The sequence below is a fragment of the Micromonospora parva genome (assembly GCF_000718515.1).
Taxonomy (GTDB): domain Bacteria; phylum Actinomycetota; class Actinomycetes; order Mycobacteriales; family Micromonosporaceae; genus Micromonospora; species Micromonospora parva.
In genome coordinates this window covers 1-57,671 of sequence record NZ_JNZS01000001.1, presented here as the reverse complement: position 1 = coordinate 57,671, position 57,671 = coordinate 1, and the positions used below count along the sequence as shown (strand labels likewise).

The window sequence follows — 57,671 nt, the reverse complement described above, 5'->3', positions numbered from 1 at the left end:
CGGCTGTCGGTGCAGACCGCGACGCTGGCGACCGCGCTCTGCCTGCTGCTCGGGGTGCCGCTCGCCTGGGTGCTGGCCCGGGTCGAGTTCCCCGGCCGCCGGCTGGTGCGGGCGCTGGTCACCGTGCCACTGGTGCTGCCGCCGGTGGTCGGTGGGGTGGCGCTGCTGCTGGTCTTCGGCCGGCGCGGGCTGCTCGGCGGGTGGCTCGACACCACGTTCGGCATCACCCTGCCGTTCACCACCACTGGTGTCGTGCTGGCCGAGGCGTTCGTGGCCATGCCATTCCTCGTGATCGCCGTGGAGGGTGCGCTGCGCGCCGCCGACCACCGCTACGAGGAGGCCGCCGCGACGTTGGGGGCCAGCCGGTGGACCGCGTTCACCCACGTCACGCTGCCGTTGGTGGCGCCCGGGCTGGCCGCCGGGGCGGTGCTCTGCTGGGCGCGGGCGCTCGGCGAGTTCGGGGCCACCATCACCTTCGCCGGCAACTATCCCGGCCGCACCCAGACCATGCCGCTCGCCGTCTACCTGGCGTTGGAGACCGACCTGGAGTCCGCGATCGTGCTCAGCCTGGTGCTGCTCGTCGTGTCGGTGGGCATCCTGGTCGCGTTGCGCGACCGCTGGATGAGCACCGCATGAGCGATGCCCTGCTGGACGCCCGGGTCGTCGTCGACCGGGGCGCCTTCCGACTCGACGTGCCGCTGCGGGTCGCACCCGGCGAGGTGGTCGCGTTGCTCGGCCCGAACGGGGCCGGCAAGACGACCGCGCTGCGCGCGCTGGCCGGGCTGCATCCGCTCACCGCCGGTCACGTCACCCTCGACGGCGTCGACCTGGACCGCCCGGCCACCGGGGGCTGGGTGCCCACCGAGCGCCGGCCGATCGGCGTGGTCTTCCAGGACTACCTGCTCTTTCCGCACCTGAGCGCGGTGGACAACGTGGCCTTCGGGCCGCGCCGGCACGGTGTCGAGCGGCGGGCCGCCCGCGCCACGGCCCGGGAGTGGCTGACCCGGGTGGGGCTCGACGCGCAGGCACGGCACCGGCCCCGGCAGCTCTCCGGAGGCCAGGCGCAGCGGGTGGCGCTGGCCCGCGCGCTCGCCGTGGCACCGTCGCTGCTGTTGCTGGACGAGCCGCTGGCCGCGCTGGACGCCCGCACCCGGTTGGACACCCGCGCGGAGCTGCACCGGCACCTGTCGGCGCACGCGGGCGCGACGGTGCTGGTCACCCACGACCCGCTGGACGCGCTGGCGCTGGCCGACCGACTGGTCATCGTCGAGGGTGGCCGGGTCGTGCAGGAGGGCGACGGGCCGAGCGTGACCGCCCGGCCGCGCACCGACTACGTCGCCCGGCTGGTCGGGTTGAACCTGTACCGGGGCCGCGCCGACGGGCACGGGGTGCGGGTTTCACCGGAGCTGACCCTCACTGTCGCCGACCGGTTGGACGGCGAGGCGTTCGTGGCGTTCCGGCCGGCCGCGGTGGCGCTGCACCCGGCCCGGCCGGAGGGCAGCGCGCGCAACACCTGGGCGGGGACGGTGGTCGGCGTGCAACGCCACGGTGACAACGTACGGGTGCAACTGGACGGGCCGATCGGGGTGGCCGCCGACGTCACCCCGGCCGCCGCCGCCCACCTGCGGCTGATCCCGGGCCAGCGGGTGTGGGCGGCGGTCAAGGCGACCGAGACGCAAGCGTACCCGGCCACCGGCTGACCGGGGCGCGCGGCTCGCACCGGCGCGGACGTTGCCCACCCGTGCGGGAGCGCGTCAGCCGGCTGTCGCGCGGGAGCGCGTCAGCCGGCGAGCAGGTCGTGGTGTGCGGCGCGCAGCCGGGCCAGCGCCGGATCGCTGCCCGGGACGATCCGGCGATCCAGCTCGGACCACACCTCGGCCAGCGCCGCGCGGACCGCGCTCAGCTCGGCGGCGTGCCGCTGGCTGCTGCGTCGGTGCTGCTCGTCGAGGCGCCGAGCCCATCCGGCGGTGACCGTGGCGAGACGGTCGGCGTCGGCGCGGGCCTGCGCGCCGCTGCGGGCGGCCACGGCGGGGACGATCGCGGCGACCGGGCGGGGGTCGCCGTCGCGGGTGACGACGGTGACCGCGTCGGTCAGCTCGGCCAGCGCGACGAGCTGGCTGAACCGGGTGCGCGCCTCACGCAGCGGCACGGAACGCGGCGGGTCGGGACGAGGGGTGAGCGCGGGGACGGCCATGGATGCATGGTGTCGCCCGGGTACGACAGAAATGCGTCGTCAGTGGACAGTGGCCGGCGTCCCGCTCGATCCGGCCAACCACTCGTCGGCCAGCACGGACCAGACTTCGAGGTCGATCCGGCCGTTCGGGCCGGGGGCGACCTGGCGGAGCGTGCCGTCCAGGCGCAGGCCGAGCCGACCGGCGAGGGCCTTGCTGCGGGTATTGTCGGCGTTGGTGCGCCACTCCACCCGCTGGATGCCGCGCTCGCGCACCGCCCAGTCGACGAGCCGGCGGACCGCCGGTGCGACCATGCCCTTTCCCTCGGCTGCCGGCTCCACCCAGCAGCCGACCTCGCAGACACCTCGGGTCACGTCGAACGACACGAGCAGGACCCCGCCGACCAGGGTGCCGCGCCACCACAGCCCCCAGATGCCGCCGCTGTCGCTGGCCCAGCGGTCGGCGTAGCGCTGCAGGACCGCGCGGGCCGACGCAAGGTCGGTGGCCACGAAGGTCGGCGACACCCACGGTTGGATGTGCTCCCGGGCCCGGTCGAGGTTGGCGAGGAACTCCTCGGCCCGCCACGGCTCCAGCGGGCGCAGCTCGACGTCCTCGGTCAGCGGCACTGCGAACACCGGGCCTCCACTCAGTTCGCTCCGAACATCGGTGACAGGTTCGCACAGGCAGTTCCGGCGAGGCGCGGCCGCCCTCGCGCTCACAGTGGCAGATGGGTGCGCAGGGCGGCGAACTGGGCCACTGTCAGGTAGGAGGGGTTGGCGGCCTGCGGCTGACGCAACACCTCCAGGTCGGCGAGTCGGTCGTCGGCGCGCAGCACGGTGCGGGGCACCCGGTCCCCGGCGGCGAGGATGGGCAGGTCCAGCGGCACTGACCACTGCTGCCCCGCAGGGCCCGGCGTGGCCGCTCCGGTGACCCGTCCGACGCCCCACACCCCGTACGGCAGTCGGGCCCGGCTGCCGCTGGCCCAGAAGATCACCGGGTGCCCGGCGCGCATCAGCCGCGCCCGATAACCGGGGCGGACGCACCAACTCGTCACCAGTGGCTCGGCGGCGAACCGGGCGGTGAGGTCGACCAGGTCGGCGTTGCCCTTGATCAGCCAGGCGCCCAGGTCGTCGAGGCGCACCAGTGACTCGGTCATCCGCTCATCCTGCCCGGCCGGCGGTCCGCCCAATCAGATGATCATGTGGGTCCAGTAGCTGAGCCACAGCACGAACAGCACGCCCTGCACCACGGCGAGCGTCGCGGTCAGCCACACGTCGACGCTGGCGTGCCGGGCCCAGCGGGCCAGCACCAGCGCCACCGGGAAGACCGCGAGCAGGTAGCGCAGCAGGCTCTTGTACACCGGCGGCCCCATCGACAGCGGCACCAGCACCATCAGGACGCCGTACACCAGGTAGGCCAGTTCCCGGCGGCGGAACCCGGCGACCAGCACGCCCAGGACGGCCACGGCGAACCACACCCGGGCGGCGTCGCGTGGCTCCCCGGTCAACCCGTTCAGCAGCACCGGCACCGGGTTCTGCACCTCGATCCCCCACCCGGTCTGTTGCGCGTGCTGGTAGGCGAACCAGTCCCCACCCCGCCACCGGCAGTACGCCATGAAGGTGAACCACCCGGCGGGCAGCAGCAACAACGGCCACCCGATCCGCAGGTAGCCGAGCAGGGCGCGCGGGCCCAGCCGCCAGTCGTGCTGGCGCAGCAGCACCAGAGCCAGCGGCAGCACCACGAGCAGGCCGACGGAGCGGCTCATCGCCAGGAAGTAGCCGACCACCCCGACCAGCAGCCACCGCCTCCGCTCGGCGTAGTAGAAGGCGGCCAACGCGAGGCAGACGAAGAGCGACTCGGTCAATGCGGCCTGGAACAGGAACGCCGTCGGCAGCAGCACCAGGTACCGGGTGAACCGGCGGGCCGCGCGCGCGTCGCCGAGCAGCAGCTCGGCCAGCCGGTAGCCGTACCAGAGCGCCAGCAGGAACGCGACGTTGCTGATCAGCAGCAGGGCCAGGGCGTTGTCGCCGCCCAGCAGCGCGCCGATCGGCCGGGCCAGGAACGGGTACAGCAGGGGGAAGCCGAAGTCTCGCCACGGCTCGGTCAGGGGCAGGGTGCTCAGCCGCAGGTAGAGCAGCGAGTCCCAGGCGAACCAGAACGACAGCCACCGGTGCCCGGAAATCTCCCGCTGTTGCGCCCACATCAGCGCCTCGTCCGGCGGCGGGGCCCCGGGGACACCGTCCCAGGCGTGCAGGACCAGGAGCCCGAGCACTGTGAGCAGCAGCTTCGCGCCCAGGAACAGGGCAATGACGTACGGCCAGGGCGCCGGCACCCGACGGGCCAGGCGCGCCGCGCCGCGGCCGGCCACGATCGCCCGGGCGGCCAGCGCCGTCGTGCCAGTGCGCCACCGGTCCATCCGCCCCGCTCCCCCGCTCCCCGGCCGCGTGGGGAGTCGCTCTTCTCGTGGTACGCCGCCGCGCGCCCCGCCGAAGCGAGGACCAGCCGCCATCAAGTGTGACATTCTGCGCAGAACGGGTAGACGCCGCGCCTCAACCATGGCGGTGAGCAGGGGGAGCGCGTCAGCATGAGCGAGCACATCGGCACGGTGGTCATCGGCGCGGGGCCGGCCGGGCTCACCGCGGCGTACGAGCTGCTCCGGCACGGCCGATCGGTGCAGGTGTTCGAGGCCGACGAGGTGGTCGGCGGGATCAGCCGGACCGTCGAGCGCGACGGGTGGCGGTTCGACATCGGCGGGCACCGGTTCTTCACGAAGGTGCCCCGGGTCGAGGCGTTCTGGCACGAGATCCTGCCGGACGAGGACTTCCTGACCCGGCCCCGGATGAGCCGCATCTTCTACCGGGGAGCCCTGTTCAACTACCCGTTGAGCGCCATGAACGCCCTGCGCAACCTGGGTCTGCCGGAGGCCGCCCGCTGCCTCGGCTCGTACGCGCGCGCCCGGCTGCGACCACCACGCGACCAGTCGCACTTCGAGGGCTGGGTGTCGGCCCGGTTCGGCTGGCGGCTGTACTCGATCTTCTTCAAGACGTACACGGAGAAGGTGTGGGGTATGCCGGCGCACCGGTTGCAGGCCGACTGGGCGGCGCAACGGATCAAGAACCTGTCGCTGGCCACGGCGATCCGCAACGCGCTGCTGCCCCGGCGTCGGCGCACCGACGTGACGAGCCTGATCGAGCAGTTCCAGTACCCGAAGTACGGGCCGGGGATGATGTGGGAACGCTGCGCCGAGCGGGTCCGCGAGCGGGGCGGGCAGTTGTCCACCGGCAGCTGGGTCACCGCCGTGCACCGCGACCCGGCCCGCCGACGGGCGATCAGCGTGACCGTCAATGGCACGGGCGGTCAGCGCACCGAGGCGGCCGACCACGTGATCTCGTCCATGCCGATCTCGGAGCTGGTGGCCGCGCTGCACCCGCCGGCCCCGCCGGAGGTCCGGGCCTGCGCGGCCGACCTGCGCTACCGCGACTTCCTGACGGTCGCCCTGGTCGTGCCGGCGGAGTTCTCGTTTCCGGACAACTGGATCTACGTGCACGACCCGGAGGTGCGGGTGGGCCGGATCCAGAACTTCGGCTCCTGGTCGCCGTACCTGGTGAAGGACGGCCGCACCTGCCTGGGCCTGGAGTACTTCGTGTTCGAGGACGACGAGATGTGGCGTACCCCGGATGCCGATCTGGTGGCCCTGGCCACCGCGGAGCTGGAGCGGTTGGGGTTGGTCCGACCCGGTGTGGTGGAGGCCGGCTACGTCGTGCGGATGCCCAAGGCCTACCCGGTGTACGACGAGCGCTACCAGCACAACGTGGAGGTGATCCGGGCCTGGCTGGCCGAGGCGGTGCCGAACGTGCATCCGGTGGGCCGCAACGGCATGCACCGCTACAACAACCAGGACCACTCGATGCTGACCGCGATGCTCACCGTCGAGAACATCGCCACCGGGAGTACGCACGACATCTGGTCGGTCAACGTGGAGCAGGACTATCACGAGGAATCCGCTGGCGGCGACAACCGGCGGGGCACGGGGCGGGACGCGCCGGTGGTGCCCAGTCGGGTCATCGCGGCCTCGATCAGCGCGCCGGGCGGGTCGGACGAGCGGTCCTCCGCCCCGGCTCCCCCCGCGTGAAGCCGCGCAGGCCTCACGAAACGAGCCGACGCTCAGTCGGCAGTGCCATCGCGGCGGTGGGTCACCTGCGGGGTTCGCCGGTGATGCCGTCCAGGACGGTGGTCAGGTTGTGGTGGAAGGTCTCCTCGGCATTGAGGTGCGCGCCGTCGATGACGAGCCGGGCCACTGTGGGGTACCTGCCGGTCGTCAACATGCGGGTGAGGTAGGGGCCGAGGCGGGCCTGAAAGGCGGCGAGGTCGGTGCCGGTGGACCGGGTGGTGCGGCGCTCGGTGACCTCTCTGCGGACCGCTCCCACCAGGAAGGCGTTGAGGGCGCCCACGGCTCGCTGGAGGTCGTCGATGTCACGCACGGCAGGGGCCTTGCTGAGCGCCGCAGCGGTCGCCTCGCCCACGGCGAGCGCGTGCGGCCCCAGGTGCGGCCGCCCGCCGAGCAGGTCGGCGAACCACTCGTGCGCGAGGGCGGCGTCACGGGTCGCGTGGGCGATGGCCAGCAGCGTGGCGCGCCACTGCGCGTGCTGGGCCACCTCGGCGATCCGGGCATAGACGACGTCGACCATGAGGTCGAGGAGTTCGGATTTGTTGGTCACATAGTCGTAGAGCCGCATCGGGCCCACACCGAGCTCTTTGGCGATCTTGCGCAACGACAGCCCGTCGAGGCCGCCCGCGTCGGCGAGCCGGATCGCCGCAGCGGCGATCGTGTCCCGGCTCAACGGCACCGGCGCCGCCCTCGGTTGAGGTTCGGGCCGCTCCCACACTGACAACGGCTCACTACCGTACGGCGTATCCACAAATACAGTGTACGGTAGCGCCATGAGAACGCGAATCGCGATCGCCGGTGGTGGCCTCGGCGGGTTGACGCTGGCCCGGATCCTGCATCGGCACGGCATCGACGCGGTCGTGTACGACCGCGAGGCGAGCCGGTCCGCGCGCCCTCAGGGCGGCGCCCTCGACCTGCATCCGGAGTCCGGGCAGCTGGCACTGGCCGAGGCGGGTCTCGCCGACCGGTTCCAGTCGGAGGCGCGGCCCGAGGGCGAGGAACATCGCATCCTCGACCCGACCGGGCGCACCCTGGTGCACCACGTGCCGCAACCCGGCTCATTCTCCGGGCGACCCGAGATCGACCGCAGCGCCCTGCGTGATCTCCTGCTCGACTCCCTGCCCAGCGGCACGGTTCGTTGGGGGCACCGGCTCGTCGCGGCGACCGCATGCCCCGACGGGGGCTGGGATCTGACGTTCCACGACGGCCACCGGGCCTCCTGCGACATCCTCATCGGCGCGGACGGCGCGCGCTCGGTCGTCCGCCCGCTGCTGACCGACGTCGCGCTGTCCTATGTGGCGACCCTGGTGGAGCTGAGCGTCGAGGACGCCGACCGGCGCCGTCCCGACCTCGCCGAGTTGGTCGGCCCCGGGAACCTGTGGTGCGTCGGCGCGAACCAGATCCTGGCCGCCCAACGTCTCGGCGACGGCAGCCTCCGGGTCGGGATCTCGCTGCGCGCGCCGGAGCAGCCCCTCGACACCTACCGCAGCAAGCGTGCCCTGCTGGACCTGTTCGCTGGCTGGGCCCCCCGCCTCACCGCACTCATCGCGGCCGCCGACAGCCCGCCGACGCCACGCCTGATCGAGGCGATGCCCCTCGGTACGCGCTGGGCCAACCGGCCGGGCGTCACCCTCATCGGCGACGCCGCGCACCTCATGCCGCCGGTCGGCGAGGGCGCGAACCAGGCCATGCTCGACGCGGCGGAACTCGCCGGCCGACTCGCCGCCGATCCGGCCGACCCGAACGCGGCGATCCGTGGCTACGAAGAGTCGATGTTCACCAGGATCCACCCGATCGCCGAGATGTCCGCACGGGTCCAGGCCATGATGCTGTCCCCTACCGCGGCGGACGACATCGTGCGCTTCTTCACCCGACCGGCGGAACCGGCACGCGCGGACTGACACCAGCGCGCCATATCGGAGAGCGGCGGTTCACCCCGCCGGTGCCACGAAGACGAGGTCGGAGATGGCCACCGGAGGAACCTCGGCCACCGCCTCGACGACCATCCGCCAGGTCCCCACCGGCGGCAGCAGGTAGCCGTCGTAGCGGCAGTGCCCGTCGGGACGCAGCATGGTCACGGCGACCGGTTCGCCGCGGTCCGGGCACTCGAGTCGGGCGTGCAGGAGCAGGTCCGGCCGATCGGCGGTCACCACCACCGGCAGCGGCGTGTCCGCCACCGCCACCTCGGGCACGTCCAGGCCGAGTTCCACCGGCGGCGCCAGGATCTCCCCCAGGTCGACGGGATCGATCTTGTCGAGGATCACGTCGAGCACCCGACGCGACGCGGTCAGCGGGCCGTGTCGTTCGGCGAAGCAGGTTGCCTCCTCGGTGGTGGCCCACTCCGGTGGCACGGCACTGAACAGCGGCACCGTCCCGTCGCCCAGATAGTCCCGACCCTGGTAGGCCTTCCCGTACGACAGGCCGTCCCGGTCGACGGTCACGCTCTGCCAGGTGGGCTGGCGTTTGCCGGCGACCGCGTGAACTGTGTACTCGGGGCGGCCGTTCACCCGCACCGCCGCGGCGATCTCGTCATGGAAGGCCAGTCCGGACGCCACCGCGTCCGGCGGCAGCCCCGGCAGGGCCACGTCCCGCACGTTCGCCGGTCCACCGCCGACGTCCACGCAACGGTACGTCGGCAGCAGCTCGTACAGTGACGGGAAGGTCCGCGTGACGTCGGTCAGCAGCGTGTCCCAGCCGAGCGAACGCAGTGGCCGGAAGGCATCGCCGGTCAACGCCCGCACCGCGTTCACCGAGCCGCGGTAGGGCGTGCCCAGTGTGACCAGTCGGCGGGTCAGCTCCCGGCCACCCAGCACCTCGATGAGGTACCGGGCGACGAGCCCGCCCATCGAGTGACAGACGAAGACGACTTTGGCGCTCGGGCCGCCAGCGCCGCGCCGCCACTCGTCCAACCAGGACCGTACGTGCTCGTTCAGCAGCCTCGCGGTGTGCCGGTTCGACCGCCGCCAGTCGTAGCTGAACACCCGCAGAGCCGGGCCGAAGGCATCGGTGAGCTGTCGCAGCAGGCGGTCGTACCCGGGGCCGCCATAGAACCCGGGCCACAGGTGGAGGCCGCGAACCGGACCCGCCGGCCGCAGCCCGTCCGTCCCCGGCGCACCCTCGGCAAGGCGCAGCAGTTCGACGGTACGGGCGAACGCCGCAGCGCCTCGGGCGACCGTGGGCCAGGACAGATTCCAGACGTCGCCCCGCCCGGGCAGCGTCAACACGCTCCCCGTCACCCCGGGCACCATGACGACCAGGTCACGGGTGGGCATGCGGCTCCTCCGCTCGGATGGTTCGGATGGTTCAGTTCCCTCGGGGCCAGGGCATCCAGGTGCGGCGTCGCCGACCCTCTGACTCTTCCGGCGGGGTCGGCGTCGCCGCCATGGAGGAGGGCTCCGGTTCCGGGGCGAAGACCGGCCCATCCGCCGGGACGCGCTGCCGGCGGCCGCCCGTCGCCCCGCTCTGCTCGGGCGGTACCGGAAGTCGCCGCAGCTCCACCATGTGAACCCCGTCGTCGCCGCCGCTGGCCAGGAGCGTCCGACCGTCACGTTCAATGATCGTCAGTGCGCGTACGGCCGCCGTCTGGCTGGTCAGTTGGGCCAGACGCTGGCCGGTCCGGCAATCCCAGAGCAGCACCGTGCGGTCGTCGCCGCCCGAAGCCAGCACCGTGCGCCCGTCGATCTCACCGATGGCGAGCGCGTTCACCGCCTCCCCGTGCCCCCGCAGGGTGTGGATCTTTTCGCCCCGCTCGACGTCCCAGAGCACGACGTTGTTGTCCTGCCCGCCGGTGGCGAGCACTGATCGGCCGGAAAGGTTACCGGCCGCGAGCGCCCGCACGTAGCCCTTGTGCCCGGCCAGCAGCTGCACCTCTTCGCCACCGAGATCCCGCAGCTCGACGGTGTCGGAGAAGCCGACCGTCGCCACGACCCTCCGGTCCCCGTGGACGGCGACGGCGAGGGCGTTGACCCGACCGCCCGCCGTCTGCACCGTCCACCTCTCGTGCGTCGCCGGAGACCACAGCACAAGCTGCCCCAGGTCGCCCGTGTAGGCGACCAGAACGCCCTCCCCCAGGTCGCAGAACGCCACCGCCATGACGGACAGCACGGCGTTCCCACGGGTGGCGTCCAACAGGTCGCCGGTGGCGGCGTCGCACAGTCGCACGGACTGGCCGGCGGCGACGGCGACGACCGGCCGGCCACCCAGCTCGGTGACCGCCAGGGCGTTCACCGCGCCGACCCCGACGATGGGCTGGCGGACCCGTCCGGTCATCGCATCCCAGACCAGCACCCGCCCGTCACGGCCGCCGGTCACCAGCACGTGCTCGGACCCGATCCGGGTGAACACCGCGCTGGTGGTGAACCTGCCGTCGTCCCGGGTGGCGCCGCCGGTCGACGTCACTGTCTCCCAGAGCCGCAAGGTGCGGTCGGCACCGCCGGTGGCCAGCACCGCCGGCCCTCGACCCGTGTTGAACCCCAGGGCGAGGATCGACTCCCGGTCGCCGGGCGGATCGTCGCGCGGCTCCTGCTCATCGCCGGGACCCTCCGGCCCTTCGAGCGCCAGCATCCGGCGGCCTTCGCCGGCCCAGTCGGATTCGGCGTGGTACACCGACGGCGGATGCCGCAGCGTGCGCAGCGCGGAGCCACTCACCGGGTCCCACAGGCGGACACCGCCGTCGTCTCCGGCGGTGGCCAGCACCGTCCGGCCGTCGATCTCACCGAAGGCGAGCGCGTTGACCGCTCCGGTGTGACCGGTGCAGCTGACGTGGGACTCGCCGGTCCCCGCGTCCCACAGCGTCACCGTGCCGAACGCACCGCCGGTGGCCAGCAGGAGCCGACCGCCGATGGTGGCCGCCGCCAACGCGTAGATCCAACCGGTGGTCCCCAACGTCCGCAGCAGGACCCACCCCTCGGGGTCCCAGAGGCGTACCCGGCCGTCGTCGCCGCCGGTGACGATGAGGAAGCGGCCGTCCCGGCCCTGGGCCGTCACGATCGCCCGCACCGTCGTGAGATGGTCCGGCAGGGTGGCATGCAGGTTCAGGGCCGGCAGCCCCCAGATCCGCACGCTGCCCGCCTCGTCGCCGCCGACGAGCAACGCCCGCCCGTCCGGCAGGGTGACCGCCGCCAGCGCGTGCACCCAACCGCCTGCGTGGCTCACCGACGCCTCCTGCGCGCCGGTGGTGAGGTCCCACAGCCGCACCGTGCCGTCGGCGCCACCGGTGGCGACGAAGTTCCGCCCGTCGACGGCGACGATCTCGACGGCGAGCACCGGAGCGCGGTGCCCCCGCAGCGTCGCCCGGTGGTTGCCTGTCGTGTCCCAGACGCGGACGGTGCCGTCCCCACTGGCCGTGGCGATGACCACGTCGCGCGACACCTCACGGATCGCCACCGCGGTCACCGCGCTGGTGTGCCCGGCCAGGCGTCGGTGGAAGGCGCTGCGCTCGCCCCGGCCCCACAGGCCCCGCCAGGGGACTTCGTCGACCGGGTGCAACAGCGGCAGGGCTTCCGGCTCGTGCGCGAGGGCCACCGACTGCAACGCGGCGGCGCGCTGCGCGGTGGACATGTCCGGGAAATCGGCGGCGGTGCGCCAGTAGAGCCGGACCAACGGCCGATCGCGGTGGTCGACACCGGCCAGGACCCGCCACAGCCGGGTCGGCTCGGCGTAGAGCAGGAAGGCGCTGTCGTCGACGAGTTCCGGCAGGCTGTCACCGGCAGCGGCGTGCGTCGCCAGGTGCCGCAGGACGTACGGATTGGCGTCCGGCCAGCGACGGACGCCATCGATCGTCGTCAGGCCGACCAGAGCCCTGGTCATGAGCGCCTGCACCCGCCGGGTCTGGGTGCCCCGTCGGAGGTAGTCGTTGTACGACTGGTGGTACAGCCGGTAGACGGCCTGGCCGTCCTCACTCGACTCCACCAGGTGCGCGCCGGCGTTGGCCATCAACCAGTGCAGGTCGGCCTCGGTGTACCGACCGCCGTCGGTGACGGCGTTGGCGAGGGTGAGCCACACGTCCCGGCGCGGCAGCCCGGCGCCCTCCGCCCACGCCAGCGGGGTGAGCAGGTCACGGACTCTGCGCTCGTGGTCGCCGAAGCGGGCGAGGTCCTCGGCGAAGGCATCGACCACGCTGCCGCTGAGCAGGCTGCGCATCTGCGGCGATCCCAGGTCCGCTACCTGCGGCATCCGGGCGAGTCGTCGGGTGAGGAGGCGGGCGAAGAGGAACACGCCGTTGCTGTGGGCGGCGATCTCCTCCGCCGCGCGCCGGGCCTCGCCGTCGCGTCCCACGTAGGGAGAGCCTGCGGTGTGGGTCAGCCGCCGGAACGAGTAGCTGGCGATGTCCGCGTCCTGGTCGGCGTCGCGGTCCAGCCAGATCACCTGGTCGTCGCTCACCCCCAGGGCACGCAGCAACGGCCGGTGCCCCTGCTCGGCGCTCACCGGGTCGCCCGAGCGGTCCGGCCGGGTAGCCACGAGGACCTTGATGCCGGGCAGCTCGGCAAGCGGTCGCAGCAGTTCCGAGGCGATCAGGCGGATGTCGCGGTGCTGTGCCTCGTCCAGCGCGTCCAGCAGGATCGTCGCCCGGTGACGGCGAACCTCGCTGACCCGGTGCACGAACTCGCTCGCGGTCTGCCAACCACGGCTGGGCGCGGTGATGTTCAGGGCCTCGGACAGTTCGTTGACACAGTCCAGGATGGCCTTGTTCTTGGCGTGCACTCCCGCGTGGATCGACCCGGCTGTCGGGATGGTGTCCACCGGGACCCCGCTGAGGCCACCGTGGATCTCCACCTCCTGCCGGTAGTCCGGGACCGACAGGATCGCCAGCCGACCGAGCACTGCCGATTTGCCGCACCCCGGGGACCCGGTGACGGCGAGCATGCCCGGCCGGTCGTCGTTGAGCCAGGCCACGATCCGTCGCAGTACGGTGTGCCGACCGGTGAAATACCACCCCTGGTCGTCTCCGGCATCGATGCCCCGGAACTTGAGCATGAAGTGCTCGACGACGTCCGCCGGCAGCAACGCGTTTCGCTGGCGCTGCTCGTCGACGTTGACGTCTGGCAGCCAGCCGCGGTGCCGTGGGTTACGGAAGAACCGGCCCACCATGCCCGCCATGTCATGGTCGGGGGTCTGCAGGATCCGGCCGGCATCAATGCTCGCGAGCTTCACCCGCAGCGCCTGAGCCAGCTCGTTCGGGGTGATGTGCCGGTCCCGGTCGGTCCACGGCAGGTACGACGGATCCGGTGGCGGGCCGTCCCTGAGCACCTCGGCGAGCGCCCGGGAGAAGACGAGTTCCTTCGCCACCTCGAACCGGCTCGCGGAACTGATCACCGCGATGTTGGGCCGGCCGCCACCGGCCGCGACGCGACGCTCCGCCTGCCGTCGGAACCCGTCGACGATCTCGTCCGCGGCACCACCGGCACCGCACGCGTCGACCAGGACGACGATCTCGGCGACGTCCTTTGTGGCGAGCAGCTCACCGAGCCGCCGCGCCGACATCGCGGTCTCCTGCGCCGGCTCCGGGCCGGTGGTGTCCCGGCAGCACAGAAAAAACTCGCCGCCGTGCACGGCCTTGCCGTGACCGGCCCAGTAGACCACCAGCCGGCGCGGGTTCGGGGACCACTCGCGGATGGCTTCCTTCACGCTGGCGGCGAGCCCGTCGCGGGGAAGGTCGCTGGCCGCGCGAATGAAACCGGTGCGAGCCAGGACGGCCGCCGCCGCTTCCACCTCCGGACGAATCCGACGCAGCGGCGGAAGCGCGTCGTACCTGTCCATGATGACCGTCACCAGCTCACCCCAGGGCCGTTCCGGCCCGTCGCCGCGCATGTCGGTCAACCGGTACTCCTCATCGCCGCATCTCGCAGGAAGCAGCGTAGTGCAAAGGTCACCAGCCGCAACGGCGCGGGAAACCGCTTACCAGAGCGCTATTGACGGTTGTCACTGGCTGTCAGTACCGTGATGCGGGCAGCGAGAAAGCGCTTTCCGACCCCTCACCGTCCAACAGGGAGCGCCCCCATGCCCCGACACCTCCGCGCGTTCTGCCTGATCCTGCTCGCCGTCGCCGCCGTGGTGAGCACCACCACCGCCCTGCCCGCCGAGGCCGCCCCGCGCTTCCGGGTGCTGGTCTTCTCCAAGATCACCAACTTCTACCACGACTCGATCCCGGCCGGCATCGCCGCGATCCAGCAGCTGGGCGCCGCCCACAACTTCGAGGTCGTCGCCACCACCGACGCGGCGGCGTTCACCGACGCCAACCTCGCCACCTTCGACGCTCTCGTGTTCAACAACACCAACTCGCTGCCCACCTCGGGCGACCTGCTCAACGCCAGCCAGCGGGCGGCGTTGCAGACGTTCATCCGCAACGGCGGCGGCTGGGCCGGCCTGCACGCCGCCTCGGCCAGCGAACGCGACTGGCAGTGGTACGAAGGCCTGGTCGGCACGATCTTCGACTACCACCCCGACTTCTCCGCCACCGGTGGCACGTTCCCCGGCCGGGTCAAGGTGCTCGACCGGGCGCACCCCTCCACCCGCAACCTGCCGGAGCTCTGGGAGCAGAGCGAGGAGTGGTACAACTGGCGGACCAACCCGACCGGCAAGGTGCACACCCTCGCGCAGATCAAGGTGCGCGACGGGATCAACGGCCTGGACGAGGGCGTCGACCACGCGTACTCCTGGTGTCAGCGCTACGACGGCGGCCGGTCCTGGTTCACCGCCGGCGGGCACGCCAGCTCCCAGTTCAGCAGCGCCACCTTCCTCGAGCACCTGCGCTACGGCATCGAGTGGGCGGCCGGCGCGGTCGCCGGTGACTGCTCGGCCACCAAGACCGGCAACTTCGAACGGGTGGGCCTGGTCACCGAGAACCTGGCCGACCCGTTCGAGTTGGCCGTCGGCCCGGACCGCAAGGTCTACTACATCCAGCGCACCGGGGCGCTGAAGGTGGTCAACCAGGACACGCTCCAGGTCACCACGCTGCTGGACTTCGCGTACACCTCGGCGATGACCGACCAGTCCGACGGGCTGCTCGGCATGACCCTGGACCGCAACTTCGCCAGCAACGGCTGGATCTACCTGCTCTGGTCGGACAAGACCCTCAAACAGCTCAACCTGTCCCGGTTCACCGTCGCCAACAACAGCGTCGCGCTCTCCTCGGAGCAACGCCTGCTGGCCGTCCCCACCTACCGGGGCGAGGGCCGGGCCAACTCGCACATGGGCGGGTCGCTGGCAATGGACGGCGCCGGCCGGCTCTACGCGGCGATCGGTGACAACACCGACCCGTTCGCCTCCAGCGGCTACACCCCGATCGACGAACGCGCCGGCCGCGCCGCCTGGGACGCCCAGGGCACCGCCGGCAACACCAACGACCTGCGCGGCAAGATCCTGCGGATCACCCCACAATCCGACGGTACGTACACAGTGCCCAGCGGCAACCTCTTCCCGGCCGGCACCGCGAGGACCCGGCCGGAGATCTACGCGATGGGCATGCGCAACCCGTTCCGGATCACCATCGAGCCGCAGACCAATGCGGTGCTGGTGGCCGACTACGGCCCGGACGCCCGCGCCGCCGACCCCAACCGTGGCCCGGAGGGGACTGTCGAGTTCAACCGGATCACCAGCGCCGGCAACTTCGGCTGGCCGTACTGCGTGGGCAACAACATCCCGTTCAACGACTACAACTTCGCCACCAACACCTCCGGGGCGAAGTTCAACTGCGCCGCGCCGGTGAACAACTCGCCCAACAACACCGGTCTGACCACCCTGCCGGCGGCCCGGTCCGCGCTGGTCTGGTACGCGTACTCCGCCTCGACCCAGTTCCCCGAGCTGGGCACCGGCGGTGGCGGGCCGATGAGCGGCCCGGTCTACGACTACGACCCGGCCAACCCCCGCACCACGAAGTTCCCGGAGTACTTCGAGGGCAAGTGGATCACCTATGAGCTGACCCGCAGGTGGTTCAAGACGCTGTCGATCCACAAGACGGCGCAGACGTTCAGCAACGCCCGCTTCGCGCCGACCGCCGTGGGTGACCTCCAGTCGATCAACGGGATCTTCGACACCATGAGCTGGATCCAGCCCTTCGAGGCGGAGTTCGGCCCGGATGGTTCGCTCTACGTCATCGACTTCGGCGAGGGCACCGGCAGCGGACGCGGCGGCAGCAACGCCGGAGCCGGCATCTACCGGATCGACTACGTCGCCAACGGACGGCCACCGACCGCGAAGATCGCCGCCACCCCGGACAGCGGGCGCGCGCCACTGTCGGTCAGCTTCTCCTCGGCCGGCACGACGGCGGGTGACGGCACGGCGCTCAGCTACGCCTGGGACTTCACCAACGACGGCAGCACCGACTCGACGGCCGCCAACCCGAGCTTCACCTACTCCACCGCCGGCAAATACACCGCCCGGCTGACCGTGCGCAACAGCGGCAACGGGTTGACCGCCACCGCCGTCACCGAGGTGGTCGTCGGCAACACCCGACCGACGGTCACCATCACCGTCCCCGACGGCGGCTTCTTCGACTTCGGCGACAAGATCCCGTACACGGTGACGGTCACCGACCCGGAGGACGCCACCATCGACTGCGCCAAGGTGACAGTGCAGACGCAGCTCGGCCACGACCAGCACGCCCACCCGCTGGACGTCTACACCGGCTGCTCGGGGCTGCTCGCCACCGAGGCCGACGCCGGTGACGGCCACGGGCCGGGGCAGAACCTCTACACCCTGATCACCGCGCAGTACACCGACGGCGGCGCGGCCGGTGGCGTACCGGCGCTGACCGGCTCCACCCGTGTCCAGTTGCAGCCGAAGAGCAAGGAGGCGGAGCACTTCAGCGCCCAGTCCGGCGTCACCGTCAACGACCGGGCCACCGCCCGCGCCGGCAAGCGGCTCGGCGAGGTCGACCACAACGACTGGGTGGCGTTCGGGCCGGCGGACCTGCGCAACATCGGGTCGGTGACGCTCGGGGTGACCAACGGCGGGCTCGGCGGCACCATCGAACTGCGCACCGGCTCACCCACCGGCACGCTGATCGGCAGTGCCACCATCGGCTCGACCGGTGGATGGGACAACCTGGTCTCCCCCACCGTCACGCTGACCAACAAGCCCACCGGCACCACCACCCTGTACGCCAGGTTCGTCAACGCCGCCCAGACCGGTGGCACCCCGGACCTGCTCGCCCTGGACTGGCTACGGTTCAACGGCGCCGGGGTCAAGCAGGAGCCGGGCGGGACGCTGTCACTGGCGGCGAACCCGGCCAGCGGCACCGGAACGCTGAACACCACGCTGACGGCCACCGCGACGGCACCGTCCGGGCAGAGCATCACCGACTACGCGTGGGACTTCGGTGACAACAGCGCCGTCACGCACGGGGCGACGCTGCGCTCGATCGCCCACACCTACCCCCGCAGGGGCACCTTCACCGCTCGGGTGACCACCACCTACAGCAGCGGGGAAACGCGCTCGATCAACCTGACCATCACGGTCAGCTGACCGTCACGCGGTGGTGGGCGGGGTCGATCTCCGCCCACCACCGGTGGCAGCTCGCCGGCAACACCGAGTTGCCCGCACTCGCCGAGCAGCGCGGGCGCACCGACCGGGCGGTCGCACGACGGTGTTACTCACCGAACGGTGCGCGCCCAGACGATCTACTCCACCGGCCGCGCCCGGGGCTCAGATGTCCGTGGTCCCGCTGACCGGCCGGCCGGCGGCGTGCGCGGCGCGGCGCGGCGCGGCGCGGCGCGGCGCGGCGCGGTAGATGGTCCCCCGACTGCACCGGTGACGCCAATCAGCGAGCCGAAAGCGTGGGTGAAGCTGTTTAGGCGAGCCTCGCCGACCGTGCCGGGAGAGGTCGGGGGCACCTGACATGCCTGACTGAGGGAGCCCGCATGAGCAATCGATACGTCGTCATCACCGGTGGGCCGGGTGCCGGAAAGACCACGCTGCTCGACAGCCTGCGGCGAGCTGGATACGCGTGTGTCGAGGAAGCGGGGCGGCAGATCATCCAGGACCAGCTTCGGATCGGCGGTCAGGCCGTGCACGGCGCGGACTCCCGTCTGTACGCCGAGATCACGCTGAGCTGGGAGATTCGTTCCTACCGTCAGGCCAGCCAACACACCGGTCCGGTCTTCTTCGATCGCGGCATTCCGGACCTGGTCGGCTACCACCTGCTGCTCGGCTGGCCGGTGCCGGACCACCTGGCGGCCGCAGCACGCCAGTTCCGCTATCACCGGCGCGTCTTCGTCGCCCCGCCCTGGCCGGAGATATATACCAACGACAGCGAGCGATACCAGGACTTCACCGAGGCGGTGCGCACCCATGACGCCATGGTCACCGCCTACACCCAGCTCGGCTACGAGCTGACTGCCCTGCCGCTGAGCGACGTCAACTCGCGCCGCGCCTTCGTCGAACGACTGACACTCTGATCCGGACGCGGACTGTGGGGCGGTGCGCGACGGCACCGCCCCACAGCTCACAACGGTCTACTCCCAGGAACTCTGCTGGGTGTAGACGAGGTTGCCGGGGACGACGGTGCCGTTGGTGCTCCACTCGGTGTAGGCCCAGAAGTCACCCTCGGGCAGCGGCTTTGTCGGCTTCAGCTTGAACGAGTACGTCAGGCCGCGCTCCACACTGGCGGGAGCCTCCAACGTGGCACCCGCGTACGTGGTGTTGCGCCCGATGATGGCGTGCCCGAGCTGGAAGTCAACGACGGGACTGCCGGGGTACTGCGCGAACACGTACGCCGTGTAGCGCCCCGGCTCGGGCAGGAACTTGTAGGCCTGCTCGGTGCTGGTCCAGTACCTGTCACTGCTGTAGATCAGCTTGTCGCCCTTGTACAGGTACAGGTCGAGGTTCGTGTTCGGGTCGTCGGTGGTGGTCTCGACCACGATGCCGGCGGTGTTCGCCGGCACTGTGAAGTCGACCTTCTTCACACCGGTCGCCTTCGGGTCGAACACGCCGCCGTAGACGCCGGCCGGCATCGAGTACGACGTCCGCCGCATCGGCGTGTAGCCGGTGCTACGGCCGACGAACGGTCCGGTGAAGCCGGGCTGGACCGAGCCGAACGCACCGTTGGTCATCCGACCGAACTCCTCGCCGTCGTCGGCGTACGGCCGGGGGGTGATGCCCCACGGGCGGGCGGCGACCGGGATCCGGGCGCTGTGTGCCTTGCCCTGCCAGGTGATCGAGCCGGTCACGTACCGGTCCCAGGGTGCGCCGCCCCGACGAACGGTGATGGTCACCGTGGCGGACTGACCAGGCGCCAGCGTCACCGACGCCGGCGACACGGTGACCTTCATGCCGGGCAGGCCGGACACCGACGAACGGTAGGTCTCCTTCGTCTTGCCCACGTTGGTCAGGGTGCGGGTGACGGTCACCGGGCGGGTGCCGTCGTACTCACGCAACGAGATGGCCGGCAGGTTGAGTTCCTTGCCGTCGGGCTGGGCCGTCTCGCTGAACGTGACCAGTTCCTTCGCCGTCGGCTGGATGACCAGGCCGGGGTCGGTGGCCTTGGCCAGGTTGATGAACCCGCTGCCCTGCTCCAGCGGGTCGGTGGTGCCGACGGTGTCGGTGGCGGTGGTCCGCAGCGCGGAGGCGACCGCGCCCGGCGACCAGTCCGGGTGGGTGGCGCGCAGGATCGCCGCCGCGCCGGCCACGTACGGCGAGGCCATCGAGGTGCCGGAGTACGCGTCGTAGTTCCGGCCGAAGTTGCCCGCCGGAGAGACCGCCGCGATGATGTCAGACCCCGGTGCGACCAGGTCCGGCTTGAAGACGCCGAAGGTCACCTTGTCCGGGCCGGTGGAGGAGAAGTCCGCCACGCTGGGCAGGCCGGGGACGCTGGAGCCGTCACCGCCGCTGCGCACTGAGGCCTTCGCGTCGGTGGGGTGGCGCATCAGGTAGTTGAAGAGGGTGCCGGCCTGCTTCTCGGTGGGCAGGTAGACCACCGGGAAGTTGAAGATGGAGTTGATCCGGTAGTTGCCGACCGGGTCGAACACCACCATCGCCGCCCCGCCCTTGGCCTTGATCTCGGCGGCGGAGCCGAACATGTCGGACAGCGCGCAGGCGACGACCTTGCCCTTGATCTTGGCGCTGTCGAGGCTGCCGGGCTCGCAGTAGACCGCGCCCAGGTCGGGCGAGCCGGCCTGTTCGCCGAAGACCATCGGCAGCGAGTCGCCACCGGGCAGGGCGTCGAGCGAACCGCCGACGAGCTTCGTGCCGTCGCCCAGCTTGACCGTCGCCTCGTCGAGCTTGGTCACCGCCGCGCCGACAGTGGTCACCCACGGTGCCGCGTTGCTGATCGCCCCGCTCACGATGCCGGTGTTGCCGGCCGACGCGGCCACGAAGACCCCGGCGAGCGTGGCGTTGAGGAACGCGATGCCGATCGGGGTGTTCGCCTCCCAGTCACCGAGCTGGGAGCCGATCGAGAAGTTGATGACCTGCACGCCGTCCGCGACGGCCGCGTCGATGCCGGCGATGATGTCGGCGTCGTAGCCCATGCCACCCCAGAGCACCTTGTAGACGGCGATCTGGGCGTCCGGGGCCACGCCGGAGACGGGGCCGAAGCGGCGACCGTCGATGGTGACGTTCGGCAGCGACAGGCCGGCCGCGGTGGAGGCCGTGTGCGTGCCGTGCCCGGCCACGTCGCGGGGCGACAGGATCTCACCCTCGGGCACCGTGCCGCCGTAGGCGAGCCACGAGTCGGCGAAGTACCGCGCGCCGACGATCTTGCCGTTGCAGTGCTCGGCCACGAAGGCGACACCGGTCTGGCAGGTGCCGCGCCAGTTCGCGGGGGCGGGCATCTTCTTGGCGAACGACGCGCTCTCCGGCCAGATGCCGGTGTCCAGGACACCGATCACCATGCCCGCGCCGGTACCGGGGCCGGGCTTGCCGGGCTTGCCGGGGGTGTCCGGCCTGCCGGCGGTGTCCGCTCCCGCCGACTGGTCCCGCTGTTCAGGGGTGGCGGTGGCCGGGGTGGTCGCGATCGGAGCGGTGGGCGGGGGCGTCGGGGTGCCCAGCGCCCGTGAGGCGGTGACGGCGCGGACGCGCTTGTCCGCCCGCAGCGCGGTCACCTGCTCGGTGGTCAGCTTCGCGGAGAACCCGTTGAAGGCGGTGGTGTACGCGGCGGTGACCTGGACCTTCGCGGCGGCGGCGACGGCGCTGCGCTGCGCGTCGAGGTGGCTGCGGTAGGCCCGCGCCGGCGCGGACGTCACGTCCAGCCGGTCACCCGCCTCCGGGCGGGTTCGCGCCAGCCCGGACGAACCACCGGCGTACGAGGTCAGGGGCTCCTCGGCCAGTTCGACGATGTACCTGCCCGGGCGGCTCTCGTCCGCCGTGGCCTGCTGCTCGGCCGCGTTCCTGCCGCCCGGTCGGCGGTCGGCGCCGTCGGTCAGGATGACCTTCTTGTCGGACCCGGGGGTGAAGTACCCGCCCGCGCCGCCGCCCTTGGTTCCTGCCGGGGCCGCCGACGCCGGTCCCGCGATGCCGGCGGTGCCGGCGATCAGGGCGAAGACCAGCGTCGGTATCGCTAGTCTTCGCACCCTGTCTCTGCTCGTGCCTGTAGCCACGAGGCTCCTTTCGGTTGCTCCCTTGTGGAGCTGTTCATCGAACGCGACCCGCTCATGGGAGCGCTCCCCCACCTAAGCCGCCGATGGTTAATCGATGGTTTGCGCGGTGTTACGGATCGCCGGTGCGTATAAGATCACGTTCTGCCGGCCGCGCCTAGATCACTTTTTCCGGACCCCGCGGGCACAGGGCGTACGCCCCGGTCAGAGTCGGCCCGACGGAGGGGTGACCGTCCAGCAGGTCTCCCAAGAGGCTCCGACGCGGCTCTCCACAATGGTTGAACGGCCGAACCATCTGGTTGTATTGTCGAACCATGCAGGCTGGTGAGCTCGACGCGGCGCAGGAAGCACTGATGCGTTTCGTCCGCAATTTCGGCCTCCATCAGCCGGACCGGACACCCTGCGGGCAGCCCTTGCCGGTGTCGGAGGCGCACGCCATGGTGGAGATTGCTCGGGAGGGGCAGATCCGGCAGGTGGAGTTGGCTCGCCGGCTGCGTCTGGAGAAGAGCACCGTCAGCCGCCTGGTCAGCAACCTGGTCAACCGGGGCTGGGTGCACCGAGAGACGGCCGAGGGTGACGGTCGTGGCGTTCTGCTTCTGCTGACTCCCGCGGGCGCCACGGCCGCCACCCGACAGGCCGATGCCCGTCGGACCCGGCTCACCGCCCTGCTCGATCGCGTGCCCGACGACCAGCGCGCGGCAGTGGTGCGTGCGCTCCAGACCCTCGCGGAGGCCACCGGTGAACCGTTCTGACCGCCCTCGCCCCCATCGGGCTCTCGTCCTGGCGGCCATCGCCGCCGCCACGCTGACCGGCGGTTGCGCCGACGACTCCGCGCCGTCGATACCGACAACGACCACCTCCGATCGGCAGGCTGACGTCGCCGATCGAGGGGCTTCCGTCATGCCGTTCGACCTGGAACGCACCACGCACCGCTTCACGAAGAGCGACACCGGCGGCGTGCAGACCGTGGTCGCCGACGACCCCCAGGACACCACCCAGGTCACCCTGGTCCAACACCACCTGAGCTCCGAGGTCGAGCGGTTCCGGCGCGGTGACTTCAGCGACCCCGCCCGCATCCACGGCGCCGAGATGCCGGGCCTGGCAACGCTTCGGGCACACGGCGGGCGGATCACCATCACGTACGAGGCGGTTCCCGGCGGCGCGCGCGTCACCTACGCCACAGACGACGCGGCGCTTCGCGATGCCCTGCACCACTGGTTCGATGCCCAGGTCAGCGACCACGGCTCGCACGCCACCCGCTAAGCGCCACCAACCGAGTGGCCTCCGCCACCTCGGCGGCGCCAGAGCACCGTGCAGGCCGCGGCGAGGGCCAGCCCGAGCAACGGGGCGGCACCCACGCCGGCGAGCGTGCAGGCCACCGCGAGCAGCGCCGGCGGCACCCAGCACCAGGCGGGCACGGTACGCGGGACCCGACCGCGCCGACGGGCCGCCGCCTCCACGGCCATCGGCACCACCAGCACCGGCAGCGCGGCGGCCAGCACCGTCAACCACTGCAGCACCAGACGGTCGAACCGCGCCACCGCCAGCACACCGCCGAGCACCGCGACGAGCAGCATCGCCGCCCGCACCGGCAGCCGGGGAGCCAGGCCACGCAACGCCAACGAACCGGAGTACGTGGTGGTCAGCGCCGCCGCGAAGACCGCCACCGCGACGAACAGGTTCGCGGACCCGGCCAGACCCGAGCCGGCGGCGAGCAACGCCACCACGTCGGCCGAGCCGGTGCGCAGCCACAGGCCGGCACCGGCGAGCACGCCGAGCAACGCCGGCCCGACCAACAACCCCACGCACCAGGCCAGGTCCCGCCGCCGGGCAAGACCCACGCTGAAGTCCGGCGCGCGCAGCGCGAACACCGCCGCGTACCCGATCAGCGCCGCGGCGTCGACGAGCCCACCGGCGGCCAGCCGGACCGGCGCACCCGGTGGTGGCAGCACCGTCAGGCACCAGCCGACCAGCACCACAGCGCTGAGCGTGGTGAGCACCGCGACCCGGTTGCCGAGCCGGGCCGGCGCCCACGAGACGGCGAGGACCGCCACCTCCAGCAACGCCGGCCCGGCCCAGGCCGGCAGGTGGGTCAGCGCCGCCAGCGACGCCCCGCCGAGGCCGACGTTGAACCCGTTCCACCCGATCATCGACGCCGTCAGCACCGCCGCCAGCAGCAGCCGCGAGGTGTCCCCCAGGTACGCGGGCAGCACCGCCGTCAACGGCGCACCGTCGCCGAGCGGCCGGCGCAGACCGATCCGGCCCTGCCCCCAGAGCAGGGCCGCCATCAGCGCCCCGCCGATCAGCAGCCCGGCCACCGGCACCGCGCCGCCGTGCCGGGCGGCCATCGCCGCGCCGAGCACCAGCGTGGCGGGTGCGGTGCCAATGCCCAGCCAGGCGCCGACCGCCGCCGGCCACCGCCGTTCGGGCAGGTCAGACAACGTGGCGCAGGTACCCGGCGATCGCCGCGTCGAGCACCTGGGCGCCCGGACGCGCCCACACCTCGGCGGAGAAGACCTCCACCTCGATCGGGCCGACGTAACCGGCCGCGTCGACCGCCTCGCGCAGCCGGCGCAGCTCGATGCACCCGTCGCCGGGCAATGCCCGGCCGAGCAGCACCCCCTCCGGCAGCGGGGTCACCCAGTCGCAGACCTGGAACGCGGCGATCCGGTCGGCGGCTCGCGCGACCTGCGCGTACACCGTGTCATCCCACCAGACGTGGTACGCGTCCACGACCACGCCGACCACCGCCGGGTCGAACCGCTCGGCGATGTCCAACGCCTGACCCAGGGTGCTGATGACGCACCGGTCGGCGGCGAACATCGGGTGCAGCGGCTCGATGGCCAGCCGCACCCCGGCGGCCTCGGCGTGCGGGGCCAACTCGCCGATCGCGTCGGCGACCCGACGCCGGGCGCCGTCGATGTCCCGGTTGCCGGCGGGCAACCCACCGGACACCAGCACCAGCTCCGGGGCCCCGAGGACGGCCGCCTCCTCGATGGCCCGCAGGTTCTCCGCGCGCCAGTCGTCAGCCGTGAAGAACCCACCCCGGCACAACGACGTGACGGCGAGACCCGCGTCGCGGACCAGTTTCGCCGAACGGGCCAACCCGTACTCGGCCACCGGCTCCCGCCACAGGCCGATACCCGGCACGCCGGCCGCCACGCACCCGGCCACCACCTCCGGCAACGGCCAACGCTGGGCGGTGGCCTGGTTGAACGAGAAGCGGGTCAGGCTCACTGGGTTCGTCTTCGCGCGCGACTGCGGGGCTCGCAAACCCGGCTCACTCCTCGCGCTCACTGGGCCACCCCCGCCACGGTGAACAGGGCCCGGGCGCGGGCGGCGGCCAGCTCGGCGTCGGGCAGCAGCCCGGCGGCGTCGGCCAGAGTGAGCAGTGTGGCCAGGTGCGCCGGCGACCGCCCGGACTGCGCGCCACCGACCATGGTGAAGTGGTCCTGGTGCCCGGCCAACCACGCCAGGAACACGATCCCCGTCTTGTAGTGCCAGGTCGGCGCCGCGAACAGGTGCCGGGCCAGCGGCACGGTGGGCGCGAAGATCTCGTCGTACGCCGTCAGGTCCCCCCGGTCCAGGGCGGCCAGCGCGGCGGCGGCGGCCGGTGCGATGGCCGCGAACACCCCGAGCAGCGCGTCGGAGTGACCCACCTCGTCGCCCCGGATCAGCTCCGGGTAGTGGAAGTCGTCACCGGTGTAGAGGCGTACCCCAGCCGGCAGGCGACGGCGCAACGCGATCTCCCGGTCGGCGTCCAGCAGCGACACCTTGATGCCATCCACTGTGGACTGGTGGGTCTTGATCAGCTCGACGACCGTGTCGGCCGCCAGGCTCAGGTCGACAGCACCCCAGTAACCGGTCAACGCCGGGTCGAACATCGGGCCCAGCCAGTGCAGCACCACCGGCTCGTCGGCGGCGCTCAGCAGCTCGTCGTACACCAGTAGGTAGTCCTCGGGGCCGCGCGCGGCGGCGGCCAGGTGCCGGCTGCACATCAGCACCGGCCGGGCGCCGGCCGCCCGCACGTCGTCGAGCTGCTCGGCGTACGCGGCGGTGACCGCCGCCAGGGTGGCCGGACCGGCCGGCAACTGGTCGGTGCCGACCCCGGCGACGATCCGCCCACCCACCGCGCGGGCCTCGGCGGCGCTGCGCCGGATCAGCTCCCGGGTCGCCGGATAGTCCAACCCCATCCCCCGCTGGGCGGTGTCCATCGCCTCGGCGACCCCCAGCCCGTACGACCACAGGTGCCGCCGGAAGGCGAGGGTGGTGTCCCAGTCCACCGCCGCCGGGGCGCCCGGCACGTTCTCCGCGCCCGGATCGGCGACCACGTGCGCGGCGGCGTACGCGATCCGGCTGGTCGCCGGCGCGTCCGGTCGGGCGAAGCCGCTCCCCCCGGCGAACCGGTGCCGTCGCCCACCCGGCAGCACCACGGCCGCGGTCATGAGCGCAGCTCCGGCACCTCGACGCGGACGCCCTCGCGGGCCGCGCGCAGCCCCAGCTCGGCGAGCTGCACCCCACGCGCGCCGGCCAGGAAGTCCCACCGGAACGGCTCGCCGGCCACGACGTGCCGCAGGTACGCCTCCCACTGCACCTTGAAGCCGTTGTCGAACTCCTCGTTGTCCGGCACCTCGGCCCACTGGGCGCGGAAGTCCTCGGTTGCCGGCAGGTCCGGGTTCCAGACCGGCTTCGGGGTGACCGCCCGGTGCTGCACCCGGCAGGACCGCAGGCCGGCGATCGCGCTGCCCTCGACGCCGTCGACCTGGAACTCCACCAGCTCGTCGCGGTACACCCGCACGGTCCACGATGAGTTGATCTGCGCGATCACCCCGCCGTCGAGCTCGAAGATGGCGTACGCGGCGTCGTCGGCGGTGGCCGGATACGCGTGGCCGGCCTCGTCCACCCGCTCGGGCACGTGCGTGGCGATCACGCAGGACACCGCGTTGACAGTGCCGAACAGCTCCTCCAGCACGTAGTGCCAGTGCGGGAACATGTCCACCACGATGCCGCCGCCGTCCTCGGCCCGGTAGTTCCACGACGGCCGCTGCGCGGGCTGCCAGTCGCCCTCGAAGACCCAGTACCCGAACTCGCCGCGTACCGACAGGATCTGACCGAAGAAGCCGCCGTCGACGAGACGCTTGAGCTTGCGCAGACCGGGCAGGAAGAGCTTGTCCTGCACCACACCGGTCCGTACGCCGGCCGCGTCCGCCGCCCGGGCCAGGTCGAGCGCGGCCGCGGTGTCCTCGGCCAGAGGCTTCTCCGTGTAGATGTGCTTGCCGGCCTCGATGGCCTGCCGGATCGCCTTCTCCCGCTGCTGGGTGACCTGCGCGTCGAAGTAGATCTCGATGTCGTCGCGGGCCAGCGCCGAGGTCAGGTCGGTGCTCCAGTCGGTCAGTCCGTGCCGCTCGGCGAGCTCCCGGAGCTTCGTCTCGTTGCGCCCGACCAGTACCGGTTCCGGCCAGATGGTGGTGCCGTCGGCCAGCGCCACACCACCGGATTCGCGGATGGCCAGCAGCGACCGGACGAGGTGCTGCCGGTAGCCCATCCGTCCGGTCACGCCGTTGACGATGATGCCGATCGACCTGCGGGTCATGGTGTTCCTTCCGTCGTGCTGGTCGTGCCGATCCGCGTTCAGTGGTTGGCGGCCGCGCTGCCGAGCAACCCACGCAGGTCGGTGGCGAGCCGGTCGAAGCGGGGATCCGACATCACCTGCGCGTAGTCGCGGTGCGCCGGCAGCTCGACCGGGAAGGTGCGGATGATCCGGCCGGGCCGGGGACTCATCACCACAACCCGGGTGCCGAGGAAGACCGCCTCGGCGATGGAGTGGGTGACCAGCACCACTGTGGTCCCGGTCTCCCGCCAGATCCGGTGCAGCTCGGCGTTCATCTGCTCGCGGGTCAACGCGTCCAGGGCGCCGAACGGTTCGTCCATGAGCAGCACCGGCGGGGAGTGCAGCAACGCGCGGCAGAGCGCCACCCGCTGCTGCATGCCGCCGGACAGCTCGTGCGGCAACGCCTTCTCGAAGCCGGTCAGACCGGTCATCTCGATCAGCTCGTCGGCGCGGCGGGCCGCCGTCGTCCGGTCCATGCCGCGCATCTCGGCCTGGAGCAGGATGTTGGCCCGGGCGCCGCGCCACTCCAGCAACGCGGCCTTCTGGAAGACGAAGCCGATCTCCTTCTGCGGCCCGCGCACCGGACGCCGCAGCAACGACACCTCGCCGCTGGTCGGCGTGACCAGTCCCGCGACGATCTTCAGGAGGGTGGACTTGCCACAGCCGGACGGGCCGACGATCGTGACGAACTCGCCCGGCTCGATGTCCAGTGAGACGTTGTCCAGGGCGGTGGTCTGCGACCGCCGGGTGGTGAACCGGACGGTCAGCCCGGACATCCCGATGGCGGTGCCGGTGGCTGCCGGCGCGGGGGTCACCGGGTCACCCCTGCGCCGCGTACGAGGAGTCCCAGTAGGCGCTGGGCGCTCCCGGGTCCTTCAGCTCGGCGTAGCGGGACATCAGCTCGATGGTCTCGGTCCACTGGGCCTCGGTGTTCACCCCGGGCGGGCCGTCCGCGCCGATCAGTGGCAGGTTGAGGGTGAGCTGCTTGGTGAGCACCTCGGGCGCCGGTTCGTTCTCGGCCAGGGCCGCCATCGCGCTCACCGCGCCGGCCGGGTCCCGGGCGGCGTCGGCCCAGGACTTCTGGGTGGCCCGGACGAACTTGCGGGCCAGCTCCGGGTCCTTCTGCAGGGTCTGCGTGTTGGCGACCAGACCGGTGCCGAGCAGGTTCATCCCGTAGTCGGCGAAGAGCAGTACGTCGACCTTCTTGCCGGTCTTGCTCTCGATGGTGGGAGCCTGGTCATGGAAGAAGCCCATGATGGCGTCGACCTTGCCCTCGGCCAGGGCGGCGATCTTGCCGGCGGCGTCGACGTTGACCACCTTGACGTCGTCCTTCTTGACGCCGTTCTTCTCCAGCCAGGCCGGGAAGGTCGCGTAGAGGGCGTCGCCGGGGGTGCCGCCGACGGTCTTGCCCTTGAGGTCGGCCGGGGTCTTGATGTTCTCCTCGGTGAAGAACTCCACCGAGGAGGGTCCCTTCTCCAGGTACGCGCCGAGGCTGCGCACCGGCATCCCGCTGGCCACCGACTTGAGCAGCACCGGGCTGTCCGCCCAACCGAAGTCGGTCTGCTTCTGGGCGACCTGCTTGACCGTGTTGCCCGAGCCGTTGCCGGGCAGGATCTTCAGGTCGATGCCCTCGGCGGAGTAGTAGCCCTTCTGCAGGCCGTAGTAGAAGGGCGCGTGCTCGCCGTAGGGCACCCAGTTGAGGGTGAGGGTGACCTGCTTGCTGCCGTCGGCGTTGGTGCTGCCGGCGGGGTCGTCCCCACCGCAGCCGGTCGCGGTGAGAAGCAGGGCGGCGGTGACCAGGATGGTGGTGGCGGTGCGTTTCATCGGTGCCTCCGTGATGGGGTCGGTCAGGAGGTGGTGAGGGACACGCCGGCGCGACGGCTGGCGTGCCAGGGAATGAGCAGTGCTTCGGCGATCTCGACCAGGACGAACAGGACGATGCCGATGGCGGACATCAGGATCAGGTCGGCGAACAGCAGCGGGGCGTCGAGGTTGCCGTTGGCCAGCAACAGGACGTAGCCGAGCCCTTCGCTGGCGCCGACGAACTCGCCGACCACGGCACCGACCACGGCGAGGGTGACGGCCACCTTCAGGCCGGCCATCAGGTGCGGCAACGCGTTCGGAAAGCGGATCTTGCGGAAGGTACGCCACGGGCCGGCGCCCATGGTGGCGGCGAGGTCGAGCAGTTCCGGGTCGGTGGAGCGCAGCCCGGCCACCCCGGAGATGACCACCGGGAAGAACGCGATCAGCACCGCCAGGATGATCTTCGGGGTGAGGCCGAGGCCGAACCAGACCACCAGCAGCGGCGCGATGGCGATCTTCGGGATGACCTGAGCGAACAGGACGATCGGGTAGAGCGCCTTGTCCAGGGTGCGGGAGTAGGCGATGGCGACGGCCGTGACCAGGCCCAACGCGGCGGCCAGCACGAAGCCGAGCACCGTCTCGTAGAGGGTGACCACTGTGTGCCGCGCCAGCTCGGACCACTGGGTGGTCATCGTCTCCCAGACCTGGCCGGGTGTGGGCACCAGGTAGTTCGGGACGTACTCCCGGGCCGCCACGAACCACCAGGCGACGAAGAAGACCGCGAGCACCAGCGCCGGACGCCAGAGCGAGTCGGCGAAGACCACCGCCCGCCGGCCGAGCGTCGGGCGTGGCGGACGGCCACCACCGGGTGGCGGTGCCACCGCTGTGGACGACGTCGCGCTGTCAGCGGCCTCCGGCGCGGCGAGGCTTTCCGGCCCGGAGGCGGCCGCCCGCGCACCGCCCGTCTGGTCGGCGGCCCGCCGGCCCGCCGTGTCCAAAGAGTTCTCGGTCACGCGGAACCTCCTCGGGGCCCGGCACGGCGCTCGTGAAGCGGGCCGGTCGGCGGATCAGGCAAACGCTTTCCTGGAGCGTAGGCGGCACCCTCACGCCGGGCAAGGCCTTTCCTCGATCTATTCCGTTCGATTGCCGACCCAGCCGGCGCCGATCGCTGCGAGATCGACTCGGCTTGCTGAAAACCGGGCTGTCGACGGCCCTCGGACACCCCCGATTCCAGTGAAACCGAGTGGACCACCCATCGGTCCACAGTGGATCTGGTGGTGCCCTGCGGACCGTCAGCCGGCCGCCGGGTAGGTGTCGAGGAGACCACACATGCCCAACCGGCCGCGCTCGACCGGCGCGGCCACCGCGTACACCCCGGCGTCGCCCAGGTGCCCGGCATCCCCCCGCTCCAGGGCGTCGAGCTGCCCGGCGGTGCCGGCGGCGGCACGGCCCGCGCCATCCTCCCACCGCTGCCGCCACCGCCCCAGCAACGGCTGGCGCAACGCGACAGCGGCGGCATGGAACGCGGCCAGCGCCGCCGGACCGCCGGAGCGCAGCGCCTGGAAACCGGCGACCGCCAGATCCCGCCTGCGGTACGCGGCGTGCACATCCGCACCCGGCGCTCCCCCGTCGGGCAACGCCGCCGCCGCGGCGTACGCGGCCGGGTCGGCCAGCACCTCCGGCGGAAAGGTCAGCACCGCGTCGCCGGCCTCCGGCAGGCCGCTGTTCTGCATGAGCACCACGATGCTCAGCCCGTCCCCGTTGACCAGGCGGTGCACGGTGCCCGGCTCGAACCAGACCACCACCCCCTGCCGCAGCGGCGTCTCCCGGAAACCGGCGGTGGTCAGGGTCTGCACCGCGCCCTCGCCGTCGGTCACCACGTACCCCTCGGTGCAGCACAGGTGCACGTGCGGAGTGCCGCCGACCAGGCCGTCGGGGGCCACCGTGTCGTAGACGCGCAGCCGGGACACCCCGATTCCGCCGGGCAGCGGTGCCGCCCGATCAGCGCGGGTGGCGCCACGGGCGGGAGGGTCGTCGGGTCGACGTACCGCGAAGCGATCGGACACGGCAGTGCCTCCCTGCGGGAAAGGGCTTTCTCTGCGGTACGGTGACGCTAGCCGGCACGACGAAACGCCGTCAACAGATCGAGGGGGCGGGCCATGGCGACCCTGTCCGATGTGGCCCGCCGGGCGGGCGTCTCACCCGCCACCGCTTCCCGCGTCATCAACGGCAGCAGCAAACCGGTCACCGACGAGCTTCGCGAGCGGGTGCTCGCCGCCGTCGCCGAGTTGCAGTACGTGCCCAACGCGCACGCCCAACTGCTGGCCCGCTCGCACCGCAGCGCGGTCGGGGTGATCGTGCACGACGTCTCCGACCCGTACTTCGCGGAGATCACCCGAGGGCTGCAACGGGTCGCCACCGACCAGGGCCGGCTGCTGATGATCTGCAACAGCTACCGGGACCCGGACCGCGAGTTGGAGTACGTGGAGCTGCTGCGCGGCCACCAGGTGGCGGCGCTGATCCTGGCCGGCTCGGGCTACCACGACGAGGCGTTCACCCGGCAGCTCAACGAGAAGCTCGCCGCGTACGAGGCCACCGGCGGGCGGGTGGCGGTGATCGGCCGGCACGAGCACTCCGGCGACGCGGTGATGCCGGACAACCGGGCCGGCGGCTACCTGGCCGGGCGGGAGCTGTGCGGCCTGGGGCACCGGGCGATCGGCGTGATCGCCGGCCCGCGCATCCTGACCACCACGACCGACCGGCTGGCCGGTCTGCGGCAGGCGCTCACCGAGCAGGGCCGTGAGCTGCCCGAACGACGCATCCGTTACGCGGAGTTCGACCGCGACGGTGGTGCCGAGGCCACCGCCCGACTGCTCGACGCCGACCCGGAGTTGACCGCGATCGTGGCGCTCAACGACTCGATGGCCATCGGCGCGCTCGCCACCCTGCGCACCACCGGGTTGGCGGTGCCGCAGCAGGTGTCGGTGCTGGGTTTCGACGACATGCCCATCGCCCGGGACGTGACCCCCGCGTTGACCACCGTGCGACTACCCTTGGTCCATATGGGAGTGCGGGCGATGTCCCTGGTGCTCGGCCCCGGGGCCGCGGCGCCCCGGGTCGAGGTGCTCCCCGCCGAGCTGATCCGCCGCGACACCGCCGGCCCCGTCCCCCGTTCCACCCGCGCCACCGCGGGCTCCGCGCCACGGGCCCGGCGGGGGGACACCACGTCGTGACCGCCGTCAGCCCGACCCAACAGTCCCTCACCAGCGCCGATGTGGCATACCTGGTCGGCGCGTCGTTCGGGCCGGGCGCCGGGGTCCGCGACGCTGGTCCGCTGACCGGGGGTGGGTACGCGACGGTCTGGTGGGCGCTGCTCGACGACGGCCGTCGGGTGGTGCTGAAGCTGGCTCCGTCGGCCGAGACGCCGCAGCTGCGCTACGAGCGCGGGCTCTGCGCCGCCGAGGATCGATACTTCCGGCTCGTCGCCGAGCGGGCGCCGCAGGTGCCCGTGCCCGCGGTGCTGTGGCACGGCACCGACCCGGCGTACGGCGAGTGGTTGGTCACCGAGTTGCTGCCCGGCCGGTCGCTGTTCGACCTGGCCGAGGCCGGTGGCGCGGTCGACGACGGCCCGGCGCGCTACGACCTGGGGGTGGCTCTCGCCGCGTTGCACCAGGTGACCGGTGACCGGTTCGGTTACGACGGCGGCCGGGCCGCCGGCGCGACCTGGCGGGCGGCGTTCACGGCGATGCTCGACGAACTGCTGGCCGACGCGGCCGACTGGGACATCCAACTGCCGGTGACACCGCAGCGCCTGCACGAACTACTGGGGCGGCACGCCGACGTGCTGGACGAGGTGCGCCGCCCGGCGCTGCTGCACTTCGACTGCTGGGACGGCAACGTGTTGGCGGCACCCGACGGTGATGGCCGGTTGCGGCTCTGTGGCCTGGTCGACGGCGAGCGGTTCCTCTACGGCGACCCCCTGCTGGACCTGGTCTCGCCGCGGCTCTTCCAACGCGTCGAGGACGACCCGGAGCACCCGCTGCTGCGCGGTTACCAGGCCGCCGCACCGCGGCCGCTGGTGCTGGACGCGTCGGCCCGCCGCCGGCTCGCCTTCTACCGGTTGCACCTGTACCTGCTGATGACCGTGGAGATGCCCAGCCGTGGGATGACCGCGCAGAGCCATCCCGGGCGGTACGCGCAGCTGGCCGCCCTGCTCGACGAGGAGATCGCCGCCCTCGCCTCGGGCTGACGGCCGTCGCGGGCGGCGTCCGACGCGTGGTCGGACGCCACCCGCCGCCGGTCAGGGCAGGTCGATCGGGCGGAGCACCCGGTCCACGGAGTGCGCGATCTGCCGGTTGCCCTTGTTGACGTCGAAGGTGACGACGCGCGCGTCACGGTCGTTGGTGTCGGCGTCGACCAGCCGCACCTGGCGGAAGAAGTACAGGTAGGTACGGACGTCGACCTCCACCGTGGAGCCGAGCGCGGTGGTCAGGTCCGTGCCGTCGGCCCGGACCGCCGTCTTGCGATCGATGGTGGCGCCCGGCACCACGTGGTAGAGCAGCACCGACTCAACGGTGTCGATGCCGAGCCCGGCGACCGCGGTGAAGGCCGCGCTCTCACTCGGCAGCTTCTTGGCCTGCGTGATCTCGCGGACCAACTGCTGGAAGGCCGCGTCGGTGGGGATGAACGCGGTCAGCGCCACGGTGCCGTCGGTGAGCACCTTGACCGGCGAGTTCGGCTTGGCTTCCAGCACGGCCAGCACGGCCGCGGTGAGCACGTCGAAGTCCCGCGAGTTGCGGTCGAACCCGCCCTTGTCCTTGGTGAGCACCTGGGCGAGGGACGTGGTGCCGAGCGGCTTGGGCTTGCCGGTGGCCTGAGCCGCCGGCACAGCGACGGCGGTGGTGGCCAGCGCGGTGGCCATGGCGCCCACCGCCATCCGGGCGGCGAGTCGTGCGATCTTCATCAGCGGGCCTTTCGTCGAAGCGGCCGGATCCGTGACGTCTCGTCACGATGAATGCTTCGCACCGGGTGTGCCGCCCGGATGCACCAGCGGATAACTGTTTGTCCGGGGCTCGCCCGCGGCTTAACCTCCCCCGGTGCTGATTCGGGAGTTCGTCGACCAGGACTGGTCGCAGGTGTGGCCCATCATCGAGGAGGTGATCCGGGCACAGGAGACCTTCCCCTACGACCCGACGATGACCGCCGACCAGTCGTACGGCATGTGGGTTGAGGCGGCACCGGGCCGGACCGTCGTGGCGGTCGACGGCCAACGGGTGCTCGGCACCGCGAAGATGGGCACCAACCGACCCGGGCCGGGTGCGCACGTCGCCACCGCAAGTTTCATGGTCGCCGCCGAGAACCAGGGCCGGGGCGTGGGCACCGCGCTGTGCCGCGAGGCTCTGACCTGGGCCCGCCAACAGGGGTACGCCGGCATGCAGTTCAACGCCGTGGTGCAGACGAACCGGTCGGCGGTGGAGTTGTACCAGCGCGAGGGCTTCGCGGTGGTCGGCACCGTGCCGGGCGCGTTCCGACACCCCACCCTTGGCCGGGTCGGCCTGCACGTGATGTACCAGGAGTTCTGACCACGCGGCGCCGTCGGAGCGGTACTGGTGGTCGGCGCCTTTGGAGCTGATGTCGCAAACGAATCGGCTGCTGGCCGGCTGCCCGAGTCGTCTCCCACCGCCGGGTCCGCTCCCCTAGCCGGGCCGCCGCCACCGCCCGGACCATTGCCACCGCCCGGACCATCGCCACCGGTCGGACCACCACCGGCCGCACCGGCGCCATCGCCACCGGTCGGACCACCACCGGCCGCACCGGCGCCATCGCCACCGGCCGGACCGTCTCCGCCGGACCACCGCCAACGCCCGGACCGTCCCCAACGGCCGCACCGTCGCCACCGGCCGGACCACCACCGGCCGCACCGGCGCCATCGCCACCGGCAGCACCGTCGCCACCGTGTGAATCGTTTACGGCATCAGCTCCATAGCGTCTCAACCACCAACGGTGCCTCCGGCCGGTGCCGGGTGCAGTCCGGGTTGTCCAGCGGCTGCCTCCCCACCGGCGCGACGGATCGGGGTGAAGAGGCCGCCGACCGCTACCAGCAGACATCCCGCGCCCGCCGCGAGCGTGACCGCCGGAGCACCGTAGCGGCCAGCGGCCCAGGTCAGCACGACGGCACCGGCCGGGCCGAGGGCGTAGTGGGTGCTCCAGAACGCGGAGGTGACCCGACCGAGCAGATGGTCGGGGGTGATCTCCTGGCGCAGCGACATCGAACAGATCCCGCCGATGCTGAGGCAGCACAGGTACACCGCTGTGAGCGCGGTGACCGCCGGCACGGTCGTGGCGATGCCGACACCCGCCACCGCGAACCCGCAGATCGTGTGCGCGCCGATCCAGGTGGCACCGAAGCCCCGACGGCGACGCAACGGGGCCACCAGCAGCGCACCGGCGACCGTGCCCAGCGCCGCCAGGCCGAGCACCGTGCCGACGGTGCCCTCGGAGCCGCCAAGGTCGTGCGTGACGTGGTAGATCAGCACGTCGACGAAGCCGTAGGTGAGGAAGATGAAGACCGACAACAGGACGGTCAACGCCCGCAGCACGGGCTGTCGCCACAGGAACCGCGCCCCGGCCAGGAACTCGGCCAGCGGGCGCTGCCGGGCCACCGCCTCGTCCACCTGCACCGGGCGCAGTCGGATCAGCCACATTCCGGCCGCCGAGAGCGCGAAGCTCGCCGCGTTGACGGCGATGGCGGTCGGCGGACCGAAGCGGGCCGCCACCACCCCGGCGAGCAGCGGGCCGAGGACCGCCGCCGCCGCGTACGTCGCCTGCAACCGGCCGTTGGCCTCGGTGATCCGGTCGCGGTCGACCAGGTTGCGGACCGCTGTCACCGCGGCGACCTGGAACACCATGCCGGCCGCCTCGCAGATCGGCAGCACCACGAAGAGCAGCCACACCTGCGGGCCGGCGAGCCACGCCAGAGGGACCAGTGCGTAGAGCACCAACCGGGTCAGGTCCGCCGCGATCATCAGGGTGCGACGGTCGTACCGGTCGACCAGCACCCCGCCGAAGATCCCGGCGACGACGGACGCCGCGCCCGCGACGGCGGTGAGCAGGCCCATCTGCGCCACCGACCCGGTCGCCTGGAGCACCAGCAGCGGCACCGCCAGGTAGGCGAACGAGTCGCCGGCCGCCGAGAGCGACTGCGCGATCCAGTACGTGCCGAAGGTCCGGTCCCGCCAGAGCGGAGCCCGACCAGCGGTGGCAGATCGGCTCATCACGCCAAGGGTAGTGAAGGCGGCCGTCCGACACTGCCCGTGGCGGGCGTCACATCGCGGCGATGCCACGGATCAACCAGCGGCACGCATCTCGTGGTCGTCAATCCGATCAGAGAGGCGAAACAATGAGCACATCGCAACGGCAGGTCCCGGCGGGCACGCACCGCGTTCTGATCCTGGGCGCGGGCTACGCGGGCATGGCCGCGGCGACCCAGCTCGCGGCACGGACCAGGCGGGCCGACGTGCAGGTACGCGTTGGGCAGCGTGACCGACACGGCGGCGGTGCCGGGCGTCGAGGAGCACGCGTACACCCTGGACAGCCCGAGCGGCGCGACCACCCTGGCGGACCGGCTGACCCGGCTCGGCACCGGCAGGGTCGTCGTCGTCGGCAGCGGGTTGACCGGCGTCGAGGCCGCCGCGGAGATCGCCGAACGGCACCCGGGGCTCGGGGTCACGCTGGTGGGTCGGCAGGATCCCGGGGCGAGCATGAGCCCGAAGGTCCGGGCGTACCTGCGGGCCGCGCTGACCCGCCTGGGCGTCCAGGTCGTCACCGGAACGGCGGTCAGCAGGGTCCGACCCGACGGGGTCGAGCTGGCCGGCGCGGAGGCTCTCGCGGCCGACGTCGTGCTCTGGACCGGGGGTACCCGGGTGGCGCCGCTGGCGGCCGCCGCCGGGCTGACCGTCGACGATCGCGGTCGCGTCGTCACCGACCCCACGTTGCGGTCGGTGTCGCACCCCGAGGTGTACGCGGTCGGCGACGCGGCCGCGGTCCGGCAGGGCTACGGGGTGCTGCACGGCACCTGTCAGAGCGGGATGCCGACCGGTGTGCACGCGGCGGTGTCGATCGCCCGCACGCTGCGCGGCAGGCAACCCAGGCCCTCCTCCGGTGCGTTCTGGCCGCGCGGCGGGCGCTTCACCCGCCTGCGGGACGCCCGGTGACGCGCCCGCCGGACGCCGACGAGCAGGTGTTCCACCGCCATCGCAACCTCCTGTTCTCGGTGGCCTACCGGATCCTCGGCAGCGCGGCCGATGCTGAGGACGCGGTGCAGGACGCCTGGATCAGATGGTCCTCGGCGGACCGCGCCCAGGTCGCCGACCCGAAGGCGTACCTCGCTCGGATCGTGTCGAACCTGGCGGTGCAGCGCCTGCGTTCGGCCCGGCAGCAACGCGAAACCTACGTGGGGCCGTGGTTGCCCGAGCCCGTCCTGAGCGACGGGGACGCCGTCACCGACGCCGAGTCCGTGTCGATGGCGATGCTGGTGGTGCTGGAGACGCTCAGCCCGCTCGAACGCGCCGTGTTCGTCTTGCGGGAGGTCTTCGACTTCAGCCACGCGGAGATCGCGGCGGCGGTGGAACGCTCCGAGGCCGCGGTCCGCCAGACCGCTCACCGTGCTCGCGAACATGTGCGAGGCCAGCGGCCACGCTTCACCGCGGACCGGTCCCAGCAGCGCGGGGTCACCGAGCGGCTCCTCGCCGCCGCGACCGGTGGCGACCTCAACACCCTGCTGGAGCTGCTCTCCCCCGACGTGACGCTGTGGACCGACGGTGGCGGGAAGGTCCGCCAGGCCCTGCGTCCGATCCGGGGCGCGGAGACGGTCGCCGGTTGGTTCGCGGCAATCGGCACCGTCACCTACCAGGGCGTTCAGCCGCACGACATGCGCGCTGTCCTGGTCGAGATCAACGGGGCGCCGGGGCTGGTGTTCAGCGGTGTCGGCCGGGTGGTCGCCACCGTCTGCTTCGACCTCGACGCCGACGGCCGGATCACCACCATCCACACCGTCGCCAACCCTGACAAGCTGCACGCCGTCGCCGACGGCACCACCCACCACCTCGCGACCCGGTGAGCCGACCGCCTCGCCGTCAGCCGGTGCTGGTGAGGTCGGTCGTCGCCGCGAGCTCCGTGACCACGTCCAGGAACCGGTGCAGCGCCGGGGCGGTGTTGCCCGCCAACCACACCATCTCGGTGTGCGCGTACGCGCCGGTCAGCGGGACGAACACCACGCCGGTGCGGCGCAGACTCGCCGCCGAGCAGGCGAGCCGGGTGACGCCGAGTCCGGCGGCGACCAGGCCGAGCAGGCTCTGCACGCCGGCCTCCTCCTGAACGACGGTCGGCTCGAAGCCCGCTTCCCGGAACTGGTCCTGGTAGGCGCGGTGCCAGGGTTCCCAGGAGCTGCGCGGCGTCATGACCCACTGTTCGTTCGCCAGGTCGGCGAGCGTCAACTCGGCCCGCCCGGCGAGCGGGTGGCCCTCTGGCAGCACCGCGCAGACCGGTTCGGTGGTCAGTCTCCTCGACTCCAGGCCGGGAACGAGCGGGGTCCGGGTGAAGGCCACGTCGTACTGCCCGCCGAGGACGCCCTGGACCAGGGGCGCGATGCTGGTGGACTCGGTGGCCAGGTGCAGGTCGGGGAGGTGGTGGCGGACCGCCCGGACCACCGGGGGCAGCAGGTGGTTGGCGACGGTGGTCAGGAAGGCGAGCCGGAGGGTCCCGACCTCACCCCGCAGGGCCCGCCCCACGACGGTGACTGCCTGCTCGGCGCGGTCCGTCACGGCGCGCGCCTCGGGAACGAACAGGGCGCCGATGTCGGTCAGGGTGGTGCCACGGCTGTCACGGTCGAACAGCTTCGCCCCGAGGACGCGTTCCAGGGCGGTGATCTGCTGCGACAGCGACTGCTGGGCGATCATCAGGCGGGCGGCGGCCCTGGTGAAACTCAGCTCCTCCGCGAGGACCAGGAAATACCGCAGTTGGCGCAGCTCGGGCGTGGCCACAGGAACAGACTGTAGCCACGTCAGGAAGAGCGTGTTGGCCGTCCGCGCAGACCACCGCGCACGATCGGTGGGCAGGGCTGAACCGCGACACCGTACGCCAGTACGGCGGGCCGGTATCGCCATCCGGGAACACCCGACACAAGGAAGTCGATCATGGCTGAAACACGCGTCACCACACCGTTCAACGCCCGGTCCACCGCCACCGACGTCGTGGCCGGTGTCGACCTGACCGGGCAGCGCGCCATCGTCACCGGCGCCTCCTCGGGCATCGGCGTGGAGACCGCCCGGGCGCTCGCCATGGCCGGCGCCGAGGTGACCCTGGCGGTACGGGACGTGCGGGCCGGAGAACGGGCCGCTCGGGAGATCGGCACCGGGGCCGTGGACCGGCTGGTCCGGGTCGCGTCGTTGGACCTGTCCGACCAACGGTCGGTCGCCGCTTTCGTCGCCGCCTGGGACGGGCCCCTGCACATGCTGGTCAACAACGCCGGGGTGTCGGCGACCCCCGAGATGCGGACCGCGGAGGGTTGGGAGTTGCAGTTCGCCACGAACCACCTCGGCCATTTCGCACTCGCCACAGGGCTGCACCGGGCACTCGCCAGCGCCGGTCGGGCCCGCGTGGTGTCACTGAGCTCCATCGCCCACGTTCAGGCCCCGATGGTCTTCGAGGACGTCAACTTCCGGGAACGCCCCTACGACCGTCTCCTCGCCTACGGTGAGTCGAAGACCGCCACCGCGCTGTTCGCTGTCGAGGCGAACCGGCGCTGGGCCGACGACGGCATCGCCGTCAACGCGGCCAACCCGGGCGCCGTCGCCACGAACCTGGGGCGGCACCTCACCGAGGAGGACTACGCGAGCCTTCCGGCGTACGACTTCAAGACCCCGCAGCAGGGCGCGGCGACCTCTGTGCTGCTTGCCGCGGGGCCGCATCTGGCGGGCATCGGCGGCCGGTATTTCGAGGACTGCGAGCAGGCGGTACGCCACAGCCCGGAGACGCCGCTACGAGGCGTGGCCGACCACGCGACCGATCCGGTGGCGGCGGCCCGACTGTGGCAGCTCTCGCTGGACCTGCTCGCCGGCGCACGGCTGGCCTGAATGCCCGGATACGGCCGCGGGATCCCCCGCGGCCGTATCCGGATCAGCGAACGCTCAGCCCTTGCGCAGCGGGGCGAGCGCCGCGCTCCAGGCGACAACCTGGTCGAGGGTGGTGTTCAGCGCGTCCTGCTGGAACGGGCCGGGCTTGAAGACGCTGAAGTTCTCGAAGTCGGTGAAGAGCGACAGCGCGACCTGCGAGCGCACGTCGGCCATCTGCAGCTCGCCGGAGATCAGACGCAGGTGCTCCACGGCGCGCGCGCCGCCGACCGAGCCGTAGCTGACGAAGCCGACGGCCTTGTTGTTCCACTCGGCGTAGAGGAAGTCGATGGCGTTCTTCAGGGCACCCGAGGTCGAGTGGTTGTACTCGGGGGTGACGATGATGAACCCGTCAAACGACGCGATCGTCTCGGCCCACCGCTTGGTGTGCGGCTGGCTGTACTGGCCCATTGAGGGCGGGTACGCCTCGTCGAGGTGCGGCAGCTGGTAGTCGAGCAGGTCGATCAGCTCGTACTCCGCGTCGGAGCGCTGCTTGGCGATCTCGAGCACCCAGCGGGCGACGGCCTCGCCGTTACGCCCCGGGCGGGTGCTGCCGAGGATGATCCCGATCCTGGTCATGTGTGGTGCCTTTCAGAGGTGCGTGCCGGACGACGGGAACGCTAACCGGTGCTTGATTGGTCAAGCAAATATGTGCCCTATGGGCGTGGTCACACGGAGGGTAAGCATTTGCTCAGTCAAACAAGTATGATATGAGGATGCCCGATCCCTCAGCAGCGACTCCGCAACCCCTCAGCCCGGACGAGGAAGCCCTGGTCCGCGCCTTGGGCCAGGTGATGCACGTGCTGCCCCGCGTGATCGACGCCGACATGGTCGGTGACCGTCAGCTACCACTCACCGAGTACACCGCGCTGATGAACCTCTCCGAGACGCCGGAGCGGCGGATGCGGATGAACGAGCTCGCAGCGCTCTGCCACCTCTCGCTCAGCGGCATGACCCGCACGATCATCCGGCTGGAGACGCAGGGGCTGGTCCGGCGGGAACGGTGCGAGGAGGACGCGCGCGGCTGGAACGCCGTCCTCACCGACGCCGGCTTCGCCCGCCTGACGGAGTCCTGGCCCAGCCACCTGGCCGCCGTACGCCGCCGGTTCCTGCAGCACTTCGAAGGCTTCGACCTCACCCAACTGGCCCTCGCGTTCCAGCGCGCCGGCACCGCGGAGCCGACCGACTGAGCCGGCGGCGGCCCGGTCGGTCACTCACCCGGCTCAGCCGGACAGCCGGCCCTGCGCCACCAGCGCCCAGGCCAGCAACCCGAAGGCGCCGGTCGACGCGACGGCCCGGACCACGTTGCCGCGTACCCAGGTGAGCTCGAAACGCGACCGCAGGGCGGCGAGGTCGGTGCCGTCGTCGACGTCGCCGGCGCGGGCCAGCACGTTGTTGAGCGGCACGTTGACCACGGCGGTGACGCCGAGCACCACCAGGTACAGCAGCAGTGCGGCGGCGACCCACGGCAACACCGTCCGACGCCCGGCACCGAGCTGCAGCGCCGCCGCCAGCAGCGTGAACAGCAGCGCGCCGCCGAAGCACACCGCGAACCATCCGTTGAGGATCGACTCGTTGATCCGCCGCATGGCGAGCACCAACGTCCGGTCGTCGGTACGCGCCAGACCCGGCATGACCGCGTACGCGAAGGCGGCGAACAACCCGGCGGTCAGGCCGGTGGTCACTGTGGCGGCGAACAGGCTGGCGGTGCTCAGGACTCCCATCCGCCTATTGCACCCGCTGACGGCAACAATGATCAACCGCGATTCGCGGTCACCGGGCCGGCGCGTGGGCGGCCAGCGGGTTGGTGAGCGTGCCGACGAACTGGAGTGCCGCCGACGGATCGGCCAGGTTGATCATCTGCTGGTTGTCGCGCAACTGCAGCCGGTTGAGGCAGGACAGCGTGAACTCCGGCGCGAACAGGTCGTAGTGGCGGACCCGCTCGGCCAGGTGTGGCACCCGGTCGAAGTAGTCGGCGGCGCAGGCCGCGACCGTACGCCAGAAGTCGTCCTCGGCGAGCACACCTGCCTCGACCAGGACCGCGTTGAGGTGCCGCAGGAAGCAGTCCACCACGTCGGTGAAGATGCTGAGCAGCTTGGTGTCGTCGGGCACCTCGACGCGGATCCGCTCCACCGCCGCCGGCAGCTCGACGTCGGAACTCATCACCGCGATCTCCTCGGCGATGTCCTTGAAGATCACCCGCTGGACCGTGTCCTGCTCGTCGAGGACCAGGATGACGTTCTCGCCGTGCGGCATGAAGGCCAGGTCGTACGCGTAGAAGCTGTGCAGCAGCGGGGTCAGGTAGGCGTCCAGGTAGCGGCGCAGCCACACCTCGGGTGCCAGGCCGGACCGGGCGATCAGTGCCGCCGCGAGCGCCCGGCCCTCGTCGTCGACGTGCAGCAGCGCGGCCATGGTGGACAGTCGCTCCCCCGGCGCCAGGTCGGGCACCGGGCTCTCCCGCCACAGGGCGGCCAACATCTTGCGGTACGGGGAGGTGCGGTCGGTCGCCGCCTCGTACTGGCGGTGCCGGTAACCCACCGCGGCCCGCTCCCGGATGACGGTCAGCCCGGTGCCGGTCAGCACCTCGTCGCCGGCGATCAGGTCGGCCAGCCAGTCGTTGATCGCCGGGGTGGCCGCCATGTACGCCGCCGACAGCCCCCGCATGAAGCCCATGTTCAGCACCGACAGGGCGGTCTTGACGTAGTGCCGGCCCGGCTCGCTGACGTTGAAGAAGGTGCGGATGGACTGCTGGGCGAGGTACACGTCCGGCCCGGGGCCGAGGTGCACCAGCCGACGCTCGGCAAGCTCACCGGCGAAGGTGACGGCCAGCTTGTTCCACCACTGCCACGGGTGCGCCGGGATCAGGTGGTAGTCGGCGAGGTCCAGCCCGAGATCGGTCATCGTGGCCGCGAACCGGGCCCGGGTCCCGGCGTCCAGCTCGCCCTCGATGAGCGTGTCGTAGTCGAGGTCGGCGGCGCTGCTGAACGTCGAGTGGTCCCGGTGCGCGGCCAGCCACTCCAACCGCACCGGAGCGGCGGCCTCCGGCGCGTACCGGTGGTACTCGTCGACGCCGAAGCCGAGCCGACCGTTGTTCGCCACGAAGCAGGGGTGGCCCTCGGTCATCGAGGTCTCGATGGTCTGGAAGTCCGCCTCGGCCAGCTCGGCGGCGCTCGGCGCGGCCTGGGTCAGCTTGTACGCGGTACCGGCCAGGGTGGAGGTGATCTCCTCCAGGTAGACCGGGAGCACCCGCGCGGAGAGCCCGAGGGTGTCGCGCAGTTCGACGATCAGGTCCACCGCGTCCGGTGCCAGCGACGTGCCGTCGCGGTGCCGGGTGATGCTGTCCGCGTCGATCTGCCAGTGGGACAGGGCGAGTACCCGCGCCGCGAACCGGTAGCTGACAGTGCCGTCGTCGCTGTGGATCTCGTACCACTGCCGGTCGTCGGGGCCGGCCACGGCCTGCGGGGTGAGCAGCCGCTCGTGGGTGAACTCGGCGAGCGCCTTGCGGACCAGCAGCCGGTTGGCCCGGGCCCACCGCTGCGGGGTGAGGTGCCCGACCGGGTCGCCGGAGGCGGGGTACGCGGTGGCGACGGGCGGGTGGCTGGGGGCGGCGGTGGTGGTCACGCCGGGGCTCCTTCGGTTCGGGTGGCGGCGGCGGGGTCGACGGCGGCACGGTCGGCGGCGGCCTGGAACTGGGCTCGGGTGCAGACGCTGAGCAGCGCGTCCTTCTCCGGCTTGGCGATCGGTCCGACGACGGTGAACCCGACGGCGGCGTTCAGCGCGTGCACGGCCGTGTTGCGCACGTCCGGCTCGACCACCACCCGTCGGGTCGTCGGATCGTCGAAGAGCCATGCCATCACGGTGCCGATCACCGCCCGGGTGAAGCCGTGCACGGGTGTGCCGACCGGCGCGCAGAGGAAGTGCATGCCCACGTCACCGGGCTGGTGGTCGTAGAGGCCGACAAGTTCGACGTGGGCCGGGTCGTAGCGCTCCGCGAGGAAGGCCGGGCTCCCCCGCCACAGCCCGAGGTACGCGTCGTGGTGCGGGTGCCCGGCGATCCGCCGGTACTCCTCGGCCACCTGGGCCTCGTCGGCGTCCTGCATCAGCCAGAACGCCGCCTTCGGGTGGGTCACCCAGCCGTGCAGCAGCGCCGCGTCGGCGTCCGGGTCGAGCGGCCGCAGCGCGAACTCGCCGAGCCGCTCGTCGACGCGGGTGAAGGCGGTGGTCACGACGACACCCCGAACTCCTGGAAGGTGATGCTCTTCTCGATCGGGTAGTGCTCCCGGCCGAGCAGCTCGGAGATGATCCAGGAGTTGCGGTAGGCGCCCATACCCAGGTCCGGTGAGGTGATGCTGTGCGTGTGGGTGCCCGCGTTCTGCAGGAAGATGCCCCGTCCGCTGTGGTCGATGCTGTAGTTGCGGGCCACGTCGAAGCGGCCGTGCGCGTCCCAGCGGATCCGGTCGCGCACCGGCGCGAGGAACTCCGGCACCCGGTAGTGGTAGCCGGTGGCCAGGACGAGGCCCTCGGTACGCAGCGTGAAGTCGCGCTCCTGCTCCACCTGACGCAACCCCAGCGTGTACCCACCGTCCTGGTGCTCGGCGCTGACCAGCTCGGTGTTGGTGAGCAGGCGGGTGTTCACCGGTCCGTCGACGCTGAGCGCGTAGAGCAGGTCGAAGATGTCGTTGATCAGGTCGGCGTTGATCCCCTTGAACAGGCCCTTCTGCGCGGACTCCAGCCGGTAGCGGGTCGCCTCGGGCAGCGCGTGGAAGTAGTCCACGTAGTCCGGTGAGGTCATCTCCAGCGTCAGCTTGGTGTATTCGAGCGGGAAGAACCGCGGTGAGCGGGTCACCCAGTTGAGCTGGTAGCCGTACCGGTCGATGTCACCGAGCAGGTCCTGGTAGATCTCGGCGGCGCTCTGCCCGCTGCCCACCACGGTGATGCTGCGCTTGGTGCGCAGCGCCGCGCGGTGCTCCAGGTAGTGGGAGTTGTGCACGGCGTCGCCGGGCAGTCCGGCGACGGCCGGCGGCAGGTGCGGCGGGGTGCCGGTGCCGAGCACCAGATGCCGGGCCCGGTATTCGACGGTCTCCCCCGTGCCGGTGGCGGCCCGCACCACGTACCGCTCGTCAGTGCTGTCGTACTCCACTGTGGTCACGGTCTGACCGAAACGCAGGTTCGGCAGTTTCGCCGCCGCCCACCGGCAGTACGCGTCGTACTCGCTGCGCAACGGGTAGAAGCTCTCCCGGATGTAGAACGGGTAGAGCCGGCCGATCTCCTTCAGATAGTTGAGGAAGGAGAAGGGCGACGTCGGGTCGGCGAGGCTGACCAGGTCGGCGATGAACGGGGTCTGCAACCGGGCCGACTCCAGCAGCATGCCGGGGTGCCAGGCGAGGCTCGGCCGGGCCTCCAGGAACACTCCGTCGAGTTCGTCGATCGGCGCGGTGAGGCAGGCCAGGCCCAGGTTGTACGGGCCCAATCCGATGGCGACGAAGTCGTGGGTGGACATCGGGGTCTCCAGGCGCGGGTTCGTGGTCACCGGCGTCAGCCGACGGGGCAGGTCAGGTCGGCGGTGACGTGGTCGTGCACGTACCGCCCGGCGTGGGTGGCGATCAGGTCGAGCACGTACCCGACGTCGTCGACAGTGGTTTCCGGGTTGAGCAGTGTGAACTTCAGGAAGTGCCGGCCGTCGACCCGGGTCCCGGCGACCACGGCGAGACCGGACGCGGCGAGGGCCTCCCGGGCGTGCAGGTTCGCGGCGTCGGCCAGGTCCCGGCCGGGGCCGGTGGGCAGGTAGCGGAACACCACGGTGCTCAGCTCGGAGCGCGTCACCACCTCGAAGCGTGGGTCCTCGCTGACCAGTTGCCAGGCGTCGGCGGCCCGGTCGACGACCTCGTCGAAGAGCGTGCCGAGCGCGTCCGGGCCCATCACCCGCAGGGTGAGCCAGAGCTTCAGCGCGTCGAAGCGGCGGGTGGTCTGCAGGCTCTTGTCGACCTGGTTGGGGATGCGCTGCTCCACCATCCGGGCCGGGTTGAGGTAGTCGGCGTGGTAGGTGACGTGCCGCAGCGCCCGCCGGTCGCGGACCAGCAGGGCGCTGGAGCTGACCGGCTGGAAGAACGACTTGTGGAAGTCGACGGTCACCGAATCGGCCCGCTCGATGCCGTCGAGCAGGTGCCGGCGCGTCGGCGAGACGAGCAGACCGCAGCCGTACGCGGCGTCCACGTGCAGCCAGACGCCGGTCGTCGCGCACATCTCGGCTAGCTCGGTGAGCGGGTCGATCGAACCGAAGTCGGTGGTGCCGGCGGTACCGACGACCGCCATCACCACCAGCCCCGCCTGCCGGCACCGGGCGATCTCCGCGCGGACGGCGGCCGGCCGGATCCGTCGCCGGGCGTCGGTGGGTACCGCGATCACCGCGTCCGGGGCGAGGCCGAGCAGCTTGGCCGACTTCTGCACGCTGAAGTGACCGGCGGCGGAGGTGAGCACGCGCAGCCGGGGAAGCAGCTCGGCGCGTGCCGACGGGCCGACGGCGCCGACGCACGCCTCCTCGCGGGCCAGCAGCAGCGCCTGCAGGTTGGACTGACTGCCGCCGCTGGTGAAGATGCCGTCGGCGTGCGGGCCGAGGCCGATCCGTTCGGCGGTCCAGTCGATCAGCCGGCGCTCGATGAGGGTGGCCCCGGCGCTCTGGTCCCAGGTGTCCAGGGAGGAGTTCACGGCGGTGAGCACCGCCTCGCCGAGCAGCGCCGGGATGGCCACCGGGCAGTTGAGGTGGGCCAGGTAGCGGGGGTGGTGGAACCAGACGGCGTCGCGCAGGTAGACGTTCTCCAGCTCGTCGAGCGCGGCGCCCGCGTCGCCCAGTGGACGGTCCAGGTCGACCCGGTCGACCAGGGGGGCCAGCTCGGTCGGCGTGATTCCGGTGCCGGGACGGTCCACTGTCGCCACCCGGCGGGCGACCCGGTCGACGCCGTCGGCGATTGTCCGGCGGTACTGCTCGACCGAGCCGCCGTGCAGCAGCTGGGCCCGCGCGGTGGTCGATGCCGACGGCGGCGGCGTGGTGGTCTCGACGGGGTACGTCGGCACGGTCACGGAATGTCCTTCCACGTTCTCGACGAGGGCAGCCGGAACCCACCCCAGGCGCGGCGGTGCGCCTCGGGTAGGTGCGGTGTTCGTCAGCTGACCTTCTTCGCGTTCCGGATGGCGGTGGCGAGGTTCTCCAGCAGCGGCGCGGAGCCGGCGTACGAGAAGCGGGGCACCGCGTCCCAGGCGCTCACCTGGTTGGCCTTCACCGCCGGCAGTTGCTGCCAGGTCGGCTTGGCGGTGAGGTCCTTGGCCTGCAGCGCGGTGCTGCGGTTGTCCAGTAGGATCAGGTCGGCGGGGAACTTGCCGGCGCTCTCCCAGCTCAGCGCCTCGAAGTAGTCGCCGGCTTCGAGCTTGGTGGGCACCACGATGTCGACGCCCAGCTCGGCGAAGTACATCAGGTCGGTGCTCACCTTGGGGTTGGAGACGTAGAACAGGTCGGGGCTGCCCGAGCAGGCCATGACCTTGATGCCGGGGTTGGCCTTGACGGCCTGCCGGACCGCTTCGGCGGCGGCGTCGAAGCGGGCCTTCGCGTCGGTGACCTTCTTGGCGGACAGGTCCGCGCCGAGCGATTCGGCAAGTGCCGCGTACCGCTCGATGGGCTTGGTCATCGGCACCCGGGCGGTGGTGACCGCCACGCTGGGCGCCAGCGGGAGGATCTTGTCCTTGCTCTCGTCCGGCACGTACCAGAGCGCGTCCGGGTCGTACATGTGGGTGACCAGCAGTTCGGGGCGCAGCGCCGCGTACTTCTCCAGGCTGAACTCGCCCCACACGTTGCCGAGGATCTCGACGCCCTCGACGTTCAGGTCGCCGGCCTGTGGGTCGGCCGTGCCGTCGGCACGCTTGGTCTCACCGAACACGCCGACGAGCTGCTTGTCGAGACCGAAATCGATCAGTGCGGCCGCCACGCCGGTGAAGGCCACCACGCGGGTAGGGCGGGCCGGCGCCTCGACCTTCCTGCCCCGGTCGTCGGTGAACGACCAGGGGCCGCCTCCGTTGCCGGTAGCGGGCTTGGGGGCGTCACCGGTGCCGCAGGCGGCGAGCAGGGTGGCGAGCGTGGCGGCGCCACCGGCGGCCAGGAGACCACGGCGGGAGAGACGGCGGGCGGACAGGGCATCGGGCATGGTGGTGTCTTTCGATCAGGGGTTGGCCGGGCTCGACCAGGGCAGCGGGGTTAGGTTAGCCTAACCTCGGTCATTGTCAACAGCGGTTCGCCGTTTCGCCACCACCCCGGAGCCCACACTGGACGCCACACCCACCGCCATCCGGCCGACACGTTCCGTGTCGACCCGGGGCGCTGTCGCACCCCCGAGCCGGCGTGGTCGCCGAGCGGCCCGCGCCGGCGGACTGGTCGCCGCCGTGGCCCTGCTCGCGGTGATCGTGGTGCTCAGCATCGCGGTCGGCGCGAAGGCCATGCCGCTCGCCGACGCCTGGTCCGGGTTGCTGCACCGCGACGCCGCCGAGTACGCGGTGGTGCACCGGATGCGCCTCCCCCGCACCCTGCTCGGGCTGCTGGCCGGTGCCGCCCTCGGTGTGGCGGGCGCGATCATGCAGGCCCTCACCCGCAACCCGCTCGCCGACCCCGGGCTGCTCGGCATCAACGCCGGTGCCTCCGCGGCCGTCGCCACCGCCGCCGCGTTCCTGGGCGTCACCGCCGTCGGCGGGTACGTCTGGTTCGCGCTGCTCGGCGCGGCGACGGTGACCGCGCTCGTCTACGCCGTCGGCGGCGGACGGGGCGCCACCCCGGCCCGGCTGGCGCTGGCCGGGGCGGCGCTCAACGCCACCCTCTACTCCTACGTGAGCGCGGTGATGCTGCTGGACACCGCGTCGCTGGAGCGGCTGCGCTTCTGGACGGTCGGTTCGCTGGCCAGCGCGGACCCGGCGACCGTCACCCGGGTGCTGCCGTTCATCGTGATCGGGCTGCTGGTCGCGCTCGGTGCCGCCCGCCCGCTGAACGCGCTCGCGCTCGGCGACGACGCGGCGCGCGCCCTCGGCGCTCGACCCGCGCTCATCCGCGCCGCCGTGATCGTCGCGGTCACCCTGCTCTGCGGCGCCGCGACCGCCGCGTGCGGCCCCATCGTCTTCGTCGGGCTGCTGGTGCCGCACCTGGTCCGCGCCCTGACCGGCCCGGACCTACGCTGGCTGCTGCCGTACTGCGCGGTGCTCGCGCCCGCGCTGCTGCTGGGCGCCGACGTGCTCGGCCGCGTACTGGGTCGACCGGGAGAACTCCAGGTCGGCATGGTGACCGCCGTGCTGGGCGGTCCGCTCTTCCTGTGGCTGGTCACCCGCCGACGGGTGGCCCAACCATGAGCGTCATCCGTACCCCTGGGGGGTTGTCGGTGCGGTTCCGGCCCCGCGCGTTGGGCGTCGGTGCCGGTGCGGCGTTGCTCGCGGCCGGGTTCGGCCTGGTGGCCCTGGGCAGCGGCGACTACCCGATGGGGCCGGCGGACGTGCTGCGCACGCTGACCGGCGGCGGCACCGTGGCGGAACAGTTCATCGTGTACGACCTGCGCCTGCCCCGGCTGGTCACCGCCCTGTTGGTCGGTGCGGCGCTGGCGCTGGCCGGCACGGTGTTCCAGTCCCTGGTCCGCAACCCGCTGGGCAGCCCGGACATCCTGGGCTTCACCCAGGGCGCGTCGACCGGCGCGCTGGTGGTGGTCGTCCTGGGCGGCAGCAGCCTGGCGTTGGCCGGCGCGGCGGTTGCCGGTGGGCTCGGCACCGGCCTGCTGATCTACGCGCTGGCCTGGCGGCGCGGAGTGCACGGCTACCGGCTCATCCTGGTCGGCATCGGGGTGGCCGCGATCCTGACCGGCGTCAACGGCTACCTGCTGACCCGGGCGCCCCTGATGGACGCCGCCCGCGCGGTGCTCTGGCTCACCGGCAGTCTGGACGGGCGGGGCTGGGCCAACGCCGGGCCGCTGCTCGCCGTCCTGGTCGTGCTGGCGCCGCTGGTGCTCGTCGGCTGCGCCCCGGCGCTGCGGATGATGGAGCTGGGCGACGACGCGGCCAGCGCGCTGGGCGTGCCGGTACGCCGACTGCGCCTGGCGCTGCTCGCCGCCGCCGTGCTGCTGGTCTCGTTCGCGGCGGCCGCCGCCGGGCCGGTGTCCTTCGTGGCGCTGGTCGCCCCGCACGTGGCGAAACGGCTGACCCGGGCACCGGGCCCGAACCTGGTCCCGTCGATGACCGTCGGCGCGGCGCTGCTGGCCGGCGCCGACCTGTTGGCCCAACGCGCGTTCGACGGGCACCAGCTGCCGGTCGGCGTGGTGACCGGCGTCATCGGCGGCGGTTACCTGGTCTGGCTGCTGGCCGTGGAACGCCGGGCGGGCCGGCTGTGAAGACCCGCGACACCCTCGAAGGAGCACCCATGCGACCCGGCGATTCCCGGCTCGGCGGCACCGCGCTGACCCTCGCCTACGACCAGCGCACCATCGCCGAGAACCTGACCGTGGCGGTGCCCGACAGCTCCTTCACGGTGATCATCGGCCCGAACGCGTGCGGCAAGTCGACGCTGCTTCGCGCACTGTCGCGGATGCTGCGTCCCAGCGCTGGTGCGGTGCTGCTGGACGGCCGCAACATCCACGACCTGCCGGCCCGCACCGTGGCTCGGACGCTCGGTCTGCTGCCGCAGTCGTCGATCGCGCCGGACGGCATCAGCGTCGCCGAGTTGGTCGCCCGGGGCCGTTACCCCCACCAGGGGCTGCTGCGGCAGTGGTCACGCGAGGACGAACGGGTGGTCGAGGAGTCGATGGCCGCGACCGGTGTCGACGACCTCGCCGACCGGGCGGTGGACGAGCTGTCCGGCGGGCAGCGGCAGCGGGTGTGGATCGCCATGGCGCTGGCGCAGCAGACGCCGCTGCTGCTGCTCGACGAGCCGACCACGTACCTCGACATCGCCCACCAGATCGAGATCCTGGACCTCTGCGCCCGGCTGCACGAGGAGCAGGGACGCACCCTGGTCGCGGTGCTGCACGACCTGAACCACGCCGCCCGCTACGCCACCCACCTGATCGCGATGCGCGACGGGCGGGTGGTGGCCGCCGGGGAGCCGTCGTCGGTGGTCACCGCCGACCTGGTGGCGGAGGTGTTCGGTCTGCCCTGTCGGGTCATCGACGACCCGGAGACGGGCACCCCGCTGGTCGTCCCGGCGGCCCGACGCCGGGCCACCACCCTGGCCCCGGAGCCGGCGTGAGCACAGAACGTTTCCGCGACCCGTGGGGGGTGCCGCACCTGCGGGCCGACGACCCGCTCGCCCTGGCGGCGGCGCAGGGTCGGGTGACCGCGTACGACCGGGCCTGGCAGATCGAGGTGGAACGGCACCGGGCCCGGGGCACCAGCGCGGCGTTCCTCGGCCCGGACGCGCTCGGTTGGGACCGGTTCGTCCGGCAGGTCCGGCTCGACGACACCGCCCGCCGCTGCCACGCGGCGCTGGACAAGGCGACCGCCGAGTGGGTGGGCGCCTACGTGGACGGCGTCAACGCCGCTCTCGCCGCCGGGGCTGCCCGGTCGCCGGAGTTCGCCGCCACCGGGCTTCGCCCCGGCCGGTGGGAGCCGTGGACACCGCTCGCGGTGTGGCTGGGCCACCACATCCTGTTCGCCGGGTTCCCGGGCAAGCTCTGGCGCGAGCACGTCGCGCAGCGGCTCGGGCCGGACTGGGTCGACCTGTTCGCCACCGACGGTCCGGCCGTGGCCGGCAGCAACGGGTGGCTGCTCGCCGCCGAGCGCACCGGCACCGGGGCCGCGCTGCTCGCCGGTGACCCGCACCGGTTCCTTGAGGATCCCGGTGTCTACCAGCAGATCCGGTTGGCCTGCCCGGAGTACGACGTCATCGGGCTGGCGGTGCCGGGCGTGCCGGGCATCGCCCACTTCGGGCACACCGGCGAGGTGGCCTGGGCGATCACCAACGCGATGGCCGACTACCAGGACGTGTACGCGGAGCGGCTGCGCCGCGACGGCCTGCGGGTGCAGGCGCTCGGCCCGGACGGCTGGCGACCGGCGCACCGGCACGTCGAGACGATCGAGGTGGCCGGGGCCGACCCGGTCGAGGTCGAGGTGGTGGAGACCGATCGTGGTCCGGTGATCGCCGGTGGGCCCGACGACGAGACGGCGCTCAGCCTGCGCTACCCGCCCCGGGTCCGGGGTGACAGCGGTTTCGCGACGCTGCCGGAGCTGCTGCGCGCCCGCACGGTGTCCGACGTGGATCACGCGCTGCGGCACTGGGTGGAGCCGGTCAACGTGGTGCAGGCGGCGGACACCGCCGGAGGGCTGCTGCACCGGGTCGCCGGGGCGGTGCCGGTACGGCACCCGGAGAACGGCCGGCGGGTGGTCCCCGGGTGGGACGCCGCGCACGCCTGGCAGGGCTGGCACGCGCCGATGCCCCGCGCCGAGGTGGCCGGTCGGGCGGTGATGGCCAACGAGCGCGGGTTGGCGGCCCCGCTCGGGGTGGAGTTCGCCGCACCGCACCGGGCGCACCGCATCACCGAACTGCTCGACGCCCGGGCGACGTGGACGGCCGACGAGATGGCCGCTGTGCACACCGACACGTACCTGGGCGCGGCCGGGCCGCTGCTGGCCGTCCTCGCCGAGTCGACGGGGCTCGGCCCGGCCGCCGCCGCGCTGCGCGACCGGCTGCTGTCCTGGGATCGCCGGATGGCCGCCGACAGCACGGACGCGGCCGCCTACGCCATCCTGCGGGCGGCTGTCGTCCGCCGGCTCGCCGCCCACCCGGCGCTGGCCGCGCTGGCCGAGCCGCCCGCGTACCCCGAGGTGTTCGCGCCCTGGCTGGCGCTGACGCCGCGGGTCGGTTACGCGCTGGAGCATCTGCTCGGCGCGACCCCGCCGCCCGGTGTGGACATCGGCGCGCTGGTGAGCGCGGCGGCCGAGGAGGCCGGCGACGCGGCCGCCGGGCAGGTGCCCTGGGGTGACCTGCACCGGTTGGCGCTGTGGCGGGCGCTGCCCGGCGCGGACGCCGGGCCCGGTCCCCGGCTCGACGGTGACCACGACTGCGTGCTGGCCACCTCCAGCGTGCCCGGGGTCACCCACTGGTGCCTGCGGGGGCCGGCGGCGCGCTTCGTCTGGGACCTGGCCCGCCGCAGCGACAGCCGGTGGGTGGTCCCGCTGGGCGCGTGCGGGGTGCCCGGCGACCCGCACCACGACGACCAGAGCCGCGCCTGGCTGGCCGGGGAGCTGCTACCGGTCGTCACCGACTGGGAGCAGCTGACGCAGGAGCGGGACTGACGGCACCGGCCGCCGCCCGGGGTGCCCGAGGCGCCCCCGGCGACGGCCGGCCACAGTGGCGTCAGCGCAGGCCGAACGCCCTGGTGATGCGCTGGCTCACGGTGTTGCCGGCGGCGTCGCGCGCGGTGGTGCGCAGGCTCACGAAGCCGGCCGTCGCCGGTGCGGCCAGCGAGGTACGCCAGCCGTCGCCGTGCCGGGTCAGCCGCTGCTTCTGCCAGCTCGCCCCGTCGTCGTAGGACACCTCCACCGTCACCGCGCCGACAGTGCCGCTGACGTCGGGCAGGTGGGAGGCGACCACGGTCAAGGGTGCCCGCCGCGCCGCCCGGCCGGCGGCGTCGATGTCCACCTGGTAGTCCAGCTGGATCATCGGCAGCACCTCGGCCGACTCCTCCCCCGTCACCGCCGAGGTGAAGCCCCACTCGGTGCGGGTCTGCCGGGAGTACGGGTTGCTCCAGGCGGCCCGGTCGTTCTCCACCACCAGCCGGTACGGCAGCCGCTGAGACGCCAGCCCGGAGACCTGGAGGTACTCGGCGTTGCCCCAGTTCAGCTCCTGGTCACCCTGGTAGAGGGTGGTCCGGTTGACCATGTCGTAGTTGGCGTACGCCTCACCGATGTGACCGCCTCCGTCGCCCCACCCGGGTGCGGGCAGGTAGACGGTGTCCAGGTATCGGACCGGCACGTAGCCGCCACCCATCCGGGGTCGCTGGATCGGCCCGAACCAGGTGACGGCGCTCGGCTTGCCCGCCGGGTAGGTCGTCACCGCCTGCAGGTGCTGACCGGTCTCGCCGGCGATGAACGCGTCGTCGATCCACCGCTGGTCGGCGCTCACCCAGTCGGTTCGCCGGCCCTGCGCCGGGGCCGGCTCCTGGTTGCTGGACGCCCAACCGCGCCAGACGTCGGTGCGGAACTCCAACGCCTTGCCCTGCCGGTAGTTGCGGAACTCCACGTCGACCCGGGCCAACTGCCGCTTCGTGGGCCGGTAGGTGGGGTCGGCCGGCACTGTGCCGGACCAGTGGTGCGCCACGTCGTACAGGTAGGTGGTCTCCGGGTGCGACTCGACGGTGAGCCGCACCGCGCCGCGCTCCAGCGCGGCGATGAGCTGCCCACCCTCGTCCGCGCCGAGCGTGGCCACTGTCACCGGGGCCGGGCTCTCCGGGCTCCACGCGAACTCGTCCCAGGGCTGCAGCCGACCGATGCCGTCGTTCACCACGAGCAGCAGCTTCGCCCCGGCCGCCGCGGCGGCCCGCGCCTGGGTGGCGATGTCGACGCTGTCACTGCGGCGCACCACCACGGCCCGGTCCCGGACCGGCCGATTGGCCAGCCCCGCCGCCGACGCGTCAGCGACATAGACCGCGTCCAGCTGACGACGACCGGCCGGCAGCGCCGGGGTGGCTCGCTTCACCAACAGATCGTCGTACGAGCGACCGCCCGCCGAGACGGTCAACGCCGGCTGCTCCAGCCGCCACCGGGCGCCGAACTCGAACTCGCCGTCGGTGACCGGACGGCTCGTCGGCAACGCCCACATGCTGTCGTACGAGTCGTCGGGCAGCACCTGACTCTCGGTGAGACCGTTCTTCGTGGACCGGTGGATGTCCATCCGCAGCGCACTGGCGGTGGCCTCCTGCGGCACCCGGGCCTGCACCTGCCGGGCGGCACGCGCGTCCAGGGTGACGGTGCGGTCGGTGTCCAGGTTGACGTCGGTGAAGCTGAGCATCGCCATGCCCTTGGAGTGCGGCCCGTGCACACCGCGCACGTCCGCGGAGATCCAACCGTTCCAGCTCGCCACCGGCAGCCGCAGCGTCGCAGTGCCGCTCTCGGGCAGGTCCACGGCGGTGAACAGGGTGTCGGCGGTGAGGATGACCTTGCCGACGAGCGGCTTGCCGTCCCGGTCCTTGGCGACCAGCGTCAGGTTCTGCCGCTGGCCCTCCTTGCCGGCCCCGATCAGGGTGCGGCCACGCACCGCACCGGCGTCGTCGGTGGCGACGATCATGCCGCTGACCTGCTTCTCCACCGGCAGCTTGTCGTACGCGGCGGTGACCGTCACGGTGGCGGTGCCGCCGGCCGGCACGGTGACCCGGTCGGCGGAGAGCGCGAACAGACCGGTCGGCGCCGTGGCCGCGTCGAGGGCCAGCTTGAGCGCGACCGGCGTGCCGCCGACATTGGTGTAGGTGACGGTGCGGTCGACGGTCATGCCCGGCTGCTGCGGCCACGCCTGGAAGCCGGAGTACGCGCTCGGGGTGGCGAAGACGGTGGCGTGCGCGGCGGCCACCGCGTCGACCCGACCGGCACCCGCCTGGTACGGGGTGTACCCGGGGGTGGCCTTGACCGTGCTGACCAGCGCTTCCTTGATGCGCTGACCGGTCCAGTCCGGGTGCGCGGCGGCGACCAGCGCGGCCGTGCCGGCCACGTGTGGGGTGGCCATCGACGTGCCGCTCATCAGCGTGTAGTCACCGGAGCCGCCCCGCACCAAATGCGAGCGGGCGGCCAGGATGTCCACGCCGGGGGCGGTGATCTCGGGCTTGAGCCCGCCGTCGCCGGCGCGTGGGCCCTGGCTGGAGAAGTCGGCGAGGTGGTCGGTGGCGTCGACGGCGCCGACGGTGAGCGCCGAGTTCGCGGCACCCGGGCTGCCGATCGTGGCCGGGCCGCTGTTGCCGGCGGCGATCACGAAGAGGGCGCCGGTCTCGGCGCTGAGCCGGTCGACCGCCTGGCTCATCGGGTCGCTGCCGTCGGTGGACTCGCCACCCAGGCTCATGCTGACCACCCGGGCCTTCTGCTCCCGGGCCGCCCACTCCATGCCGGCGATGATCCAGGAATCCTGCCCGCTGCCCTCGCTGTTGAGCACCTTGCCGATGTGCAGCCGGGCACCGGGGGCAACACCCCGCTCGGCGCCACCGGACGCGGCGCCGGTGCCGGCGATCGTCGAGGCGACGTGCGTGCCGTGGCCCTTGTAGTCGAGGATGTCGGGCTCCGACGGCACGAAGCTGCTGGACTCGGCGATCTGGCCGAGGAGGTCCGGGTGTTCGGCGTCCGCCCCCGAGTCGAGCACTGCGACGTCGACACCGGCGGCGGTGTTGCCCTCGGCCCACAGCGTCGGCGCGCCGATCTGCGCGGTGGACTCGGCCAGGTCGGCGTGCACCCGGCCGTCCAACCAGACCTTCGCGATGCCGTTGGCCAGGGTCGGGGCGTCGCCCGTACGTCGGGTCGAGCCGGCGGTGAGCGCGGTCCAGAACCGGTCGGCGGTGGCGCGTTGGCGGGTCAGCGCCGCGCCCTGCACGCTGTCCAACGGTCGGACCAGCTCGGCGCCGTCCAGTGCGGGCCGGGTGCGGTTGCGGGCCGCCGCGTCGGTCATCGTGACGATCAGCGGGAGCGCGTCGGTGTGCGCGTCGTCGTAGCCGTCGGCGATGAGGTCGGTGACGTTGAACAGTTGCCGGTCCAGCAGGCCGCTGGTGACGTAGGACAGCGCGGCGTCCGGGTAGACGTAGGTGTCGCCGTCGCGCACGGTGCGGTGGAAGCTCGGGGTGCTGCCGTCCGGTCGGCGCACTGTCGACACCGTGCTGCCGTCCGCCGCGGTGGTGACAGTGACCGTGTCACCGGTGATCAGGGTGACGGTGGACGCGCGCCCGGCGGCGGCCGGGGGCAGGCCCGCCGGGCGGTCGGGGTGGTTCGGCGGGGCGGCGGCCGCTCCCGCGCCGGGTGGGGTGAACCCGGCCGCCAGGGTGAGGGCGGCGCCAAGGGCGATCAGCCCGGATCGGCGACGCCGGTGAGACAGAGCCACGGTGACCTCTTTGTGTCGAGAAGTGGTACGCACCACAGCATCGACGTAACACCCGCCCCGACCGCACCCCCACACCCCGACGCAGTTACGTCATGGCACAAACCCGCCACCCTGCCCCGCCCCGCCCTCGTGCCGTCCCGCCC

Annotated in this window: 46 protein-coding genes (1 of these 46 running past the window's edge); 19 read left to right on the top strand and 27 right to left on the bottom strand. The window is 72.2% G+C overall.

What is annotated here, in order from left to right; translation table 11 throughout:
• Window positions 1-636, top strand: partial view of a molybdate ABC transporter permease subunit gene (modB, locus tag IF22_RS0100230; protein ID WP_030327406.1) — the 3' portion only. It extends 198 nt beyond the left edge of the window; only the last 636 of its 834 coding nucleotides appear in the window; its start codon lies off the left edge, out of view; it ends in the stop codon at window positions 634-636.
• Window positions 633-1,700 (top strand): ABC transporter ATP-binding protein, encoded by a 1,068-nt coding sequence (locus IF22_RS0100225; protein WP_030327405.1) that lies wholly within the window; start codon window positions 633-635, stop codon window positions 1,698-1,700. Before modB ends, IF22_RS0100225 begins: the two co-directional genes overlap by 4 nt.
• 80 nt (window positions 1,701-1,780) lie before the next feature.
• Here IF22_RS0100225 and IF22_RS0100220 read toward each other — a convergent pair whose 3' ends face one another.
• From IF22_RS0100220 to IF22_RS0100205, 4 genes are all read right to left on the bottom strand, one after another.
• Complete coding sequence (locus IF22_RS0100220) at window positions 1,781-2,194, bottom strand: hypothetical protein (RefSeq protein ID WP_030327403.1); 414 nt, start codon at window positions 2,192-2,194, stop codon at window positions 1,781-1,783.
• Window positions 2,195-2,233: 39 nt separating this feature from the next.
• Window positions 2,234-2,806, bottom strand: a complete 573-nt coding sequence (locus IF22_RS0100215) for a GNAT family N-acetyltransferase (RefSeq protein WP_030327402.1) — start codon at window positions 2,804-2,806, stop codon at window positions 2,234-2,236.
• Window positions 2,807-2,886: 80 nt separating this feature from the next.
• Window positions 2,887-3,327: an EVE domain-containing protein gene (locus tag IF22_RS0100210; protein WP_030327400.1), complete on the bottom strand. Its 441-nt coding sequence runs from the start codon at window positions 3,325-3,327 to the stop codon at window positions 2,887-2,889.
• 33 nt (window positions 3,328-3,360) lie between these two features.
• Window positions 3,361-4,587, bottom strand: a complete 1,227-nt coding sequence (locus IF22_RS0100205) for a hypothetical protein (protein ID WP_245233465.1) — start codon at window positions 4,585-4,587, stop codon at window positions 3,361-3,363.
• A gap of 168 nt (window positions 4,588-4,755) precedes the next feature.
• Between IF22_RS0100205 and IF22_RS0100200 the strand changes: the two genes are divergently transcribed.
• Complete coding sequence (locus IF22_RS0100200; RefSeq protein WP_030327398.1) at window positions 4,756-6,303, top strand: NAD(P)/FAD-dependent oxidoreductase; 1,548 nt, start codon at window positions 4,756-4,758, stop codon at window positions 6,301-6,303.
• A gap of 61 nt (window positions 6,304-6,364) precedes the next feature.
• On the opposite strand, the gene IF22_RS0100195 is transcribed toward IF22_RS0100200, so the two are convergent.
• On the bottom strand, window positions 6,365-7,018 hold the full coding sequence (locus IF22_RS0100195; RefSeq protein WP_030327396.1) for a TetR/AcrR family transcriptional regulator C-terminal domain-containing protein: 654 nt from the start codon (window positions 7,016-7,018) through the stop codon (window positions 6,365-6,367).
• 94 nt (window positions 7,019-7,112) lie between these two features.
• Between IF22_RS0100195 and IF22_RS0100190 the strand changes: the two genes are divergently transcribed.
• Window positions 7,113-8,240, top strand: coding sequence for an FAD-dependent oxidoreductase (locus IF22_RS0100190; protein ID WP_030327395.1), 1,128 nt, complete (start codon window positions 7,113-7,115; stop codon window positions 8,238-8,240).
• Between the two features lie 30 nt (window positions 8,241-8,270).
• Here IF22_RS0100190 and IF22_RS0100185 read toward each other — a convergent pair whose 3' ends face one another.
• A complete protein-coding gene (locus IF22_RS0100185; RefSeq protein WP_051708064.1) occupies window positions 8,271-9,611 on the bottom strand; it encodes an esterase/lipase family protein in 1,341 nt (446 codons plus the stop codon).
• Between the two features lie 31 nt (window positions 9,612-9,642).
• Complete coding sequence (locus IF22_RS0100180) at window positions 9,643-14,148, bottom strand: WD40 repeat domain-containing protein (protein WP_030327392.1); 4,506 nt, start codon at window positions 14,146-14,148, stop codon at window positions 9,643-9,645.
• Window positions 14,149-14,337: 189 nt separating this feature from the next.
• On the opposite strand from IF22_RS0100180, the gene IF22_RS0100175 reads away from it, so the two are divergent.
• Window positions 14,338-17,802, top strand: coding sequence for a ThuA domain-containing protein (locus tag IF22_RS0100175; RefSeq protein ID WP_030327391.1), 3,465 nt, complete (start codon window positions 14,338-14,340; stop codon window positions 17,800-17,802).
• A 395-nt stretch (window positions 17,803-18,197) separates the two neighbouring features.
• Window positions 18,198-18,734 carry an AAA family ATPase gene (locus IF22_RS0100170; protein ID WP_051708063.1) on the top strand — a complete coding sequence of 179 codons (537 nt, stop codon included), beginning with the start codon at window positions 18,198-18,200 and terminating at the stop codon, window positions 18,732-18,734.
• 57 nt (window positions 18,735-18,791) lie between these two features.
• Here the strand turns inward: IF22_RS0100170 and IF22_RS36100 are convergent, their stop codons facing one another.
• Entirely contained in the window at window positions 18,792-21,845 is a 3,054-nt protein-coding gene (locus IF22_RS36100) for a S8 family serine peptidase (protein WP_209444447.1), read from the bottom strand.
• A gap of 338 nt (window positions 21,846-22,183) precedes the next feature.
• Between IF22_RS36100 and IF22_RS0100160 the strand changes: the two genes are divergently transcribed.
• Together IF22_RS0100160 and IF22_RS0100155 are read left to right on the top strand one after the other, a co-directional pair.
• Window positions 22,184-22,621, top strand: coding sequence for a MarR family winged helix-turn-helix transcriptional regulator (locus tag IF22_RS0100160; RefSeq protein WP_036410444.1), 438 nt, complete (start codon window positions 22,184-22,186; stop codon window positions 22,619-22,621).
• On the top strand, window positions 22,608-23,132 hold the full coding sequence (locus IF22_RS0100155; protein ID WP_156057195.1) for an aspartate carbamoyltransferase: 525 nt from the start codon (window positions 22,608-22,610) through the stop codon (window positions 23,130-23,132). The genes IF22_RS0100160 and IF22_RS0100155 overlap by 14 nt, the downstream gene beginning before the upstream one ends.
• On the opposite strand, the gene IF22_RS0100150 is transcribed toward IF22_RS0100155, so the two are convergent.
• The 8 genes from IF22_RS0100150 to IF22_RS0100115 form a co-directional block, all read right to left on the bottom strand.
• Window positions 23,129-24,310, bottom strand: coding sequence for a purine-cytosine permease family protein (locus IF22_RS0100150; protein ID WP_030327383.1), 1,182 nt, complete (start codon window positions 24,308-24,310; stop codon window positions 23,129-23,131). The genes IF22_RS0100155 and IF22_RS0100150 overlap by 4 nt on opposite strands.
• Window positions 24,303-25,100 (bottom strand): sugar phosphate isomerase/epimerase family protein, encoded by a 798-nt coding sequence (locus IF22_RS0100145; protein ID WP_051708097.1) that lies wholly within the window; start codon window positions 25,098-25,100, stop codon window positions 24,303-24,305. Before IF22_RS0100145 ends, IF22_RS0100150 begins: the two co-directional genes overlap by 8 nt.
• A 62-nt stretch (window positions 25,101-25,162) precedes the next feature.
• Complete coding sequence (locus IF22_RS0100140; RefSeq protein WP_030327380.1) at window positions 25,163-26,314, bottom strand: dihydrodipicolinate synthase family protein; 1,152 nt, start codon at window positions 26,312-26,314, stop codon at window positions 25,163-25,165.
• Window positions 26,311-27,462: a Gfo/Idh/MocA family protein gene (locus tag IF22_RS0100135; protein WP_030327378.1), complete on the bottom strand. Its 1,152-nt coding sequence runs from the start codon at window positions 27,460-27,462 to the stop codon at window positions 26,311-26,313. Before IF22_RS0100135 ends, IF22_RS0100140 begins: the two co-directional genes overlap by 4 nt.
• Before the next feature lie 38 nt (window positions 27,463-27,500).
• A complete protein-coding gene (locus IF22_RS0100130) occupies window positions 27,501-28,256 on the bottom strand; it encodes an ABC transporter ATP-binding protein (RefSeq protein WP_051708096.1) in 756 nt (251 codons plus the stop codon).
• A gap of 43 nt (window positions 28,257-28,299) precedes the next feature.
• Window positions 28,300-29,304, bottom strand: a complete 1,005-nt coding sequence (locus IF22_RS0100125; RefSeq protein WP_030327376.1) for an ABC transporter substrate-binding protein — start codon at window positions 29,302-29,304, stop codon at window positions 28,300-28,302.
• Window positions 29,305-29,327: 23 nt separating this feature from the next.
• A complete protein-coding gene (locus IF22_RS0100120; protein ID WP_081883627.1) occupies window positions 29,328-30,296 on the bottom strand; it encodes an ABC transporter permease in 969 nt (322 codons plus the stop codon).
• A gap of 279 nt (window positions 30,297-30,575) precedes the next feature.
• Window positions 30,576-31,349, bottom strand: a complete 774-nt coding sequence (locus tag IF22_RS0100115) for a cupin domain-containing protein (protein WP_209444446.1) — start codon at window positions 31,347-31,349, stop codon at window positions 30,576-30,578.
• Window positions 31,350-31,442: 93 nt separating this feature from the next.
• Between IF22_RS0100115 and IF22_RS0100110 the strand changes: the two genes are divergently transcribed.
• Both IF22_RS0100110 and IF22_RS0100105 read left to right on the top strand, forming a co-directional pair.
• Complete coding sequence (locus tag IF22_RS0100110) at window positions 31,443-32,516, top strand: LacI family DNA-binding transcriptional regulator (protein ID WP_030327371.1); 1,074 nt, start codon at window positions 31,443-31,445, stop codon at window positions 32,514-32,516.
• Window positions 32,513-33,532: a phosphotransferase family protein gene (locus IF22_RS0100105; protein ID WP_030327370.1), complete on the top strand. Its 1,020-nt coding sequence runs from the start codon at window positions 32,513-32,515 to the stop codon at window positions 33,530-33,532. The genes IF22_RS0100110 and IF22_RS0100105 overlap by 4 nt, the downstream gene beginning before the upstream one ends.
• A gap of 51 nt (window positions 33,533-33,583) precedes the next feature.
• Here IF22_RS0100105 and IF22_RS0100100 read toward each other — a convergent pair whose 3' ends face one another.
• Window positions 33,584-34,246, bottom strand: coding sequence for a fasciclin domain-containing protein (locus IF22_RS0100100; protein ID WP_030327368.1), 663 nt, complete (start codon window positions 34,244-34,246; stop codon window positions 33,584-33,586).
• A gap of 133 nt (window positions 34,247-34,379) precedes the next feature.
• Between IF22_RS0100100 and IF22_RS0100095 the strand changes: the two genes are divergently transcribed.
• Window positions 34,380-34,865 carry a GNAT family N-acetyltransferase gene (locus tag IF22_RS0100095; protein ID WP_030327366.1) on the top strand — a complete coding sequence of 162 codons (486 nt, stop codon included), beginning with the start codon at window positions 34,380-34,382 and terminating at the stop codon, window positions 34,863-34,865.
• 408 nt (window positions 34,866-35,273) lie between these two features.
• Here IF22_RS0100095 and IF22_RS0100090 read toward each other — a convergent pair whose 3' ends face one another.
• On the bottom strand, window positions 35,274-36,557 hold the full coding sequence (locus tag IF22_RS0100090) for an MFS transporter (protein ID WP_030327365.1): 1,284 nt from the start codon (window positions 36,555-36,557) through the stop codon (window positions 35,274-35,276).
• Window positions 36,558-36,821: 264 nt separating this feature from the next.
• Between IF22_RS0100090 and IF22_RS32725 the strand changes: the two genes are divergently transcribed.
• Together IF22_RS32725 and IF22_RS0100080 are read left to right on the top strand one after the other, a co-directional pair.
• Window positions 36,822-37,496: an NAD(P)/FAD-dependent oxidoreductase gene (locus IF22_RS32725; RefSeq protein WP_051708062.1), complete on the top strand. Its 675-nt coding sequence runs from the start codon at window positions 36,822-36,824 to the stop codon at window positions 37,494-37,496.
• On the top strand, window positions 37,493-38,401 hold the full coding sequence (locus IF22_RS0100080; protein ID WP_030327364.1) for an RNA polymerase sigma-70 factor: 909 nt from the start codon (window positions 37,493-37,495) through the stop codon (window positions 38,399-38,401). The genes IF22_RS32725 and IF22_RS0100080 overlap by 4 nt, the downstream gene beginning before the upstream one ends.
• 16 nt (window positions 38,402-38,417) lie before the next feature.
• Here IF22_RS0100080 and IF22_RS0100075 read toward each other — a convergent pair whose 3' ends face one another.
• Window positions 38,418-39,323: a LysR family transcriptional regulator gene (locus IF22_RS0100075; protein ID WP_030327363.1), complete on the bottom strand. Its 906-nt coding sequence runs from the start codon at window positions 39,321-39,323 to the stop codon at window positions 38,418-38,420.
• A gap of 153 nt (window positions 39,324-39,476) precedes the next feature.
• Here IF22_RS0100075 and IF22_RS0100070 point away from each other — a divergent pair, with 153 nt between their 5' ends.
• Window positions 39,477-40,415, top strand: coding sequence for an SDR family NAD(P)-dependent oxidoreductase (locus IF22_RS0100070; RefSeq protein ID WP_030327361.1), 939 nt, complete (start codon window positions 39,477-39,479; stop codon window positions 40,413-40,415).
• A gap of 54 nt (window positions 40,416-40,469) precedes the next feature.
• Here IF22_RS0100070 and IF22_RS0100065 read toward each other — a convergent pair whose 3' ends face one another.
• Window positions 40,470-41,030 (bottom strand): NADPH-dependent FMN reductase, encoded by a 561-nt coding sequence (locus IF22_RS0100065; RefSeq protein WP_030327360.1) that lies wholly within the window; start codon window positions 41,028-41,030, stop codon window positions 40,470-40,472.
• Between the two features lie 137 nt (window positions 41,031-41,167).
• Between IF22_RS0100065 and IF22_RS0100060 the strand changes: the two genes are divergently transcribed.
• Entirely contained in the window at window positions 41,168-41,641 is a 474-nt protein-coding gene (locus tag IF22_RS0100060) for a MarR family winged helix-turn-helix transcriptional regulator (protein WP_030327358.1), read from the top strand.
• Window positions 41,642-41,674: 33 nt separating this feature from the next.
• On the opposite strand, the gene IF22_RS0100055 is transcribed toward IF22_RS0100060, so the two are convergent.
• From IF22_RS0100055 to IF22_RS0100030, 6 genes are all read right to left on the bottom strand, one after another.
• A complete protein-coding gene (locus IF22_RS0100055) occupies window positions 41,675-42,175 on the bottom strand; it encodes an anthrone oxygenase family protein (RefSeq protein WP_030327356.1) in 501 nt (166 codons plus the stop codon).
• A 49-nt stretch (window positions 42,176-42,224) separates the two neighbouring features.
• The gene (locus tag IF22_RS0100050) at window positions 42,225-44,072 is read right to left on the bottom strand and encodes an IucA/IucC family protein (protein WP_081883625.1); all 1,848 of its coding nucleotides are present in this window, start codon (window positions 44,070-44,072) and stop codon (window positions 42,225-42,227) included.
• Window positions 44,069-44,677 carry a GNAT family N-acetyltransferase gene (locus tag IF22_RS0100045; protein ID WP_036410436.1) on the bottom strand — a complete coding sequence of 203 codons (609 nt, stop codon included), beginning with the start codon at window positions 44,675-44,677 and terminating at the stop codon, window positions 44,069-44,071. Before IF22_RS0100045 ends, IF22_RS0100050 begins: the two co-directional genes overlap by 4 nt.
• Window positions 44,674-45,951: a lysine N(6)-hydroxylase/L-ornithine N(5)-oxygenase family protein gene (locus tag IF22_RS0100040; protein WP_030327352.1), complete on the bottom strand. Its 1,278-nt coding sequence runs from the start codon at window positions 45,949-45,951 to the stop codon at window positions 44,674-44,676. Before IF22_RS0100040 ends, IF22_RS0100045 begins: the two co-directional genes overlap by 4 nt.
• Before the next feature lie 35 nt (window positions 45,952-45,986).
• The gene (locus tag IF22_RS0100035; protein WP_051708061.1) at window positions 45,987-47,528 is read right to left on the bottom strand and encodes a pyridoxal phosphate-dependent decarboxylase family protein; all 1,542 of its coding nucleotides are present in this window, start codon (window positions 47,526-47,528) and stop codon (window positions 45,987-45,989) included.
• Between the two features lie 83 nt (window positions 47,529-47,611).
• Window positions 47,612-48,643 (bottom strand): ABC transporter substrate-binding protein, encoded by a 1,032-nt coding sequence (locus IF22_RS0100030; RefSeq protein WP_030327351.1) that lies wholly within the window; start codon window positions 48,641-48,643, stop codon window positions 47,612-47,614.
• A 73-nt stretch (window positions 48,644-48,716) separates the two neighbouring features.
• On the opposite strand from IF22_RS0100030, the gene IF22_RS0100025 reads away from it, so the two are divergent.
• From IF22_RS0100025 to IF22_RS0100010, 4 genes are read left to right on the top strand one after another with little or no spacing between them, the layout of a single operon-like run.
• Window positions 48,717-49,829 (top strand): FecCD family ABC transporter permease, encoded by a 1,113-nt coding sequence (locus IF22_RS0100025; protein WP_030327349.1) that lies wholly within the window; start codon window positions 48,717-48,719, stop codon window positions 49,827-49,829.
• Entirely contained in the window at window positions 49,826-50,854 is a 1,029-nt protein-coding gene (locus IF22_RS0100020; protein ID WP_030327348.1) for a FecCD family ABC transporter permease, read from the top strand. Before IF22_RS0100025 ends, IF22_RS0100020 begins: the two co-directional genes overlap by 4 nt.
• A 29-nt stretch (window positions 50,855-50,883) precedes the next feature.
• Window positions 50,884-51,708: an ABC transporter ATP-binding protein gene (locus IF22_RS0100015; protein ID WP_030327346.1), complete on the top strand. Its 825-nt coding sequence runs from the start codon at window positions 50,884-50,886 to the stop codon at window positions 51,706-51,708.
• A complete protein-coding gene (locus tag IF22_RS0100010; protein ID WP_030327344.1) occupies window positions 51,705-53,753 on the top strand; it encodes a penicillin acylase family protein in 2,049 nt (682 codons plus the stop codon). The genes IF22_RS0100015 and IF22_RS0100010 overlap by 4 nt, the downstream gene beginning before the upstream one ends.
• A 61-nt stretch (window positions 53,754-53,814) precedes the next feature.
• On the opposite strand, the gene IF22_RS0100005 is transcribed toward IF22_RS0100010, so the two are convergent.
• Window positions 53,815-57,528, bottom strand: a complete 3,714-nt coding sequence (locus IF22_RS0100005; RefSeq protein WP_030327342.1) for a S8 family serine peptidase — start codon at window positions 57,526-57,528, stop codon at window positions 53,815-53,817.
• Window positions 57,529-57,671 lie beyond the last annotated feature (143 nt).

Bases quoted from the DNA above. Each gene is read 5' to 3' on its own strand.
- IF22_RS0100225 (WP_030327405.1), top strand. From the start codon at position 633: ATGAGCGATGCCCTGCTGGACGCCCGGGTCGTCGTCGACCGGGGCGCC.
- IF22_RS0100220 (WP_030327403.1), bottom strand. From the start codon at position 2,194: ATGGCCGTCCCCGCGCTCACCCCTCGTCCCGACCCGCCGCGTTCCGTG.
- IF22_RS0100210 (WP_030327400.1), bottom strand. From the start codon at position 3,327: ATGACCGAGTCACTGGTGCGCCTCGACGACCTGGGCGCCTGGCTGATC.
- IF22_RS0100205 (WP_245233465.1), bottom strand. From the start codon at position 4,587: ATGGACCGGTGGCGCACTGGCACGACGGCGCTGGCCGCCCGGGCGATC.
- IF22_RS0100200 (WP_030327398.1), top strand. From the start codon at position 4,756: ATGAGCGAGCACATCGGCACGGTGGTCATCGGCGCGGGGCCGGCCGGG.
- IF22_RS0100190 (WP_030327395.1), top strand. From the start codon at position 7,113: ATGAGAACGCGAATCGCGATCGCCGGTGGTGGCCTCGGCGGGTTGACG.
- IF22_RS0100185 (WP_051708064.1), bottom strand. From the start codon at position 9,611: ATGCCCACCCGTGACCTGGTCGTCATGGTGCCCGGGGTGACGGGGAGC.
- IF22_RS0100180 (WP_030327392.1), bottom strand. From the start codon at position 14,148: ATGCGCGGCGACGGGCCGGAACGGCCCTGGGGTGAGCTGGTGACGGTC.
- IF22_RS0100175 (WP_030327391.1), top strand. From the start codon at position 14,338: ATGCCCCGACACCTCCGCGCGTTCTGCCTGATCCTGCTCGCCGTCGCC.
- IF22_RS0100170 (WP_051708063.1), top strand. From the start codon at position 18,198: ATGAGCAATCGATACGTCGTCATCACCGGTGGGCCGGGTGCCGGAAAG.
- IF22_RS0100160 (WP_036410444.1), top strand. From the start codon at position 22,184: ATGCAGGCTGGTGAGCTCGACGCGGCGCAGGAAGCACTGATGCGTTTC.
- IF22_RS0100140 (WP_030327380.1), bottom strand. From the start codon at position 26,314: ATGACCGCGGCCGTGGTGCTGCCGGGTGGGCGACGGCACCGGTTCGCC.
- IF22_RS0100135 (WP_030327378.1), bottom strand. From the start codon at position 27,462: ATGACCCGCAGGTCGATCGGCATCATCGTCAACGGCGTGACCGGACGG.
- IF22_RS0100130 (WP_051708096.1), bottom strand. From the start codon at position 28,256: ATGTCCGGGCTGACCGTCCGGTTCACCACCCGGCGGTCGCAGACCACC.
- IF22_RS0100125 (WP_030327376.1), bottom strand. From the start codon at position 29,304: ATGAAACGCACCGCCACCACCATCCTGGTCACCGCCGCCCTGCTTCTC.
- IF22_RS0100110 (WP_030327371.1), top strand. From the start codon at position 31,443: ATGGCGACCCTGTCCGATGTGGCCCGCCGGGCGGGCGTCTCACCCGCC.
- IF22_RS0100100 (WP_030327368.1), bottom strand. From the start codon at position 34,246: ATGAAGATCGCACGACTCGCCGCCCGGATGGCGGTGGGCGCCATGGCC.
- IF22_RS0100090 (WP_030327365.1), bottom strand. From the start codon at position 36,557: ATGAGCCGATCTGCCACCGCTGGTCGGGCTCCGCTCTGGCGGGACCGG.
- IF22_RS0100070 (WP_030327361.1), top strand. From the start codon at position 39,477: ATGGCTGAAACACGCGTCACCACACCGTTCAACGCCCGGTCCACCGCC.
- IF22_RS0100065 (WP_030327360.1), bottom strand. From the start codon at position 41,030: ATGACCAGGATCGGGATCATCCTCGGCAGCACCCGCCCGGGGCGTAAC.
- IF22_RS0100060 (WP_030327358.1), top strand. From the start codon at position 41,168: ATGCCCGATCCCTCAGCAGCGACTCCGCAACCCCTCAGCCCGGACGAG.
- IF22_RS0100055 (WP_030327356.1), bottom strand. From the start codon at position 42,175: ATGGGAGTCCTGAGCACCGCCAGCCTGTTCGCCGCCACAGTGACCACC.
- IF22_RS0100040 (WP_030327352.1), bottom strand. From the start codon at position 45,951: ATGTCCACCCACGACTTCGTCGCCATCGGATTGGGCCCGTACAACCTG.
- IF22_RS0100030 (WP_030327351.1), bottom strand. From the start codon at position 48,643: ATGCCCGATGCCCTGTCCGCCCGCCGTCTCTCCCGCCGTGGTCTCCTG.
- IF22_RS0100020 (WP_030327348.1), top strand. From the start codon at position 49,826: ATGAGCGTCATCCGTACCCCTGGGGGGTTGTCGGTGCGGTTCCGGCCC.
- IF22_RS0100015 (WP_030327346.1), top strand. From the start codon at position 50,884: ATGCGACCCGGCGATTCCCGGCTCGGCGGCACCGCGCTGACCCTCGCC.